62 protein-coding genes and 5 tRNA genes (1 of these 67 cut by a window edge) are annotated in these 54,229 nt (G+C 53.3%); 44 read left to right on the top strand and 23 right to left on the bottom strand.

The window, feature by feature from the left end; all coding sequences use genetic code 11:
• Positions 1–881 carry the 3' portion of a L,D-transpeptidase gene (gene ldtA / locus AS136_RS06240; protein WP_023322915.1) on the top strand. It extends 61 nt beyond the left edge of the window, so only the last 881 of its 942 coding nucleotides appear in the window; the start codon falls outside the window, past its left edge; it ends in the stop codon at positions 879–881.
• A gap of 277 nt (positions 882–1,158) precedes the next feature.
• On the opposite strand, the gene AS136_RS06235 is transcribed toward ldtA, so the two are convergent.
• Positions 1,159–1,716 (bottom strand): NAD(P)H-dependent oxidoreductase, encoded by a 558-nt coding sequence (locus AS136_RS06235; protein ID WP_023322914.1) that lies wholly within the window; start codon positions 1,714–1,716, stop codon positions 1,159–1,161.
• 114 nt (positions 1,717–1,830) lie between these two features.
• On the opposite strand from AS136_RS06235, the gene AS136_RS06230 reads away from it, so the two are divergent.
• Positions 1,831–2,175 (top strand): winged helix-turn-helix transcriptional regulator, encoded by a 345-nt coding sequence (locus AS136_RS06230; protein WP_023322913.1) that lies wholly within the window; start codon positions 1,831–1,833, stop codon positions 2,173–2,175.
• Between the two features lie 176 nt (positions 2,176–2,351).
• On the opposite strand, the gene AS136_RS06225 is transcribed toward AS136_RS06230, so the two are convergent.
• The gene (locus AS136_RS06225; RefSeq protein ID WP_023322911.1) at positions 2,352–3,272 is read right to left on the bottom strand and encodes a LysR family transcriptional regulator; all 921 of its coding nucleotides are present in this window, start codon (positions 3,270–3,272) and stop codon (positions 2,352–2,354) included.
• A 142-nt stretch (positions 3,273–3,414) separates the two neighbouring features.
• Here AS136_RS06225 and AS136_RS06220 point away from each other — a divergent pair, with 142 nt between their 5' ends.
• From AS136_RS06220 to AS136_RS06200, 5 genes are all read left to right on the top strand, one after another.
• The gene (locus AS136_RS06220) at positions 3,415–3,804 is read left to right on the top strand and encodes a RidA family protein (RefSeq protein WP_023322910.1); all 390 of its coding nucleotides are present in this window, start codon (positions 3,415–3,417) and stop codon (positions 3,802–3,804) included.
• A 126-nt stretch (positions 3,805–3,930) separates the two neighbouring features.
• Positions 3,931–4,890, top strand: a complete 960-nt coding sequence (locus tag AS136_RS06215; protein WP_023322909.1) for a quinone oxidoreductase family protein — start codon at positions 3,931–3,933, stop codon at positions 4,888–4,890.
• 398 nt (positions 4,891–5,288) lie between these two features.
• Complete coding sequence (locus tag AS136_RS06210; protein ID WP_008804189.1) at positions 5,289–6,185, top strand: ABC transporter substrate-binding protein; 897 nt, start codon at positions 5,289–5,291, stop codon at positions 6,183–6,185.
• Entirely contained in the window at positions 6,182–7,120 is a 939-nt protein-coding gene (locus AS136_RS06205) for an amino acid ABC transporter permease (RefSeq protein WP_008804190.1), read from the top strand. Before AS136_RS06210 ends, AS136_RS06205 begins: the two co-directional genes overlap by 4 nt.
• Positions 7,113–7,874: an amino acid ABC transporter ATP-binding protein gene (locus AS136_RS06200; protein ID WP_008804191.1), complete on the top strand. Its 762-nt coding sequence runs from the start codon at positions 7,113–7,115 to the stop codon at positions 7,872–7,874. Before AS136_RS06205 ends, AS136_RS06200 begins: the two co-directional genes overlap by 8 nt.
• Here AS136_RS06200 and AS136_RS06195 read toward each other — a convergent pair.
• The 4 genes from AS136_RS06195 to purB form a co-directional block, all read right to left on the bottom strand.
• Positions 7,869–9,212 (bottom strand): MmgE/PrpD family protein, encoded by a 1,344-nt coding sequence (locus tag AS136_RS06195; RefSeq protein WP_023322908.1) that lies wholly within the window; start codon positions 9,210–9,212, stop codon positions 7,869–7,871. The genes AS136_RS06200 and AS136_RS06195 overlap by 6 nt on opposite strands.
• Before the next feature lie 167 nt (positions 9,213–9,379).
• On the bottom strand, positions 9,380–10,564 hold the full coding sequence (locus AS136_RS06190; RefSeq protein WP_039104075.1) for an amidohydrolase: 1,185 nt from the start codon (positions 10,562–10,564) through the stop codon (positions 9,380–9,382).
• Positions 10,565–11,101 (bottom strand): GNAT family N-acetyltransferase, encoded by a 537-nt coding sequence (locus AS136_RS06185; protein ID WP_008804194.1) that lies wholly within the window; start codon positions 11,099–11,101, stop codon positions 10,565–10,567.
• The gene (gene purB, locus AS136_RS06180) at positions 11,098–12,480 is read right to left on the bottom strand and encodes an adenylosuccinate lyase (RefSeq protein ID WP_023322906.1); all 1,383 of its coding nucleotides are present in this window, start codon (positions 12,478–12,480) and stop codon (positions 11,098–11,100) included. Before purB ends, AS136_RS06185 begins: the two co-directional genes overlap by 4 nt.
• A gap of 365 nt (positions 12,481–12,845) precedes the next feature.
• Between purB and AS136_RS06175 the strand changes: the two genes are divergently transcribed.
• From AS136_RS06175 to AS136_RS06165, 3 genes are read left to right on the top strand one after another with little or no spacing between them, the layout of a single operon-like run.
• The gene (locus AS136_RS06175; protein ID WP_008804196.1) at positions 12,846–13,931 is read left to right on the top strand and encodes an iron-containing alcohol dehydrogenase family protein; all 1,086 of its coding nucleotides are present in this window, start codon (positions 12,846–12,848) and stop codon (positions 13,929–13,931) included.
• A gap of 4 nt (positions 13,932–13,935) precedes the next feature.
• Complete coding sequence (locus tag AS136_RS06170; RefSeq protein ID WP_008804197.1) at positions 13,936–15,267, top strand: LLM class flavin-dependent oxidoreductase; 1,332 nt, start codon at positions 13,936–13,938, stop codon at positions 15,265–15,267.
• 21 nt (positions 15,268–15,288) lie between these two features.
• Entirely contained in the window at positions 15,289–16,500 is a 1,212-nt protein-coding gene (locus AS136_RS06165; RefSeq protein ID WP_012541202.1) for an aminotransferase class I/II-fold pyridoxal phosphate-dependent enzyme, read from the top strand.
• A 237-nt stretch (positions 16,501–16,737) separates the two neighbouring features.
• On the opposite strand, the gene AS136_RS06160 is transcribed toward AS136_RS06165, so the two are convergent.
• Both AS136_RS06160 and mtfA read right to left on the bottom strand, forming a co-directional pair.
• Positions 16,738–16,813: transfer RNA gene (locus AS136_RS06160), tRNA-Asn, on the bottom strand.
• A gap of 100 nt (positions 16,814–16,913) precedes the next feature.
• The gene (gene mtfA / locus AS136_RS06155) at positions 16,914–17,714 is read right to left on the bottom strand and encodes a DgsA anti-repressor MtfA (RefSeq protein WP_162493238.1); all 801 of its coding nucleotides are present in this window, start codon (positions 17,712–17,714) and stop codon (positions 16,914–16,916) included.
• A gap of 90 nt (positions 17,715–17,804) precedes the next feature.
• Between mtfA and AS136_RS06150 the strand changes: the two genes are divergently transcribed.
• A tRNA-Ser gene (locus AS136_RS06150) sits at positions 17,805–17,894 on the top strand.
• 274 nt (positions 17,895–18,168) lie between these two features.
• Here AS136_RS06150 and ompC read toward each other — a convergent pair.
• A complete protein-coding gene (ompC, locus tag AS136_RS06145; protein ID WP_012967656.1) occupies positions 18,169–19,314 on the bottom strand; it encodes a porin OmpC in 1,146 nt (381 codons plus the stop codon).
• A 527-nt stretch (positions 19,315–19,841) separates the two neighbouring features.
• Here ompC and drpB point away from each other — a divergent pair.
• From drpB to AS136_RS06125, 4 genes are all read left to right on the top strand, one after another.
• Positions 19,842–20,123 carry a cell division protein DrpB gene (gene drpB / locus AS136_RS06140; RefSeq protein ID WP_063266710.1) on the top strand — a complete coding sequence of 94 codons (282 nt, stop codon included), beginning with the start codon at positions 19,842–19,844 and terminating at the stop codon, positions 20,121–20,123.
• A 42-nt stretch (positions 20,124–20,165) separates the two neighbouring features.
• On the top strand, positions 20,166–20,873 hold the full coding sequence (locus tag AS136_RS06135) for a phosphohydrolase (RefSeq protein WP_022065155.1): 708 nt from the start codon (positions 20,166–20,168) through the stop codon (positions 20,871–20,873).
• 76 nt (positions 20,874–20,949) lie between these two features.
• Complete coding sequence (locus AS136_RS06130; RefSeq protein WP_012967658.1) at positions 20,950–22,350, top strand: DNA cytosine methyltransferase; 1,401 nt, start codon at positions 20,950–20,952, stop codon at positions 22,348–22,350.
• On the top strand, positions 22,331–22,825 hold the full coding sequence (locus AS136_RS06125; RefSeq protein WP_008804204.1) for a very short patch repair endonuclease: 495 nt from the start codon (positions 22,331–22,333) through the stop codon (positions 22,823–22,825). Before AS136_RS06130 ends, AS136_RS06125 begins: the two co-directional genes overlap by 20 nt.
• On the opposite strand, the gene yedA is transcribed toward AS136_RS06125, so the two are convergent.
• Positions 22,800–23,711: a drug/metabolite exporter YedA gene (gene yedA / locus AS136_RS06120; RefSeq protein ID WP_008804205.1), complete on the bottom strand. Its 912-nt coding sequence runs from the start codon at positions 23,709–23,711 to the stop codon at positions 22,800–22,802. The genes AS136_RS06125 and yedA overlap by 26 nt on opposite strands.
• A gap of 182 nt (positions 23,712–23,893) precedes the next feature.
• Here yedA and AS136_RS06115 point away from each other — a divergent pair, with 182 nt between their 5' ends.
• Both AS136_RS06115 and dgcQ read left to right on the top strand, forming a co-directional pair.
• Positions 23,894–24,805, top strand: a complete 912-nt coding sequence (locus AS136_RS06115) for a DUF808 domain-containing protein (RefSeq protein WP_008804206.1) — start codon at positions 23,894–23,896, stop codon at positions 24,803–24,805.
• 115 nt (positions 24,806–24,920) lie between these two features.
• Entirely contained in the window at positions 24,921–26,600 is a 1,680-nt protein-coding gene (gene dgcQ / locus AS136_RS06110) for a cellulose biosynthesis regulator diguanylate cyclase DgcQ (RefSeq protein ID WP_063266742.1), read from the top strand.
• Positions 26,601–26,899: 299 nt separating this feature from the next.
• On the opposite strand, the gene AS136_RS06105 is transcribed toward dgcQ, so the two are convergent.
• Positions 26,900–27,121, bottom strand: coding sequence for a YodD family protein (locus AS136_RS06105; protein WP_032691215.1), 222 nt, complete (start codon positions 27,119–27,121; stop codon positions 26,900–26,902).
• A 133-nt stretch (positions 27,122–27,254) separates the two neighbouring features.
• On the opposite strand from AS136_RS06105, the gene dsrB reads away from it, so the two are divergent.
• Complete coding sequence (gene dsrB, locus AS136_RS06100) at positions 27,255–27,446, top strand: protein DsrB (RefSeq protein WP_012541227.1); 192 nt, start codon at positions 27,255–27,257, stop codon at positions 27,444–27,446.
• Positions 27,447–27,478: 32 nt separating this feature from the next.
• Here the strand turns inward: dsrB and rcsA are convergent, their stop codons facing one another.
• Positions 27,479–28,102 (bottom strand): transcriptional regulator RcsA, encoded by a 624-nt coding sequence (gene rcsA / locus AS136_RS06095; RefSeq protein WP_008804210.1) that lies wholly within the window; start codon positions 28,100–28,102, stop codon positions 27,479–27,481.
• A gap of 371 nt (positions 28,103–28,473) precedes the next feature.
• Between rcsA and yedD the strand changes: the two genes are divergently transcribed.
• Positions 28,474–28,908 carry a lipoprotein YedD gene (gene yedD, locus AS136_RS06090; protein WP_162493239.1) on the top strand — a complete coding sequence of 145 codons (435 nt, stop codon included), beginning with the start codon at positions 28,474–28,476 and terminating at the stop codon, positions 28,906–28,908.
• 46 nt (positions 28,909–28,954) lie between these two features.
• Here yedD and amyA read toward each other — a convergent pair whose 3' ends face one another.
• Positions 28,955–30,442: an alpha-amylase gene (gene amyA, locus AS136_RS06085; RefSeq protein ID WP_008804212.1), complete on the bottom strand. Its 1,488-nt coding sequence runs from the start codon at positions 30,440–30,442 to the stop codon at positions 28,955–28,957.
• A gap of 200 nt (positions 30,443–30,642) precedes the next feature.
• On the opposite strand from amyA, the gene tcyJ reads away from it, so the two are divergent.
• The 5 genes from tcyJ to sdiA all read left to right on the top strand — a co-directional run bounded on the left by tcyJ (position 30,643) and on the right by sdiA (position 34,999).
• On the top strand, positions 30,643–31,443 hold the full coding sequence (tcyJ, locus tag AS136_RS06080) for a cystine ABC transporter substrate-binding protein (protein WP_032738872.1): 801 nt from the start codon (positions 30,643–30,645) through the stop codon (positions 31,441–31,443).
• 95 nt (positions 31,444–31,538) lie between these two features.
• Positions 31,539–32,525: a D-cysteine desulfhydrase gene (gene dcyD / locus AS136_RS06075; RefSeq protein WP_012541230.1), complete on the top strand. Its 987-nt coding sequence runs from the start codon at positions 31,539–31,541 to the stop codon at positions 32,523–32,525.
• 15 nt (positions 32,526–32,540) lie between these two features.
• The gene (tcyL, locus tag AS136_RS06070) at positions 32,541–33,209 is read left to right on the top strand and encodes a cystine ABC transporter permease (RefSeq protein ID WP_063266709.1); all 669 of its coding nucleotides are present in this window, start codon (positions 32,541–32,543) and stop codon (positions 33,207–33,209) included.
• Positions 33,206–33,958, top strand: coding sequence for an L-cystine ABC transporter ATP-binding protein TcyN (gene tcyN, locus AS136_RS06065; protein WP_008804216.1), 753 nt, complete (start codon positions 33,206–33,208; stop codon positions 33,956–33,958). Before tcyL ends, tcyN begins: the two co-directional genes overlap by 4 nt.
• A gap of 318 nt (positions 33,959–34,276) precedes the next feature.
• Positions 34,277–34,999: a transcriptional regulator SdiA gene (gene sdiA, locus AS136_RS06060; RefSeq protein ID WP_008804217.1), complete on the top strand. Its 723-nt coding sequence runs from the start codon at positions 34,277–34,279 to the stop codon at positions 34,997–34,999.
• 67 nt (positions 35,000–35,066) lie between these two features.
• On the opposite strand, the gene AS136_RS06055 is transcribed toward sdiA, so the two are convergent.
• Positions 35,067–35,291: a DUF2594 family protein gene (locus AS136_RS06055; RefSeq protein WP_004122104.1), complete on the bottom strand. Its 225-nt coding sequence runs from the start codon at positions 35,289–35,291 to the stop codon at positions 35,067–35,069.
• A gap of 461 nt (positions 35,292–35,752) precedes the next feature.
• Between AS136_RS06055 and uvrY the strand changes: the two genes are divergently transcribed.
• The 6 genes from uvrY to AS136_RS06025 all read left to right on the top strand — a co-directional run bounded on the left by uvrY (position 35,753) and on the right by AS136_RS06025 (position 39,284).
• Positions 35,753–36,409 (top strand): UvrY/SirA/GacA family response regulator transcription factor, encoded by a 657-nt coding sequence (uvrY, locus tag AS136_RS06050; protein WP_002911539.1) that lies wholly within the window; start codon positions 35,753–35,755, stop codon positions 36,407–36,409.
• On the top strand, positions 36,406–38,238 hold the full coding sequence (gene uvrC / locus AS136_RS06045) for an excinuclease ABC subunit UvrC (RefSeq protein ID WP_008804218.1): 1,833 nt from the start codon (positions 36,406–36,408) through the stop codon (positions 38,236–38,238). Before uvrY ends, uvrC begins: the two co-directional genes overlap by 4 nt.
• A 57-nt stretch (positions 38,239–38,295) precedes the next feature.
• The gene (pgsA, locus tag AS136_RS06040) at positions 38,296–38,844 is read left to right on the top strand and encodes a CDP-diacylglycerol--glycerol-3-phosphate 3-phosphatidyltransferase (protein WP_008804219.1); all 549 of its coding nucleotides are present in this window, start codon (positions 38,296–38,298) and stop codon (positions 38,842–38,844) included.
• A gap of 150 nt (positions 38,845–38,994) precedes the next feature.
• Positions 38,995–39,070, top strand: a tRNA-Gly gene (locus tag AS136_RS06035).
• Positions 39,071–39,110: 40 nt separating this feature from the next.
• Positions 39,111–39,184, top strand: a tRNA-Cys gene (locus AS136_RS06030).
• A gap of 13 nt (positions 39,185–39,197) precedes the next feature.
• Positions 39,198–39,284, top strand: a tRNA-Leu gene (locus AS136_RS06025).
• A gap of 93 nt (positions 39,285–39,377) precedes the next feature.
• On the opposite strand, the gene AS136_RS06020 is transcribed toward AS136_RS06025, so the two are convergent.
• From AS136_RS06020 to AS136_RS06000, 6 genes are all read right to left on the bottom strand, one after another.
• On the bottom strand, positions 39,378–40,412 hold the full coding sequence (locus AS136_RS06020; RefSeq protein WP_022064905.1) for a tyrosine-type recombinase/integrase: 1,035 nt from the start codon (positions 40,410–40,412) through the stop codon (positions 39,378–39,380).
• On the bottom strand, positions 40,412–40,642 hold the full coding sequence (locus AS136_RS26405; RefSeq protein ID WP_071925326.1) for a DUF4224 domain-containing protein: 231 nt from the start codon (positions 40,640–40,642) through the stop codon (positions 40,412–40,414). Before AS136_RS26405 ends, AS136_RS06020 begins: the two co-directional genes overlap by 1 nt.
• A gap of 66 nt (positions 40,643–40,708) precedes the next feature.
• Positions 40,709–40,900 (bottom strand): hypothetical protein, encoded by a 192-nt coding sequence (locus tag AS136_RS06015; RefSeq protein WP_063266708.1) that lies wholly within the window; start codon positions 40,898–40,900, stop codon positions 40,709–40,711.
• Complete coding sequence (locus AS136_RS06010) at positions 40,897–41,682, bottom strand: ParB/RepB/Spo0J family partition protein (RefSeq protein WP_022064666.1); 786 nt, start codon at positions 41,680–41,682, stop codon at positions 40,897–40,899. The genes AS136_RS06015 and AS136_RS06010 overlap by 4 nt, the downstream gene beginning before the upstream one ends.
• Positions 41,682–41,981, bottom strand: a complete 300-nt coding sequence (locus AS136_RS06005) for a hypothetical protein (protein ID WP_032741705.1) — start codon at positions 41,979–41,981, stop codon at positions 41,682–41,684. The genes AS136_RS06010 and AS136_RS06005 overlap by 1 nt, the downstream gene beginning before the upstream one ends.
• A 547-nt stretch (positions 41,982–42,528) precedes the next feature.
• A complete protein-coding gene (locus tag AS136_RS06000) occupies positions 42,529–43,188 on the bottom strand; it encodes a LexA family protein (protein ID WP_022065288.1) in 660 nt (219 codons plus the stop codon).
• A 92-nt stretch (positions 43,189–43,280) separates the two neighbouring features.
• Here AS136_RS06000 and AS136_RS05995 point away from each other — a divergent pair, with 92 nt between their 5' ends.
• The 7 genes from AS136_RS05995 to AS136_RS05965 all read left to right on the top strand — a co-directional run bounded on the left by AS136_RS05995 (position 43,281) and on the right by AS136_RS05965 (position 47,493).
• The gene (locus AS136_RS05995; RefSeq protein WP_032741703.1) at positions 43,281–43,478 is read left to right on the top strand and encodes a Cro/CI family transcriptional regulator; all 198 of its coding nucleotides are present in this window, start codon (positions 43,281–43,283) and stop codon (positions 43,476–43,478) included.
• Between the two features lie 25 nt (positions 43,479–43,503).
• Positions 43,504–43,965 carry a YmfL family putative regulatory protein gene (locus tag AS136_RS05990; RefSeq protein WP_022065287.1) on the top strand — a complete coding sequence of 154 codons (462 nt, stop codon included), beginning with the start codon at positions 43,504–43,506 and terminating at the stop codon, positions 43,963–43,965.
• Between the two features lie 237 nt (positions 43,966–44,202).
• Positions 44,203–44,415, top strand: a complete 213-nt coding sequence (locus AS136_RS26400) for a DUF4222 domain-containing protein (RefSeq protein ID WP_071557781.1) — start codon at positions 44,203–44,205, stop codon at positions 44,413–44,415.
• Positions 44,372–45,298 carry a conserved phage C-terminal domain-containing protein gene (locus tag AS136_RS05980; protein WP_063266707.1) on the top strand — a complete coding sequence of 309 codons (927 nt, stop codon included), beginning with the start codon at positions 44,372–44,374 and terminating at the stop codon, positions 45,296–45,298. Before AS136_RS26400 ends, AS136_RS05980 begins: the two co-directional genes overlap by 44 nt.
• Positions 45,295–46,104: a DNA adenine methylase gene (locus tag AS136_RS05975; RefSeq protein ID WP_022065285.1), complete on the top strand. Its 810-nt coding sequence runs from the start codon at positions 45,295–45,297 to the stop codon at positions 46,102–46,104. Before AS136_RS05980 ends, AS136_RS05975 begins: the two co-directional genes overlap by 4 nt.
• Positions 46,105–46,128: 24 nt before the next feature.
• Positions 46,129–47,109, top strand: coding sequence for a DUF968 domain-containing protein (locus tag AS136_RS05970; protein WP_063266706.1), 981 nt, complete (start codon positions 46,129–46,131; stop codon positions 47,107–47,109).
• Between the two features lie 18 nt (positions 47,110–47,127).
• The gene (locus tag AS136_RS05965) at positions 47,128–47,493 is read left to right on the top strand and encodes an antiterminator Q family protein (protein ID WP_017880273.1); all 366 of its coding nucleotides are present in this window, start codon (positions 47,128–47,130) and stop codon (positions 47,491–47,493) included.
• On the opposite strand, the gene AS136_RS05960 is transcribed toward AS136_RS05965, so the two are convergent.
• Genes AS136_RS05960 through AS136_RS05950 form a run of 3 tightly spaced genes read right to left on the bottom strand, consistent with a single transcriptional unit; the run spans position 47,490 to position 49,648 of the window.
• Positions 47,490–48,125, bottom strand: a complete 636-nt coding sequence (locus AS136_RS05960; protein ID WP_063266705.1) for a hypothetical protein — start codon at positions 48,123–48,125, stop codon at positions 47,490–47,492. The genes AS136_RS05965 and AS136_RS05960 overlap by 4 nt on opposite strands.
• Positions 48,118–48,543 (bottom strand): hypothetical protein, encoded by a 426-nt coding sequence (locus tag AS136_RS05955; RefSeq protein ID WP_228140418.1) that lies wholly within the window; start codon positions 48,541–48,543, stop codon positions 48,118–48,120. Before AS136_RS05955 ends, AS136_RS05960 begins: the two co-directional genes overlap by 8 nt.
• Before the next feature lie 7 nt (positions 48,544–48,550).
• On the bottom strand, positions 48,551–49,648 hold the full coding sequence (locus AS136_RS05950) for a hypothetical protein (protein ID WP_017880270.1): 1,098 nt from the start codon (positions 49,646–49,648) through the stop codon (positions 48,551–48,553).
• 892 nt (positions 49,649–50,540) lie between these two features.
• Between AS136_RS05950 and AS136_RS05945 the strand changes: the two genes are divergently transcribed.
• The 7 genes from AS136_RS05945 (at position 50,541) to AS136_RS05925 (ending at position 54,015) form a co-directional block, all read left to right on the top strand.
• Complete coding sequence (locus AS136_RS05945; RefSeq protein WP_063266703.1) at positions 50,541–50,810, top strand: phage holin; 270 nt, start codon at positions 50,541–50,543, stop codon at positions 50,808–50,810.
• A complete protein-coding gene (locus tag AS136_RS05940) occupies positions 50,788–51,324 on the top strand; it encodes a lysozyme (RefSeq protein ID WP_063266702.1) in 537 nt (178 codons plus the stop codon). Before AS136_RS05945 ends, AS136_RS05940 begins: the two co-directional genes overlap by 23 nt.
• A gap of 32 nt (positions 51,325–51,356) precedes the next feature.
• Entirely contained in the window at positions 51,357–51,833 is a 477-nt protein-coding gene (locus AS136_RS05935) for a DUF2514 domain-containing protein (protein ID WP_063266741.1), read from the top strand.
• An 80-nt stretch (positions 51,834–51,913) separates the two neighbouring features.
• Positions 51,914–52,972 (top strand): hypothetical protein, encoded by a 1,059-nt coding sequence (locus AS136_RS05930; protein WP_148718826.1) that lies wholly within the window; start codon positions 51,914–51,916, stop codon positions 52,970–52,972.
• On the top strand, positions 52,956–53,318 hold the full coding sequence (locus AS136_RS26395; RefSeq protein ID WP_074158335.1) for an HNH endonuclease: 363 nt from the start codon (positions 52,956–52,958) through the stop codon (positions 53,316–53,318). The genes AS136_RS05930 and AS136_RS26395 overlap by 17 nt, the downstream gene beginning before the upstream one ends.
• Complete coding sequence (locus AS136_RS26390; RefSeq protein ID WP_074158334.1) at positions 53,270–53,587, top strand: hypothetical protein; 318 nt, start codon at positions 53,270–53,272, stop codon at positions 53,585–53,587. Before AS136_RS26395 ends, AS136_RS26390 begins: the two co-directional genes overlap by 49 nt.
• A complete protein-coding gene (locus AS136_RS05925) occupies positions 53,584–54,015 on the top strand; it encodes a hypothetical protein (protein WP_077265724.1) in 432 nt (143 codons plus the stop codon). The genes AS136_RS26390 and AS136_RS05925 overlap by 4 nt, the downstream gene beginning before the upstream one ends.
• Positions 54,016–54,229 lie beyond the last annotated feature (214 nt).

Here is a 54,229-nt window from a genome sequence, read left to right as displayed (position 1 = left end):
CGCTGGCCGTCAGTTATCCGCTGCCGCCGGAGGGAAGTCGTCTGGTGGGCAGCGCATTTACCATCGCCGTGCCGGAGAACAACACCCAACCGCTGGAAAGTTTTGCTGCCCAGTACGGCCAGGGGTTGAGCAATATGCTGGAGGCCAACCCCGGCGTCGATGTCTATTTGCCGCACTCCGGTTCGACGCTGATTATTCCGCAACAGTTGATCCTGCCTGACACCGTGCGCGAAGGGATCGTCATCAACGTCGCCGAAATGCGTCTCTATTATTACCCGCCGCTGGGCAATAGTGTGGAAGTGCTGCCAATCGGCATTGGCCAGGCCGGACGCGAAACCCCGCGTAACTGGGTGACGGCGGTAGAGCGCAAGCAGGAGGGACCGACCTGGGTTCCGACCGCCAATACCCGGCGCGAGTATGCGAAAGAGGGCAAAACCCTGCCGGCGCTGGTGCCGCCCGGGCCTGATAATCCGATGGGGCTGTATGCGATCTACATCGGCAGGCTGTACGCCATCCACGGCACCAACGCTAACTTTGGCATTGGGCTGCGCGTCAGCCAGGGATGCATTCGCCTGCGCAATGATGATATTAAATTCCTGTTTGATAACGTACCGGTGGGGACGCGCGTCCAGCTAATCGATCAGCCGGTGAAGTACACCGTGGAGCCGGACGGCAGCCATTGGCTGGAGGTGCACGAGCCGCTGTCGCGCAACCGGGCGGAATTTGAATCCGACCGAAAGGTCCCGCTACCGATGACCTCGGCGCTGCGCGAGTTTACTCAGGGGCCGGGAGTGAGTCCTTCGCAGGCCGAGCAAACCCTGCAGCGCCGCTCCGGCATGCCGGTGAATATCAGCGCTGCAGCGGTGCAGGGGAATTTGTAAGTGTCGTTTAGCCGGACTCAGCGCTACGGGTTGAGCCATTTTAGTGGCGCAAATTAAGGGGCGGTAATCGCTCTTAACTTGCGCCACTCGCTGTCAGGCTGTATTTAACGGCAATACCGATTGAGTGTTCAACTGGAAATGATAAAACCCTGGCTTCTCCGTTCAGTCGCCAGGGCAAAGGTTTCTCCTGCCAGGCCATAACGGGCAAGCAATGCCGCATTTGTTTATCGGACCCGCCATAAGCGAAAGTATATGAGAACAGTCTATTACATTACTATTAATTAATTATTGCTAACTCGCTATAATTTAATTTAGCTAAGTACTTAATGTAGTCTACTGCGCTTTCATTAATCACTTCGCTGGTGGGATTATGTTCGGCACCATAAAAGGCAAAGTGCGAAACATATTCAGCACCTACATATTTAATCGTTATCTCAAATGGGCGAAGTACTTCTTCCATAGTAAATTTATAACGACCATTGGCCGTATAGTCTGCAAGATCAATCCCGGCAGTAACTGCCAACGCTATTTTTTTATTCTTCAGCTTATCGCCTGAAGAACCGTATGCCCATCCATAAAGAAACACTTCATCCAGCCATTGTTTTAACAGGGGAGGGCAGTTGAACCAGTAAACCGGAAATTGCAAAACCAGCGACTCATGATGCTCAACGAGCCTTTGCTCAGCCTCGATATTGATCCTACCGTCTGGGTATGCTTTATAAAGCTCATGAACAGTAAACTGCTCAGGGTGTTTTTTTAACTCATTTATCCAACATTGGTTAACCACTGACTTTTCAATATTTGGATGAGCGACAACGATAAGTGTTTTTTTCATCACTTCCTCATTCAGAGTTGACTTGCGATTGGGTTACTCAGGAGTATATGATTGGCTCTGTCGTTTGTGAAGTACGCAAATTTAGGTTATATACTTACCAAAAGGAGAGTGTAAATGATGACTGAGACCTGTTCGCAGACGGGTATTAACCTTGAGGAAACCGATTTTGGCTATACGCTTTCCTTAATTAGCGGGAAATATAAAATGATAGTTATGTACTGGTTAAATGAAAATAAACCCGTAATGCGCTACAACGAGCTTAAACGTCGTATCGGTACGATTTCTTTCAAAACGCTTAGTAATACTCTGAAAGAACTCGAACAAGATGGAATAATCAACAGAGTGGAGTACCCGCAAATCCCCCCAAAAGTTGAATACAGCCTTTCAAAACGAGGGGAGTCATTAATGCCAATTCTGGATTTAATGTGTGATTGGGGTGGGAAAAATCGTAACAAATAATCCCGTGGTATGGATATCGATGATAAATAACTCGGCGTAATTCTCAATTGTACATTGAACATTGTACATAGCAGACCTGGTGAATTAACACGCTAGATCTGAGTTCCCTTTTTTTCAATACCACCAGAATGATCATCCATCGTCGTTGATAAGCGAATCAGGGAGCTGGGATGTCGTTACTTATTGTTGGTAATGGGGACATGCTGTTGCATCAATTCAACGATCCAGTCAATAAAAACGCGCAGTTTGCCGTTGACATGGCGGTTCGGCAGAAACGCCAGGTGCAGGGGCATTGGGCTGATACGCCATTGTGTAAATAACGGAATCAAAGCGCCAACAGCCTGATGTGCTGCCGCCATATAGATTGGCAGCGCAATCACGCCTAACCCGGCTAATCCAGCTTCGAGGTAAGCATTGCCGTCATCTACGGCAAGCACATAATTGCCCGTAATTTCAATCTGTTCACTCTCACTGCGCAGAACCAGAGGATCAATCTTACGGCTGCGTGAGGACACGAATCCTACTATGCGATGGTCGGTGTTTTGCAGTTCTCGCGGGTGCGCAGGGGCGCCAAGGCGTTCCACATAACGGGGGGCGACGTAGACGCCGATTTGCAAATCGCCGACATGGCGTGCGATTAGGGACTGGTCGGTGATTTCACCACCGCGCAGAACGCAATCCACGTTGTCGCCGATCAGATCCACCACCCGGTCGCTCACACCCATGTCGAACTGGATATCAGGGTAGCGGGCGTGGAAAGCCGGTAGCGCCGGCACCAGAATAAGGCGGGCCAGCGGACTGGGTACATCCACCCGTAGCCGTCCCCTGGGCGTCATCGCCGCACTGGGCAGGCTGTTTTCAGCATCCTCCATGTCCGCCAGCAGACGGATGACGCGTTCGTAGTAGACCGCGCCATCAGGAGTCACACCGAGTTTGCGGGTAGTGCGATGGAGCAATTTGACGCGCAGGCGCGCTTCCAGCTGCTGAATGAGTTGCGTCACCGTGGTTTTGCTCATATGAAGCGTTTGGGCAGCCTTCGTGAAGCTACCTGCCTCTACCACGCGAGCAAAGGCGCGCATCGCATCGAAACGATCCATTCCTTATCCTCTCTTTTCACCGATTGTTTGGATATTACAAACAATGAGGGACAAAGTCGCTTGTTTATCCGCCCGATCTCGCCGCTGTAAAGTGTCTTTATATTCACCGGGCTTATTTCGCCCCACGATAAAGGTACAAAACATGACAGCACGCGAAGCCGTTTTTCCCTTCGGTCGGCAGACGCTCTATGAGCGCAATCGCTATTCACCGGCCATCAAATCCAATGGTTTTTTGTTCGTTTCGGGGCAGGTTGGTAGCCGCGAGGACGGCTCGCCTGAGCACGATCTGCGAGCTCAGGTCAGGCTGGCGTTCAATAATCTTAATGCTGTGCTCGCGGCGGCGGGCTGCACGTTTGGTGACGTGGTAGACGTTACCCTCTTTGTCGTCGATCCCGAGTCAAATCTCGACGCTATCTGGAGTATTCTGCCAGAATATTGGGGGGAGGCGCCTTACCCTACGTTGACCGGGATCGGCGTGACCTGGCTTTACGGATTCACGTTTGAGATAAAGGTCATTGCCAAGCTGCCCTAAGCGTTATGAGTCTTTCCGCCAGTCAAAAATTCAATAGGGCAGCCTGCGCTGCCTGTGGAGGTCTATGCTGGATCGGGAGAGTTAGACAGACGGGTGCGGATTAACGGAGGGGACAGAGGACAATTTATGAAAGCTGCGGTTTATGACGTGGCAGGCGCTCCCGGCGTCCTGAAATATGTCGATATCCCCGATCCGGTCACCGGGCCTGACGATATCCTGATTGCTGTCGAGGCAATCTCCATTGAAGGAGGCGATCTGATCAACCGCCGTTCAACTCCGCCGCCGCTTCCTTCATGGGTCGTGGGCTACGCGGCCGCGGGCACAGTGGTTGCCGTCGGATCGAATGTCCGTAGCCGTAAGGTTGGGGACAGAGTCGCTGCTTTTCACCAGCAGGGATCACATGCGGAACGTTGGGCGGTACCTGTGGAACATACCTGGCTTATCCCCGATGGCGTGGAGATGCCTGAAGCGGCGGTGGTACCGATTTCTTTTGCAACCGCGCATCATTGTCTTTTCACCCGAGGCATGCTCCGACACGGAGAAACCGTCCTTATTCAGGCCGCGGCGGGTGGCGTGGGGCTCGCGGCCGTTCAGCTTGCCTCACAAGCAGGCGCAACGGTCATCGCCGTGGTAAGCGGAACGCAGCGCAGGTGTCGGTTGCTTGAACTGGGTGCCGATCATGTCGTGGATCGTGCCGAGCACAACATCGTTGACCGTGTCCGACAGTTCACCCAGGGTACCGGTGTGGACCTCGTCATCGATCCGGTGGGGACCACGTTGTCTGCTTCACTTTCTGCACTCGCTCCGGAAGGACGTCTCGTCTTCGTCGGTAATGCGGGCGGGGGGAATCTGACTGTCGACTTGTGGTCGCCAATGCAGTCTAACCAGACACTCATGGGAGTCTTCATGGGCCCCCTTTTGGCAAGGCCTGGAGTGCGGGCCAGTGTGGACGACCTGTTGCAGGCTGTAGCAGCAGGGCGTATCAAGGTGGTCATTGACCGTATCTTCCCCCTGGCTAACGCTGCTGCGGCCCACGAATTCGCTGAGACAGCGAAACCGCTTGGCCGCGTCGTGATGAAGCCATGAGGCGCGTTTGACCAGGACCCGTGCGCCAGACTAATGACTTGCATCTGGTATCAAGGCGATTTACCTGACGCATAGCAGGCGTGAGCGCACGGTTAAAACCGCAGAATTTCAAAGTGAGTGGTTTAACATTCTTTTGAGCCAGCGAGTGCTGCGAGCCCACGGTGCTGACCTTGCGTTTGAATGAAAAGCGTTCTTCAGCCCGCCCCTGACTTTCCCATTTTTTCGAAATCTTTATCTCTTTTTCTCATTTGTCAGTAAAAGGCATATGCCCGCAGAATCATGTCTAAGGCAGGGCGGGTGTTGCACTATCAATGATAAAACCCCTCTGATGGCCTTGCCTCTTTTACCACACCTCTTTTGTGGTTTTTACAGGTTTTTAACCAGGAAAAGGCTTCTTTATGACGTTATCTAAATTACTGCTTCCTTTGCTGATTGCCGGGAATCTCTCTTCTGCGTGGGCTGCCGGGCAGGTTGTTCCGTCCTCTACCACCTTTCATGTCACCGCTGATGAGGCGCTGAAAAGTAAGCTTCCGCCGGATATCGCCAAACGCGGATATATCGTTGCAGGCACCAATCCGAATACGCCCCCAACCACTTTTTTCCAGGAAGACAATAAAACGCTCGCCGGGCGTGAGATTGATGTGATGAATGCCGTGGCGGCAAGGCTCGGTGTGGAAGTGCGCTGGCAGGATACCGGCGGTTTCGACAATATTATTCCGGGGTTGAAATCGGGTCGCTATGACGTCGCACTATCCAATATCAACGCCACCAAAAAACGTCTCGAGCAGGTCGATTTCGTCAGTTACTACGATGCGTCGCGCCTGGGGGTCATCTCGCGTAAAGACGCCAATATTGCGCCATTTACCTCTTTTGAGGCTGTGTGCGGGCAGGAAGTGGGCGCCGGCGCGGGCACTACGCAGATTGGGCGTCTTGAAGCTGCAAGCAAAATTTGTACTGATGCGGGTAAGCCGCCGATCAAGATTGCCGTATTCCCGGATCGCCCTTCAGGCGTACAGGCCGTGGTCAGCGGTCGCGTACCGATGTTCTTCGGCCCGTATGAAGGTCTGACCTATCAGGTTAGCCAGGTCAAACCGCTGACGCTGACCGGCACTATTCATGTTGATGATGCGCCTGTCTCCGTGGCGTTCCCTAAACAGTCGGGGCTGGAAGAGGCGGTGCAGGCATCCCTGAACTCGCTGATCAAGGACGGGACTTACCAGAAAATCCTCGATAAATGGTCCATCGGTTTTGGCGCAGTCAAAGAGTCAAAACGTAATGAAGAGATTTTCGGATGAGCAGTGAAACACACGATCAGCAGCCGGAAGAACTGCGGATCATCGGTAAAAAATATATCGGGCGCTGGATAAGCGCCCTGATCGTATTGCTGATATTGCTGGCTATGGGGAACTCCATGCTCAGCAATCCGCGTTTTGAATGGTCGGTGATTGCCGAAAACTTTACCGGTCCGTCGATCATTCAGGGCGTACTGATGACATTGCAACTGACCGCAATTTCCGTGATTTTTGGCTTTGCAGGCGGCACGATCCTGGCGCTGATGCGCCTGTCATCCAATCCGGTGCTGGTCGCTGTCAGCTGGGGGTATACCTGGTTTTTCCGCGGGGTGCCGATGCTGGTTCAGTTATTTCTCTGGTACAACATTGCCGCGCTTTACCCGACTATTTCGATTTCGCTGCCGTGGGTTGGTGAAATCTGGAGCGCTTCTGCGAACTCACTGATTAGCCCGTTCAGTGCTGCCGTGATTGCATTAGTCATGCATCAGTCTGCCTATGCCGCAGAGATTATCCGCGCCGGGATCCAGAGCGTCGGCACCGGGCAAGTCGAGGCTGCACGTGCTCTGGGTTATCGCCCGGCACAAATATTCCTCCACACCATTTTGCCACAGGCGATGCGCGCCATTCTGCCTCCGGCAGGGAATGAAGTGATCGGTCAGTTGAAAACCACAGCGGTTGTCTCGGTGATTTCACTACAGGATGTGCTGTTCTCCGCGCAGATTATTTATCAGCGCACCTATGAAGTGATCCCGCTGCTGCTGGTCGCCACGTTGTGGTACCTGCTGCTGACATCATTGCTTTCAGTGATTCAGTATTACGTTGAACGACATTTCAGCCGCAGTAGTCACCGCAAGGTAAAACGCAAAGCCGGGAAAGCGTCGGCATCCGGCGCGGTCAGTACCCCCAGTATCAGCGCAGGAGAAACCAGCCATGGGTGAAGCCATTGAATTTCGCAAAGTCACTAAGCGTTTCTCCGGTAATACCATTCTGGATGAAATCAGCCTCGATATTCCGGCCGGTTCGGTCACGGTGATCCTCGGCCCTTCCGGTTCAGGGAAATCCACCTTGCTGCGTTGTATTAATCATCTTGAAAAACTGGATGGCGGCACGATCCGTATCGGTGGCGAACTGGTGGGTTATCAGCAGAAAGGGCAGGCATTGTATGAACTGAGCAGCCGCAGAATCGCCGCGCAGCGCAGCCGTACCGGCATGGTATTTCAGCAATTTAACCTGTTTCCGCACCGCACCGTTTTGCAAAATATTACCGATGCGCCTTTGCGGGTGAAGAAGCAAAACCGTGAGCAGGTACTTAGTAAAGCCCGCGCGTTGCTCCGGCAGGTTGGGTTAGCCAGTCGTGAAGATGACTGGCCGCAGCAGCTTTCCGGCGGGCAGCAGCAGCGTGTAGCCATTGCCCGTGCGCTGGCGATGGATCCTGAAGTGATGTTGTTCGATGAACCCACTTCCGCGCTGGATCCTGAACTGGTGGGCGAAGTGTTGCAGGTGATCAAAAAGCTGGCGCACTCCGGGATAACGATGGTGATTGTCACCCACGAAATCGGCTTTGCACGAGAAGTGGCAGATAACGTCATCTTTATGGAGGGTGGCAAGATTGTGGCGTCGGGGCCAACGAAAAGTGTACTCGATGAAACGGAGAACGTCCGTGTCCGTAATTTCCTGTCGACGGTTTTATAATGACGCTGCGTTAATTTGTTTCGCAAATAACATATCAACCAGCCGCGGCAGACTGTCGCGGTTTTCCAGCCTGCTCAGTGCCACCAGCTCCATCCGCTTTGCGTCTGTGAAGTCGGGCAAACAGGCACGTAGTTTTGCCGGTAAATCAAACGGGAGCGCCAGGCTTTGCTGCCGCGTGAAGCGCTGTTGCAGCACGCAGCCGTCACGCAAAAACACCGTCACCTGATGAAAACGCGCGGCCGGGTTCAGCTCGTCCGGCGGTGCGGAGAAATCCGGGCAACGCGCCACACTTTCTGCCAGCGCGGCAATATCTGTCGCCACCGGCGCCGATGAGAAATCCTCTAAGCGTAGTTCTCCGCGCAGCAAACATGCCGCAATCACGTATTCCAGACTGAACCTGGCTTCAACGCCGGTGTTGGGTTTTCGCACCGACGCCGCAATATCACCGCCCGGCGGAAAAGACACTTCAATGCGTTCGATGGCTGCGATCAGTACATCCGTGCTATTGCCCGTTTGCAGCCACTCCTGGCGGAGAGCTCGTGCGGCATCGGCAGCGCTATGCGTGCCTCCGCAGGTCGGATAGGGTTTGAATTCCAGACCGGGCGAGATAATCCGCCACGGCGCGCCCCAGCCTGAGATAAGTTTTTCCGGCTGCTGCTGACCGGCGCAATAAGTCGATAAAAAGCTGTCCAGCACGTTGTCCGGCTGGCCGTGAAAGCCTGCCAGCGTGAGCTGTGTGGCAATGACGGCGGTCTGCGCCGCCAGGCCCGCGTGCAACGGTTTGACATCACTGCCGAACTGCGCACGTAAACCCGCAGACTGCGTCGCCGCGATACCCAGAATCACTGCCGTTTGCCGTTCCGTGGCATGCACCAGCCGCGCGCAGGCAGCGGCGGCGGCAATCGTGCCGAGCGTAGCGGTATTGTGAAAACCGAGGGTGTAATGCTGAGAACCGACGGCCAGCCCGAGGCGTCCGGACATTTCCACTCCGGTCACGTACGCATCGAGAAAATGTGCGCCATTGAAATCGGGTCTTTGTGAGACCAGCGCCAGAAGCGCGGGCAAAATCACCACGCTGGGGTGACCGCGAAAATCGGGATGGAAATCGTCAAAATCCAGCGCGTGCCCGACATACCCGAGCAGCAACGCGCGGGTCGGCGGATCGTCAGCGCGGTAAACCTGATGCAAACTGTTCAGTCCTGCATCGGGGAAGTCACCGCGTAAAACCGGCAGGGTAACCGCCAAAAAATCCAGTAACCCTTCCCGTGCTGCTTCATGAGCCGCGGGGGAAGGGGACGAGCTGACGATAAGTTTCGCCAGCGATGGCGTTAATGTCATCGGTGTATTCCCCGTTTCAGGCCTGAGCGACCGAAGATAATAAATTAACGAAAGGTTCACGCTCGCAGAGCGCATGCAGTTGCACCAGCAGGGCGTCTGAAATCGAGTGCTCGTCAAGGGTCAACGATGAGAATCAATGCCTGGCAAGTCGGTGCCTGCTTGTCGATTCATGCGCTTTTATCCTTGCTGTTTATTTCCGCACTGAGAGTGCGCAGCGCTTGTACCGCCAGTTGCGACAGGTAATGTGCAGTCGGAAACAGGGCGCGATCGTCAACGCGAAATTGTGGATGGTGCAGCGCGTAAGGGCCTCCGGAGCCGATCATGATGAATGCGCCGGGCAATTTTTGCTGATAGAACGCGAAGTCCTCCCCTATCGGGCTGGCTTCAACGCGACGGGCTTCAAAGCCGGAGCCTTCACCGTGCGCCAGCGCGAAATCCACCCATTTAGCCGTATTGACCACTGACGGCGGGCCTGGCTGCCAGTCGAGGCTGATGTCGGTATCAAATGCCGCAGCGATACCCGTAAGAACCTGCCGCAAACGGCGTTCGATCAGTTCCCGTGTGTCCTGATTAAAGGTGCGGACGGTGCCTTCCAGCCAGGCGGAATCCGGGATCACGTTCCACGTACTCCCGCTGTGAACCTGTGTGATAGAAACCACTGCGTTGTGTGCGGACGGCACGTTGCGGGCGATCAGGGTTTGCAGCGCGGAAATCACCTGTCCGGCGATAATAATCGGGTCGTTGCCTTCGTGTGGACGCGCCGCGTGGCTGCCGGTACCGGAGATAGCGATCGCAAAGCGATCCACGCCGGCGGTTAATGCGCCGTCTTTGCTGCCGATAACGCCAACCGGCAAAGAGGGATCGTTATGAATGCCGAAAATGACGGCAGCGTTATCGAGCGCGCCGGTGCTAATCAGCGCCGGCGCACCGTGACCGGTTTCTTCCGCCGCCTGAAACAGAATGCGCACCGTGCCGGAAAGCGAATCTTCCTGCGCTTTCAGCAAAATCGCCGCGCCAAGCGCCGCCGAGGTGTGGAAATCGTGGCCGCAGGCGTGCATCACTCCGGGATTTTGCGAGGTGTAATCCACAGCGGATTTTTCTTCAATCGGCAGGGCATCGATATCAGAACGTAGCACCACCAGTTCGCCGGGATTGATGCCGCCAATTTCTGCCACCAGACCAGTTTTGAGCGACAAATCTATCACGCGGATTTGATACTTCTCCAGTACCGCCCGGATACTGGCGGTGGTGTTAAATTCGTCGTTGGACAGCTCCGGATGGCGGTGCAGGTGGTGGCGAAAATCCTGAATAAACGCCGCCAGTGGCTGATGTTCCTGCGTGATATCTAACATTTAAACTCCTGTAGGTGGCTGACGTTCCAGCCAGCGGGCGTGGCTTTTTTCATCGAGAATTTTTTTCAGGTACAGCGTGATATGTCCTTTGCCGAGGTCTCTTTCAAAGACCGGCTGAAAACCCAGTTTTAGGTACATATCGCGCAGCCACGGATGGCTGGTGGCGGTACCGAGTGAGTAAGCCGGGGCTTTCAGTTCGCGGATCAGAATGTTGTCTTCCAGCCAGCCCAACAGTTTTTTGCCGAGGCTCTGACCGGCGTAATCTGGATGCGTGCCAAACCAGCCAATATGCGGCAGGCCCAAAGGGCCCGGCATTGCGCCCCACGGGAAGCGCAGGGTAACCGAAGCCGCCATCCGCTGGTCATCAAAGAGCGCAAACACCGCATGATCGTCGAGGTGTTGTGTCACGCGTACCAGATCGGCGGTGGCAGCATCAAACTGAATCCCGAGCGCTTTGATTGGCGCGTAGGCGGCCAGCATCAGTGTCAGATAATCGTGTTTATCATCCAGCGTCAGCCGCCTGAAATGTTGTGTCATAACCCAGATCCCTCAGGAGAAGTCAGATGACCGGACTGCTCGGCAAAGCGGATGACGTCATCGACTTTTTGCGCGGCGCAGCCGGTGTAATGAGCCGGATCTAACCAGTGGTCAAGATCCCGTTCAGTAATACAGGCCGCCAACACCGGATGCGCAAGCAGAACGGTTTTAAAAGCGTGTCGTTTTTCAAACGCCTGCATGGCGCATTCATAAATCAGATGATGCGCGGTTTGTTTACCGAGTTTTTTACCGACCTCAAACATCACTTTTTCGGACAGCAGCAGGCCGTCCTGCATTTGCAAATTCGCAAGCATGCGTGCTTTATTGACCGTCAGGCCGGAGAGAATCGACTGAGCATTTTGCAGCTGTGCAGAGAGATAAATCGAGATTTCCGGCAGGGCGATCCACTCGGCGCGCCAGCTCATCGCATCACGTTCATGCTCTACGTGCATCGACTGATAAATCAGTGATGCGCTGTGCAACAGCGGCTGTGTCAGGCTGGCAAGACCTTCGAGGGCTGCGGGATTGCGTTTGTGCGGCATGGTAGTGGAGCCGATTTTCCCGCTGCTGAACGGTTCCTCGACTTCATTAATTTCGGTGCGCATCAGGTTGTAAAGTTCGTTGCCTATTTTGCCCAGAGTGCCGCTGATCAGCACCGCCACCGAGGCGTATTCTGAAAAGCGGTCACGCGCAGCCTGCCAGCCGATATTCGGCGTACTGAGGTTCAGGCGCGCCAGTGTGCGGCGTTCTACCTCCGGACCCACTTCGCCAAGCGCAGCGTAGGTACTGATCGCGCCGCTGATATTACCGGTCAGCAGACGCGGCGTGATGGCGGCAAGACGGTCGAGATGACGGATAAACTCATCCAGCCAGACGGCGACTTTAAAGCCAAACGTGGTGGGCAACGCCTGCATACCGTGGGTGCGGCCTGTCATCAGCGTGTACTGATGCTCACGCGCCAGCGCTTTCAGCTCATTCGCCACGGCGGTGCTGTCACGGACGATCACTTTCAGAGTTTGTGCCAGCTGTAAAACGGTGGCGGTATCGATGATATCCTGCGTGGTTGCGCCGTAATGAATGTATTCCCCTGCGTCACCGCATTGCTGTTGCAATGCGGTGAGCACCGGCATCAGAGAATGTTTCATCTGCGCGCCGGAGGCGGCGATGTCCTTAATATTCAGCTGGCTGGCATTGGCCAGCTCCGCAATGCTCAGCGCAGCCTGTTGCGGAATCACACCCAGCTCACCTTCGGCCAATGCCAGCGCAACTTCGACATTGATTTGCTGTGTCAGACGATTTTGCTCTGACCAGATTTCCCGCATTTCGGGTGTGCCAAAATTGTTGCCAAGTAAAAGAAAATCTATCGGATGTGAGGACATAATACTCTCGTCTTATATAAGGGATAATTAACGTTGTTTTAAGATCGTCATTAAAAACACGATATCGAAATGGCGTATCAGGTATGGGGTGATGCCAGATGCGTCTGTTTTCATTGCGTTAAATTAGCCCTGTCTGACACTATCATTTCTTTGATCCAGCACAGCATGCAAGGGGTTTATAGGCTATAGCAAAAATCAATCTATGCTATTGAGAATAAGTTAATAAGGATCCCCACTTAGCACTTTGTTAATTTTTTCAATTCTCGTAGGATGCTTTTAATAACACTTGAATATATCCCATATCAAATTCCTGTTTAATTACGGGGAGTTTCTCTTTAACCAGACGACAAATACAGGGCATCGATGTGTTCGCCATAAAATCACCGCAGACCTATCACCATCAGCCCGGCCTGCTTTCACGCACCGGTGAGCTACTTGCCGTTCATTCCTCCGATGTCGCGATCATCACCAGCCCGAAAGCGTGGCGGGCGGTGAATCCGCAACTGGAAACCAGCCTGGAGGCAGCCGGTATTCGCTGGCAGGTCAATTTTCTCACCACGGAATGTACCGATGCGGCTATCGAAACCCATCTGAACAGCGTGCGGGAACAAAACGCCACGCTGGTACTGGGCATTGGCGGTGGGCGGGTGCTTGATTGTGCCAAAGCGGTGGCGAATCTGCTGTCCCACGTCGGGCTGGTGACCATACCGACCGTTGCCGCGACCTGTGCCGCCTGGTCGCCGGTCAGCATTATTTATAATGAGCTCGGCGGGCATGTGCGCAGCCAGCCGTTGTCGCGTATGCCGCTGATGCTGCTGGTCGACACGAATGTGATTGCGCAAAACGATGTGCGTTATCTCAAAGCGGGCATCGTGGATGCGCTGGCGAAATGGTACGAATTCCGCCCGTATAAACAGAAAAGCGACGACAGTCTGGCGCTGAACCTGAAAGTTCAGGCGGCAAAACTGGCGGTGGACGTCTTTGAACAATACGGCGCTCAGGCGGTGCAGGACAACGCCCGCCATGAAGTCACACCGGCGCTGATGAAAGTTATCGACGCCAATATCGCGGTGGCAGGTATGGCTAACAGCATGCGCGATGAAACCCCTGCGCCGGGCGTGGCGCACGCGATCCATAACCGTTTCACCCATCAGCCGGAATTGCATGACTGGCTGCACGGCGAGAAAGTGGGTTTCGGGTTGCTGGTGCAGTCCCTGTTGGAAAGCGATGACGGCCAGCCCGAGGTGCAGTTGCTGTCGTTGTTACGTGAATATGACGCGCCACTGTCATTGCCGCCACTGAATGGTGACCGGGAGGCGATCATCGCGGCCATTGCCCGCGAAGTAAAATTCTCCGCCGAAAATGCCGCCCGTTTACCGTTTTCAATAGCAGCGGAAAATATCGAAAAAGCCCTGCGGAAAACCGAAACTCACTATTATTCACAGGGATAACGCCATGACCTCTGATTCATCTTCTGCAAAAAACACACGTCAATTGCGTCTTGGCCTGTTTGTACAGCCGCTCGGGCATCACGTCAGTGGCTGGCGCTTAACTGAAAACCTTGGTTCGCCGACCGACATCGACTGGCTGACGGGGATCGCCAAAAAAGCCGAAGAGGGCAAGTTCGATATGTTCTTCGTCGGCGATGCTCTGGCGACCAGCGTCTACCGGTTGCCGTCCACCATGGCGCGGCTTGAGCCGCTGACCTTGCTGTCGGCGCTGGCAGTGCAAACACGCCATATCGGGCTGGCCGCCACGGCTTCAACGACATTCAGCGATCCGTTTAATCTGGCACGCAGCTTTTCTTCTCTTGATCACATCAGCCACGGCCGCGCGGCGTGGAACGTGGTAACGTCGTTTTCCACTGACGTGGCGCGCAATTTCAGCCGCGACGATATGCCCACGCATGCCGAACGTTATGCCGTGGCGCATGAGTTTCTCGAGGCGACATTCAAACTGTGGGAAGGCTGGCAGGAGGGGGCGGTGCAGCCGGACAAGGCCAGCGGCCAGTATTTCGTGAACGAGAAAATCCAGCCGGTGAATCATCAGGGCAAGTATTTTCAGGTACAGGGTCCGCTGAATATCACTCGTTCGCCGCAGGGGCGTCCGGTCATTATTGAAGCCGGTTCTTCTGCTGACGGCCAGAAACTGGCGGCGGCCACGGCTGAAGTCGTGTTTACTGCGGCCGCCACGCTGGAAGAAGCGCAAACGTTTTACCGTGCGCAGAAACAGCAGGTGATTGAGGCTGGACGTAATCCAGATCATGTGCTGATTTTGCCAGGCGTAATGCCCATCGTGGGCCGCACGCTGGAAGAAGCCCATGAAACCTGGCGTGAACTGAATTCGCTGGTGGATATTGATAACGGCATCCGCCAGCTTTCCACCCGTTTTAATATGGATCTGAGTGCGTTTCCGCTCGATGGACCGGTGCCGGATGTGCCTGCTGGTGAAGGTAATCAGAGCCGAGTGAAACTGCTGACCGATCTGGCGTATCGCGAAAATCTGACCCTGCGTGAACTGGCCGCGATTGCTGCCGGTTCGCGTGGGCACCGCGTACTGGTCGGTACGGCGGACGTTATCGCCGATGATTTCCAGCACTGGCTTGAAGAAGGCGGGGCAGACGGTTTCAACATCATGCCTGCGGTGATGCCGGAACAGCTTTCGCTGTTTGTTGAGCTGGTGATCCCCGAATTGCGCCGTCGCGGGTTATTCCGTGAAGAATATGAATTCAGCACGCTGCGTGAAAACCTTGGTCTGCCTGAGCCTGACTTTAACCGCCAGTCTTAACTTTAGCGTTGGAACATTACGATGACGATTTCTTTGTCAGACCGCGTTCAGCGCGTGTCACTTTCCGCCAATGCAGCGGCGAAACAGCGCACCAATGACCTGAAAAAAGCTGGGGTGGATATTTTGGATCTCACCACCGGTGAGCCGGATTTTGATACGCCCGCTCACATTAAACAGGCGGCATACGAGGCGATTGCGGGTGGTGAAACCAAATACACGCCGACGCCGGGCATTCCAGCGCTGCGTGAGGCGGTGCGACAGAAATTGCAGCGGGAAAACCGGCTGCCATTCGCTGTTGCCGACATTATGATTGCCAACGGTGCCAAGCAGGTCATTTTCAATGCCTTTGCCGCTACGCTCAATGATGGCGACGAAGTGATTGTGCCGGTTCCGTACTGGCCGACATTTCCGGACAGCGTGCGTTTTAACGGTGGCACACCGGTTTTGGTTGAATGTCATCTGGAGCAGGGCTACAAACTGACGCCGGAACAGCTGGCCGCCAGTATTACGCCGCGCACCCGCTGGCTGGTGCTCAATCATCCAGGTAATCCGAGTGGCGCGGTATATTCCGCCGCGGAATTGCAGGCGCTGGCCGCCGTCCTGCGCGGACATCCGCAGGTGCTGGTCATGCTTGATGACTTATATGAGCACATTCTGTTTGATGGCTGTGAACACCAGAATCTGCTCAACGTGGCCGCTGATTTACAGGGGCGCAGTCTGCTGGTGGGCGGCGTATCCAAAACTTATGCGATGACCGGCTGGCGGATTGGTTTCGGTGCCGGGCCACAAGCGCTTATTGCCGCCATGACCGTGGTGCAGTCGCAAATCAGTTCCGGTGCCAGTTCGGTGAGTCAGGCGGCTGCGCTGGCAGCCTTTAACGGCGGGCTGGATTTTATTGCGCCACAGGTGGCGGCTTATCAGCAACGGCGCGATGTGATAACCGACATTCTGGCGAATATTGACGGGCTGGAGTTGCGGGTGCCGCAGGGCGGTTTCTTTGTCTTTTGCCGCTGCGCCGGATTAATCGGACGTTACCGGCCAGACGGGGCGAAAATCGAAAACGAAGCTGACGTGCTGGATTATCTGCTGGAAAGCGGTGTGTCCGGCGTTGGCGGCAGCGCATACGGCTTGTCGCCCTATTTTCGATTATCGATTGCCACAGACAGTGCCACGGTAGCTGAAGCCGGGCGGCGCATTGCATCGGCCTGCGCGAAACTCAGTCCCGCTGAGTAAACTTAAAAGGTTTTTCGGTAGGCTTGAAACTGCGGAGTTTGGTGTCGCAAAAGACATAGATCACCGTAAAATCGAACTGAAATGACCCAGAATATTGCCTGATGCGGAGGAAGGAATGAAAATGCATCAGGAAAATTTTTCACGCTAACTTGTTGAATCTACATCGTATAAAGATTCGTGAAGAGGCATGGAAATTGAAAAGCAAAAAGCCTGCTCGAAAGCAGGCTTTTTTAAATTTGGCTCCTCTGACTGGACTCGAACCAGTGACATACGGATTAACAGTCCGCCGTTCTACCGACTGAACTACAGAGGAATCGTGTGAACGAGGCGCATACTACTGGCCCCGCATTTTTGTGTCAACACTAAAATTAACCTGCTGATTCAACTGGCTAAATTTAGCTCAAGGCGTTGTTTTAGTGAACAATGCGCCGATTGTCTTCATCCTGCAGGCCATTCTCACGTATCCGCTGCAGCGGATCCTGCTGGTAGAAGTGGCAAAAACGCTGCCACAGGGCGGGGAAGCGGGGCGCGAACAACTCGGGCGCGCTGAAAAAATATTCCGAGAGGACGGCAAAGCACTCCGCGGGGTCGCTGGCGGCATAGGCGTCAATGCTGGCGGCGCTTTCCCCCACCAGGTCTATCTCATCCTGAATATTGTTCATTGCCGCGTGGAGATCGTGCTCCCAGCCGGCAACCTCGCGTAATGGGATAAGCGGCACGCCGCTGGCCCGATCGCCATTCCTCGCATCCAGCTTATGCGCCACCTCGTGCACCACGAGGTTAAAGCCTGACGCATCAAAGGAGTCCTGAATATCCAGCCAGTTCAGCACTACAGGCCCCTGCTGCCAGCTTTGTCCCGATTGCACCACCCGCTGGTTATGGACCAGACCAATATCATCTTCCCATTCATCATCCACGACGAACGGGGCTGGGTAGATCAGCACTTCATGGAAACCGTCCAGCCACTCTATTCCCAGCTCAAGCACTGGCAGACAAAAGAGCAGGGCAATGCGTGCCTGATGCAGCGGGGTGAGCTCCAGCCCCTGCAGCGCCACCAGACGTTTTTGCTGTAAGAAACGGGCAGCCAACTGAGTAAGCTTGCGCTGCTCAGTGGGAGAAAGATGGGCTAAAACCGGAATGGCAAGCGCTTGCTCCCAGGGCATCTCTGCGTTGCCGGACTCATCATCTGCTTTCCAGGGCCATTTAAACATCATATTGCTCGCAAAGTCGTCACTTGAACACGATTACCGAAACGGGAGCTATTAAAATGCCAAAGATCCTGGCATTATAGCAACCACAACAGCGGAGAGATGCCGGAGCGGCTGAACGGACCGGTCTCGAAAACCGGAGTAGGGGCAACTCTACCGGGGGTTCAAATCCCCCTCTCTCCGCCACTTTTCTCTTAATGACCATTCCCCTTCAATCATACCGTTAGCTTCAGGTATAACGCCTGCGCTGGGGTATCGCCATCATCATCGTCCTGGTTTCAGCGTAGAGACGCGGTAGCGCGCTTTATCCTTTTAGGACCTTATCGCCGCTTTTTGCCCGAACGAGCTTAAACGCATCATAAAGAGGGAAGGTACGCCTGGAAAGCGGCAATGTCGAAAAGAGTGATCTCAACGGAGCGGGAACATAAAAAAGCCCGCTGAACGCGGGCTTTGACGGGGATCAGAACTGATAGACCAGGCCGAGGGCGACGATGTCATCGGTCGCGATACCGCTGTTTTTGTAGAAGCGGTCATCTTCATCCAGCAGGTTGATTTTGTAATCCACATAGGTGGACATATTTTTGTTGAAGTAGTAGGTCATGCCCACGTCGACATACTTGACCAGATCCTTGTCGCCGTAGCGAGAATAGGTGTAGAGATCTTTACCCTTCGACTGCAGATAGGCGACAGACGGACGCAGCGGTAAATTAAAGTCGTCAAACTGATACTGCGCGACCACTTCGAAGTTCTGCGTTTTGTTGGCAATCCCACCAAAACTATCGTTGCCGTAGAAGGTCATGTTGCGGGTTTCAGCATACATGGCGGCCAGATAGATGTTGTTGGCGTCATATTTCGCGCCGACGGTCCAGGCGTCGGCTTTATCGCCATTGGCGTAGCGCTGGCTGCTACGAGCCTCTGCCAGCTGGTTATGGGTACGGTCAGAAGACGAATAGGCCGCACCGAAGCTGATGCCCATATCGAGATCGTAGTAGCTGGAGATACCGAAACCGTCGCCATTTTCCCGCGCCAGTTTACGTTTGCCGCCGTTATTAGTGCCTTCGCCAGAACCGGCGTTTTCATTATTACCCTGATACTGCAGGGCGAAATGCAGACCATCGACGAGGCCGAAGAAGTCGCTGTTACGGTAGGTTGCCACGCCGTTGGTACGGCCGGTCATGTAGACGTCGGTCTGGGTGTAGGTATCGCCGCCGAATTCCGGCAGCATATCGGTCCAGGATTCAATGTCGTACACCACGCCGTAGTTACGACCGTAATCCAGTGAGCCGTAGTCGGCAAACTTCAGACCAGCGAAGGCCAGACGGGTCCAGGAGTTTGCGCCTTCTTTTTCAGTGGTATTTGCCTGAATGTTGTATTCCCACTGACCGTAGCCGGTTAACTCGGAAGCGATCTGCGTTTCGCCTTTTATACCAAAGCGAGCATAGGTCTGATCGCCATCCTCTGAAGTGTCGTCAGAGAAGTAGTGCAGGCCGTCGACTTTTCCGTAAAGGTCCAGTTTGTTGCCGTTGTTGTTATAGATTTCCGCGGCATTAACGGCATTGGCCATTAATAATGCCGGTACCATGAGTGCCAGTACTTTTCTTTTCATTATATATTCCCTTTTAATAATAATTTCTATGAATTATGACAATCCCTCCGGAATGACTATCAGATACTAACGACTAAGTTCATTTTTATTTAAAATAAAATATGTAAATAAATAATGTAAAATATTTCAATTTATTTCCATTTGGTTCTTTATATTTTTTATGGATGATTTTGAGTGAGGTATTATTTTGTTATATAGCAATAGGATATGGTGTCATTTGATAGATTTTGTTAACTCAATGAAATGGGTTGTATGAATTAACATCAAGGCATCATTCATCACGAAAATTGCTTTTAGGCTGGGAAAAATAATCAATACATTAAGCGACCTCCCGCGCCGGAATAAACTTTTCGCATGGGGAGAAGAATAAATAAAACACTCCAGCGCCCGCTCACCGGCAGCATAAGTCGCAGGTTGACGCAGAAGATGGGGATGAAACTGCTGCCTGCTGCGCAGGTTGGCGGTATAATGTGATGCTTGTCACGTTTTGAGTGGCGGTAGTGTGTTGTGTCACGGAGAGGAATGAGATGGAAGAGCAGGCAAAACGTAGCCCCGGAGGGAAGCTCGCGTTATGGGCGTTGTATGCTTTTTGCGGATATTGTGTCTGGGTCATCGTGCGTTACTGGTGGGTGGTCGGAAAAATTCACAGCGTTCCCGGCACCAGCGTGGAGGGCGATTTGGGAACCACGGCGGGAAAATGGCCTGGCGCGCTGTTGGGGATGTTAGTCCTTGCGGGCATTGGCGCGATCCTCGGGGCGGTTGTCTGGTATACCCGGCCGTCTCGCGGCGAGCGGGATCATCAGCGGTAAAGTTGCTATGCTCGAGGCTGACCTTCACATAAAGGAAAGCCTATGAACCTGGTTGACTGGCAGCAACGATATGAGCACTGGATACTGACGCACCACGCGCAGGATGATGCCGCACACGATCTGTCCCATTTTCGTCGCGTCTGGGCCACGGCTACCCAGCTGGCCGCCGGGGAGGAGGTCGACCGACTGGTACTCCTCACGGCCTGCTATTTTCATGACATCGTCAGCTTGCCGAAGAATCATCCGGAGCGAAGCCGTTCCTCGATGATGGCCGCTGAGAAAACCCTCGCTATTCTACAGTCGTCATTTGCCGATTTTCCCGCGGAGCGTTACGCGGCGGTCAGCCATGCCATTGAGGCGCACAGCTTCAGCGCGGCGATCCCGCCGCGCACGCTGGAGGCGAAAATCGTCCAGGATGCCGACCGTCTTGAGTCGCTGGGGGCGATTGGTCTGGCGCGCGTCTTCGCCGTCGCCGGCGCCCTGAATACCATCTTGTTTGATGCTGAAGATCCATTTGCTGACCGGCGGGCGCTGGATGACCGCCAATATGCCCTCGATCATTTCCAGTGCAAACTCCTGCGCCTGCCGGAGACCATGCAGACGGCCAGAGGAAAAGAGATGGCGCAGCACAATGCCCGCTTCCTCGTCGAATTTATGGCCAAGCTTAGCGCGGAGCTGCAGGGGGAGCCGCTGGCGCTGGATGAAGCGGTTTTACGCCGCTTTGCACCGCAGGCGTCAACCGACCGGTGATTTATGGTACTCTCTGCAAAAATCGTCCGCGCTGGTTGAGGATATGCCGCAAAAGTTAATTAAGGAAAACAGGTCGTTGCCGCTGGCTGAGCAGGCCGGGGAAGAGGCTCAGGCGCTGCTGCGTCAGCTGATGACGATCTATGATGTGAAAACGCTGGTCGCCGAACTGGTAAGCGTCGGCGAACAGCACTGGAGCGCGGCGATCCTCAAGCGCGTGGCGGCGCTCTCCCGCGCGGCGGGGCGTTTGCGTCCGCAGGAGATCGCCCATCTGGCGACGCTGCTGCCGGCGCCGCCAGCTCATCACCCGCATTATGCGTTCCGCTTTGTCGATTTGTTTGCCGGTATCGGCGGGATCCGCAACGGTTTTGAAGCCATCGGCGGGCAGTGCGTCTTTACCAGCGAGTGGAACAAGCACGCGGTGCGTACCTACAAGGCCAACTGGTACTGTGATCCGCAACAGCATCGTTTTAATGAAGATATCCGCGATGTCACGCTCAGCCACCGCCCCGATGTCAGCGATGAAGAAGCGGCGCAGCATATCCGCGAGACGATTCCTCAGCATGATGTCTTACTGGCCGGCTTTCCCTGCCAGCCTTTCTCACTCGCCGGCGTCTCCAAAAAAAATGCCATGGGGCGCGCGCACGGCTTTGCCTGCGAAACCCAGGGGACGCTATTTTTTGATGTCGTGAGAATTATCGCCGCGCGTCAGCCGGCGATTTTTGTGCTGGAGAATGTCAAAAACCTCAAAAGCCACGATCAGGGGCGCACCTTCCGCATCATCATGCAGACGCTGGATGAGCTGGGGTATGAGGTGGCCGATGCCGGGCATACCGGGCCGGATGACCCTAAGGTCATCGACGGGCGCCATTTCTTACCACAGCACCGGGAGCGCATCGTGCTGGTGGGTTTCCGCCGCGACCTGCAGCTGCATGAAGGATTTACGCTGCGCGATATCGCTGCGCTCTATCCGGCGGTGCGGCCGACGTTTGGCGAGCTGCTGGAGCCGACGGTGGATGCCAAATTTATCCTTACGCCGGTGTTGTGGAAATATCTCTATCGTTATGCCCGCAAGCATCAGGCGCGGGGTAATGGCTTTGGTTATGGCCTGGTAGACCCCGGTAATCCCCACAGCGTGGCTCGAACACTCTCTGCCCGCTACTATAAAGACGGTGCCGAAATTCTCGTCGACCGCGGCTGGGACCGGCCGTTGGGCGAGCAGCATTTTGACGATCCACAGAACCAACAGCGGCGGCCTCGCCGGTTGACGCCGCGCGAATGCGCCCGGCTGATGGGCTTTGAATCGCCCCAGGGTTCACGGTTCCGCATTCCAGTGTCGGATACCCAGGCCTATCGTCAGTTCGGCAACTCGGTGGTGGTTCCGGTCTTCGCCGCGGTGGCGAAGCTCCTGGCGCCACGTATCGCCCAGGCGGTGGCGCGTCGCGAAGCGGATGATAACGATGGCGGATGTTCACGATAAAGCCACGCGCAGTAAAAATATGCGGGCTATCGCCACGCGCGATACGGCGATTGAAAAGCGGATAGCGGCGCTGCTGACCGGGGCGGGATTCACCTTTGTCGCCCAGGATCGCGCGCTGCCAGGACGCCCCGATTTCGCCTTACCCGACTACCGCTGCGTTATCTTTACTCACGGCTGTTTCTGGCATCACCATGACTGTTATCTGTTTAAGGTGCCGGCCACCCGGACGGCTTTCTGGCTGGATAAAATCGCTGGCAACGTGGCGCGTGACGCCCGCGACCGGCAACAGCTGGCTGAGCAGGGCTGGCGGGTGCTTATCATCTGGGAATGCGCCCTGCGCGGCCGGTTGAAACTAAATGATGAGGCGCTCACCGAGCGTCTGGAAGAGTGGATCTGCGGCGCCGGGCACGACGCGCAGATCGATACGCAGGGGATCCGCGAGCTGGCGTTTACTTCGCCGCCTTGCAAGGAGTAGCTTCGCTGCGGGCGGGGAAGAGATATTTTCCCAGCGTCACCAGCACTACGGCGAAAATAATCACTGCCAGCGCCAGCCATTCAATGAGCGACAGGCTTTCACCGCCAAACCCGGTGCCGAGCAAGACGGCCACCACCGGGTTAACATAGGCATAGCTGGTGGCTACCGCCGGGGTGACGTTGCGGATCAAAAACATGTAGGCGTTGATGGCGATTAGCGAGCCAAAGATAGCCAGGTAGGCCAGGGCGGCGATCCCGGACCACGAGGGGACATGGGTTAACGTCTCACCGGTCAGCCATGACGAGACCAGCAGGACGATCCCGGCGGCGAGCATCTCGATAGCTCCCGCCATCATGCCGGTCGGCAGCTCAATCCGCGACCCGTAAACCGAGCCGAACGCCCAGCTTAGCGAACCAATCAGGATCAGCAGCGCGCCCCAGGGGTTGCCGTTCAGGTTGCCACCGCTGTTGAGCATGACGATACCTGCCAGGCCAATGGCAATGCCCAGCCACTCCAGTTTACGGGTGGCGATGCCGAAAAAGCGGCTGAAACATAGCGTGAACAGCGGCACGGTGGCGACCATCACCGCCGCGATCCCTGACGGAACGTGCTGATGTTCGGCGAGAGTGACGAAGCCGTTGCCGACGGCAAGCAGCAAGACCCCGATCAGCGCAGCGTTAAGCAGCGGCCGGCGGGCTGGCAGCTTATGGCCGGTGGCCAGCAGCCAGCCCAGCAGTAGCACGCCGGCAGAGAGAAAGCGAATACCGGCCATCATCAGCGGCGGCCAGCTGGCGACGCCGACGGCGATGGCAAAATAGGTAGAGCCCCAAATGATATACAGCGCAAACAGCGCCCCGATAAGCGGTAACAGCTGACGGGTAGACATACTTCCTCACGACGGTGCAGAGATAGAAAGGGGACATATAGTAAACGTGAAAACTATCGCGCTGGCGAGCGCTTAATTTGCGCGAGTTTGTTAAATTTATATTGACTAATTGTACCTTGGGCACCGGCCGTTTTTTAACGCATACTCGAGGGAGACATTGATGAAAAGAGAAGGAAATTATTTTGGCAGGAAGTAGTCTTTTAACATTACTCGATGATATCGCCACGCTGCTGGACGATATTTCCGTGATGGGCAAGCTGGCGGCGAAAAAAACAGCCGGGGTATTGGGCGACGATCTGTCGCTCAATGCTCAGCAGGTGACCGGCGTGCGAGCGAATCGTGAACTGCCGGTCGTCTGGGGCGTGGCGAAAGGTTCGTTCATTAATAAAGTGATCCTCGTGCCGCTGGCGCTATTGATCAGTGCTTTTATCCCCTGGGCGATTACGCCGTTGCTGATGCTGGGAGGCGCATTCCTCTGTTTTGAAGGGGTGGAGAAGGTCCTTCACAGCCTGGAGGCGCGTAAGCACAAGGAAGACCCTGCGCAACGGCAGCAGCGTCTTCAGGCGCTGGCGGAACGTGACCCGCTGGCCTTTGAGCGTGACAAAGTGAAAGGGGCGATTCGCACCGATTTTATTTTGTCCGCGGAAATTGTCGCCATCACCCTCGGCATTGTGGCGGAAGCGCCGCTGCTCAATCAGATCCTGATCCTCTCGGGGATCGCGATTCTGGTCACCATCGGGGTCTATGGCCTGGTGGGGGTGATCGTTAAGCTGGACGACATGGGCTACTGGCTGGCAGAGAAACGCGCTGCGCTGGCGCAATGGCTGGGCAAAGGATTGTTAGTGGTAGCCCCCTGGCTGATGAAAGTGCTCTCCATCGTTGGGACGCTGGCGATGTTCCTTGTCGGCGGCGGAATTGTGGTTCACGGCATTGCGCCACTGCATCATGCCATTGAGCACTGGAGCGCGGGGCTGGGCGGGATATTGGCTTCCCTGCTGCCGGTCATTGCCAACCTGGTGCTGGGTTTTATCATTGGCGCAGTGGTGCTGGCGGGCGTGAAAGTGGTGAGCAGTCTGCGCCGGTCAGTGAAGTAGAGTGGCTGCACGCAGTGTGACGGCGCTGCGTCGTCTACGCTAAAAGCGCGCCCGGCGTCGACACCAGCCGGGGCGCTGATGTCGTCAGGTTTGCGCAACGTACTGCGAGATAATGATGGATAAGCCACTTCGGTTGAAGATAAACAAGCTCCGCCACCTGACTCGCCCGGCGCATGTGGTTAACGTTTGTTTTATTGTGGTGCTTTTTTTCTCCACGTTACTGATCTGGCGTGAAATCAACGTTCTGGAAGAGGCCTATGTGGCCAACCAGCGCAATAATCTGGCTAATGTCGCCCATGAAATGGATGGGTTGCTGCAGTTCAATATTGACCGGATGATGTTTTTTCGCCACGGCATGCAGTCTGCCCTTGAGCAGCCGCTCGATATCGACGTATTGCGTAGCGCCAGTCAGCGCTATCTGAGCCAGCGTCACCAGGAGGCCTGGCGAGTAGCGCTGCCGAATCGTCGTACGCTGCCGGTGTTTGGCGTCTCGGGGAGCGTCGTCGGTAACAACCCTATACTGCTGAAGGACGATCCGCTCGCGGCTGATGAGTTGATGGCGACGCTGGAGCTGGGGTATCTGTTGAATCTGACGCAACATGACCGCGATTTCGCCGAGCGGATGCAGTATATCTCTCGCAGCGGCTTTTTCACCTCGACCCTGCCGCTGCGGGACGAGTCGCAGGTGATGACCCACTATTCGCAAGCCATCAGCACCCTCTGGTTTACCCGACAGAGCCAGCGGAATAATCCGGGGCGGGGCGTTATCTGGCAAACCTTTCCTGACGATGACCCGCAGCTGGAAGAGCAGGTGGTCACCGCTTCGATACCGCTGGATTTCGCCGGTTACTGGCGCGGGGTGCTGGCGATGGATTTCTCGGTCAGTGAAATAAAAGCGTTTTTGGTCAGCGCCATGCAGGGCGGGCAGGAGGGGGAGTACCAGCTTTATGATAGCCATTTGAACCTGCTGGCCTCTTCCGCGCCGGGGAATGTCCTGACGCTATTGTCCCCCAGGGAACAGGAACTGCTCAGCCGCGCGTTTGTCCATGATAACCAGGGGGGGCTGCGCTTGCTGACGCGCTATATCAGCTGGGCCAAACTGCGCAATTTTGACGGCGTGTTGCTGCGGATCCACACCCTGCGGGAAGGCGTGCGGGGCAATTTTGGCACCATCACCATCGCCCTGACCCTGATGTGGGTCCTCTTCACCTTGATGCTGTTGCTCTCCTGGCTGGTGATCCGCCGCATGGTCCGCAATATGAGCGTCCTGCAAACCTCCCTTGAATGGCAGGCATGGCATGATGCCTTAACCCGTCTGCTCAATCGCGGGGCGCTGTTTGAACAGGCGATGGCGGTAGCCAGCGCCTGCCAGCGCAGTGGACGGCCGCTGTCGGTGATCCAGCTCGATCTGGATCACTTCAAGCGCATCAACGATCGCTATGGCCATCAGGCGGGTGACAGAGTGCTGTCGACGGTGGCCAGTACCCTTGCCAGCACCGTTCGTGAGGGTGACTTGCTGGGCCGCGTGGGCGGGGAGGAGTTTTGTGTCGTGCTGCCGAATACCACACTACAGGACGCGGTGGCGGTGGCAGAGCGGCTACGCCAGCGAATTCAGGGCCGGGAGGCCTTTTTACATAACAATGTGACGCTGCGGGTCAGTGCCTCACTGGGGGTCAGTACCAGCGAAGAGCAGGGGGAGTATCAGTTTGAAGCCTTACAGTCGGTGGCCGATCGTCGTCTCTATCTGGCAAAGCAGAACGGCCGCAATCAGGTCTGTTTTCGCAGCGAAGCGTGAGCAAAACGTTTCGCCCGAATCAGGCAAAATGAGATTTTTCTTAAAGTGTTCGACGGGGATCGCGCTATCGAATGAAACCGGTTTGCGGCGAAGCCTTCTCGCATCAGCCCTGCAGCCCTGCTCAAAGCAAAGCGCTAACATTCTCAATAATTTGCGTCATGAATATCGCTTGTCATGCAAAATAATTGAGGATAATGTTTTAACGCATCGGATTTCCCGGTGTAACGAATTTTCAAGTGCTTCTTGCATTAGCAAGTTTGATCCCGACTCCTGCGAGTCGGGATTTTTTTCGCCTGCCGTTAGCGGTTAACTTCACTGGCGCTGAAATCGTGAATGTCGAGCTCAAATGCCTCCGCCAGTTCGCGCCAGGTATGTGACCCGCGGCCATCAATGCTGGCGCGCTGTGGGTCGTCCAGAGTGCGATGGATTTCACTTTCGCTAATCTCATTAATCGCTGCCAGTAGCGCATCCACGTTGACATCAACGTCATTTCCGGCCTGGCCAGTCAATCGATTCTTCATCATTACCCCCTCGCTGAGCGTCGCTCAAGCCTCTTTAAGTATAGTCGGTCTAAAAAAACACCAGTCATGGGCCGCGACGCTGCGAGTTGCGTGGTTTTGTTCTACACTGGCTGAAAAATAGAGGAGAGTGAATATGCAGGTGAACGATCGTGTCACGGTGAAGACCGACGGTGGCCCACGTCGATCGGGGGTAGTGCTGGCAATTGAGTCGTTTAGTGAAGGGACGATGTATCTGGTTTCGCTGGAAGACTATCCTTTAGGGATCTGGTTTTTCAACGAAATAGGGCATCCGGATGGGATCTTCGTCGAAAAAGAAGCCTCATAAAACGGGACTGGCGGTACCACCGCCAGTCTGTTTCAACGCAGATTCACCTGAATACCTGAAGTTACGTTTTCGGTCAGCCGAACGATATGGTAAATCACCTGCTTATTGTGCGTTTGTATTTTCTTTTTAATATTGCCTTTATGCGATGATACCGTCTTCGCTTTGATGTTCATTTGCGTTGAAATTTGTGACGTGCCGTGCCCGGCCATCCACATTTGCAGCATATTTGATTCTGTTTTACTCAGCGACAACGTCGGTAAATTTAATTGCCCCAGGCTACTGTTTTTGTATTTTAGATAATTAACCAGAATAACATCAAGGTCTTTTGGCGTTATCGATTTCGAACTGATCAGCAGGTTTTTCCGTACCCGCAAATAGCGGTCAAAATGAATGTTTGCCAGCGACATAAAGATAACAAACAGCGTCGCCGGGTTTTGCGTAATGATCTGGCGAATAATGCCATTACTTTCATCATCATGCACGAAGCAGTCTTCATTAAGAAACACCACTGCCGGACAACACGACGCGCAATGTTTTTGCAAATCTGTCGCGCAATGGACCTCAACGATTTCCTGTTTTTTTATTCCCCGACTGGTCAGATAACCCGTTAAGCCTAACCGGGTATAACTGCACAAATCCATAATCATCGTTGACATGACCCATCCTCAATCAACACGTAACGATATTCTCTTCACACGCATTGTGCGAAGCAGTCCTTGCGAGCAGTAATAGTAGGTTTACGAAAGAACCTATTAGTTCCGTTAAACTATTCCGCATCTATGCATATAATTTGCCAGGAAAACTCTTAAAGTAAAGTCGAGAACCGGTAGTGTGAGCGGATTAAAAACAAAAAGTGCCCATAGATGCTATGGTTACGCCCCAAACATTATTTTATTTTCGGAATTTCCTTATTTCAAATGAAGGCGGTGCTGCCCGTTCCTGTTTTGCCCGGTTTTTCCGCCGGGAGCGGGGGTGGAAGGCTTAACGCTTTAATGCCACAATACTTTTTTATCGGCTTGTGGGATGAATGATGAAACAGTTAGTTTTTGCGGGCATGGTGGTGGCGCTGGCCGGATGTGTGCAGGTTGATCATTACGATGACGTCGTTAAAGCACCGGCGCCGGCTGGCCTTGAGGGCTACTGGCAATCGAAAGGGCCGCAGAGTGAAATGATGAGCCCTGACGCGATCGCCAGCCTGATCGTCACTAAAGAAGGGGATACCTTCGACTGCCGCCAGTGGCAGCGCGTGATCGCGCAGCCGGGTAAACTGATGAACCGCGATAACCAGATCTACAACGTTACCGCTTCCCTGGATATCTATCCAATCGAGCGTGAGGGCAATACCCTCTCCTACGATCGTATGACGTTGACTCGCGTTGAACGCCTCACCCCTGAGTGCGAAAAGGCGTGGGCCAAAGCGCGTACGACAGGGGCCGTCAGCGCGCGGGCTTCCGTGCGCTGAGGTTCCGGCGGGCCCGTTCCGGCCCGCCAGGTACATCGCCAGCTGACTACAGCACGGCTTCCATCACCCACACGCTCACGCTACCCCCGTTGCAGGTAAAGATCGCGCTACCCTCAGCGTCGGTTTCGACAATCTCTTCCCGGTTGCCGAGAAAATCCCGCCAGCGTTTATTGCCATAGTTCTCGCCCAGCGTCAGGGTTTTTTCTCCCTCATCGCCATTGGACATCACCACCACGCAGCCGGGATCCTCGTCGGTGCCGCTACGGCTGAAGGCAATACAGTTGGGGTGATCGAACCACAGCGTTTGCACGCCATGGGCAAAGCGCTGACGGGCGTCGATCAGTTCATGCAGTTGTTCGATAACGGGCATCTCAATGGCGTAGGTTTGTCCATCGCCGCCGGTATCTTCATAGGATGCGCCGAAAAGATCGGCATAAAAGACCGACGGCACACCATTTTCACGCAGCAGGATCAGCGCATAGGCCAGCGGCTTGAACCAGGGTTCAACCGGCGCCTCGAGGGCCTGCAGCGGCTGCGTATCGTGGTTTGTCACCAGCGTCACGGCGTGAAAAGGGTCTGCTTCCACCAGCGTGCCGCTGAATATCTGGCTCATGTCATAATCGCGCCCCTGGCGTGAGGCTTCATGAAATTTCATCTGCAGCGGGGCATCGAACAGCATCGTCTTGCCCTCGACCAGGTCGATATACTGCTGGAGCTTTTCCACCTCATGGGACCAATACTCCGCGACAATAAACAGCGGCTGCGGTGCCACCTCCTGGACGTGCTCGATCCACGCTTTGTAAAACCAGGCGGGGATATGCTTCACGGCGTCAAGACGAAAACCATCGCAGCCGGTCTGCTCCATGACCCAGCGCGCCCAGTATTTGATCTCCTCGGTAACGGCGTGATTACGAAAATCAATGTTGGCGCCCATCAGGTAGTCGAAGTTACCAAGCTCATCGTCGACCTGCTCGTTCCAGCCTTCACCGGTGTAATCGTTGACGATTTTAAACACACCGTCTTCCGTCGGATTCTCAATGTGGTCGATACCGCTAAAGCATTTGTAGTCCCAGACAAATTGCGAATACTGCCCGGCCCGCACCGGAAAGGTATAGCGAGTCCATGCCTCACACTCAATGATCTCCTCGGCAATCTGGGTGCGATCGTGCTCATCGACGCGCTGCACCTGCAGAGTTTCTTTTTCATCGGCGCCCATTTTGTGGTTCACCACCACATCCAGCAGCACGGCGATATCATGCTCTTTCAGAGCCTTCATCGCCGCCAGCAGCTGCGCTTTATCGCCATATTTGGTGGCGACTGAACCCTTTTGATCAAACTCACCAAGGTCGAAGAGATCATAGGTGTCATAGCCGACGGAATAACCGCCCGAGGCGCCTTTATAGGCGGGCGGCAACCAGACCATATTGATGCCGATTTCATTCAGGCTGGGGGCCAGCGCTTCGACTTCACGCCATAGCTCGCCGCCAGCGGGGTAGTACCAGTGAAAACATTGCAACAAAGTGGGGTTTTTCATCTTCCATGCTCCAGACGTCAACAGGCTGACCTTTGCAGTATGGGAGATATCCCGCAAAACGGGAGAGGAAAGCCCTGATTTTCGCTATACCCTAATCGGGATCATATATAATAAATTGGCATAAGATGTAGCGTAACGATGTTGGTGCCGGGCCGTTAAGCGCCTTACACTACAGGAAAATCCTAACCTTCGGGGTATCTATGAAATTAGCACTTCTGGGTCGTCAGGCGCTGATGGGCGCGATGGCCGTTGTTTTGATGGCTGGCGTTAGCGTGAAAACTTTTGCAGCGGAAAACCTGCTCAATCAGGTTAAAGAGCGCGGTACCCTGCGCGTGGGCCTCGAAGGCACCTATCCTCCTTTCAGCTTCCAGGGCGATGACGGCAAGCTGACCGGATTTGAAGTGGAGTTTGCCAACGAGCTGGCGAAACATCTTGGCGTGAAAGCCGATCTCAAACCGACCAAATGGGACGGTATGCTGGCCTCGCTGGACTCCAAACGCATTGACGTGGTGATTAACCAGGTCACTATCTCCGATGAGCGTAAGAAGAAATACGATTTCTCAACCCCGTACACTATCTCCGGTGTGCAGGCGCTGGTGAAGAAAGGTAACGAAGGCGCGATTAAAACCGCAGCGGATCTGAAAGGCAAGAAAGTCGGCGTCGGGCTGGGCACTAACTATGAAGAGTGGCTGCGTCAGAACGTCCAGGGCGTTGATGTCCGCACCTATGATGATGATCCGACTAAATACCAGGATCTGCGTGTAGGCCGTATTGACGCCATTCTGGTTGACCGTCTGGCCGCGCTGGATCTGGTGAAGAAAACTAACAATACGCTGGCGGTAACCGGTGAAGCATTCTCCCGTCAGGAGTCCGGCGTGGCGCTGCGCAAAGGCAACGACGATCTGCTGAAAGCGATTGACGCCGCGATCGCGGATATGCAGAAAGATGGCACCCTGAAGGCGCTGTCAGAGAAATGGTTTGGCGCTGACGTGACGAAATAACGGTCAGTGGTGAAAAAAGGCGCTCCTGGAAGCGCCTTTTTTTATTTAGCGCGTAACTGTGTGCATAATGAAGCATAACTGAGTCAGGAGGGGCCATGTCACTGCAAAATTTAACCCGCTTTCCGCGTCTGGAATTGATTGGCGCGCCGACGCCGCTGGAGTATCTGCCGCGTTTGTCCGATCACCTTGGGCGCGAGATTTTTATCAAACGCGATGATACAACGCCGCTGGCGATGGGAGGCAATAAACTGCGCAAGCTGGAGTTTCTCGCCGCCGATGCGCTGCGGGAAGGGGCAGATACCTTAATCACCGCCGGCGCGATCCAATCCAACCATGTGCGTCAGACGGCGGCGGTCGCCGCGAAGCTGGGGCTGCACTGCGTGGCGCTACTGGAAAACCCCATTGGCACCGGGGCGGAGAACTATCTGAGCAATGGCAACCGCCTGCTGCTGGATCTGTTTAATACCCAGGTTGAGATGTGCGATGCCCTGACCAATCCTGCCGAACAGCTCGACGAGCTGGCGACCCGCATCGAGGCGCAGGGCTATCGCCCCTACGTCATCCCGGTCGGCGGATCCAATGCGCTCGGGGCGTTAGGCTATGTGGAAAGCGCGCTGGAAATCGCCCAGCAGTGTGAAGGCGCGGTGGAGATCTCATCGGTGGTGGTGGCTTCCGGTAGTGCCGGTACGCATGCCGGGCTGGCAGTGGGACTCGAACAGCTGATGCCGCAGGCGGAACTGATTGGCGTGACGGTATCGCGCTCCGTCGCTGACCAGCTGCCAAAAGTGGTGGCGCTGCAGCAGGCCGTGGCCAACAGCCTCGAGCTGCAGGCGAAAGCCGACATCACCCTCTGGGATGATTACTTTGCCCCGGGCTACGGTACGCCGAACGAGGAAGGCATGGCCGCCGTGAAGCTACTGGCGCAACTGGAAGGTATTTTGCTCGATCCGGTCTATACCGGCAAAGCGATGGCCGGGCTTATCGACGGCATTACGCAGAAGCGTTTTAAGGATGAAGGACCGATTTTGTTCGTCCATACCGGCGGGGCGCCGGCGCTGTTTGCCTATCATCCTCACCTTTAATACAGAAACGACAGCATGCAAGAAAGTATCCAACTGGTCATCGATTCCGCTCCTTTTCTGCTCAAAGGGGCCGTCTTTACGCTGCAGCTGAGCATTGGCGGGATGTTTTTCGGCCTGGTGCTGGGCTTTATCCTGGCGCTGATGCGCATGTCGCCCCTCTGGCCGGTAAAATGGCTGGCGCGCATGTATATTTCCATTTTTCGCGGCACGCCGCTTATCGCCCAGCTGTTTATGATCTACTACGGCTTGCCGCAGTTTGGCATCGAGCTTGACCCGATTCCGGCGGCGATGATCGGCCTGTCGCTCAATACGGCGGCCTACGCGGCGGAAACCCTGCGCGCGGCCATCGCCTCGATCGACAAAGGGCAATGGGAAGCGGCGGCCAGTATCGGCATGGCGCCGTGGCAGACGATGCGCCGGGCCATCTTACCCCAGGCGGCACGGGTCGCTTTGCCGCCGCTGTCCAACAGTTTTATCAGCCTGGTTAAAGATACCTCGCTGGCGGCGACGATCCAAGTGCCAGAGCTGTTCCGTCAGGCGCAGCTTATCACCTCGCGAACCCTTGAGGTCTTCACCATGTATCTCGCGGCCTCGTTGATCTACTGGGTGATGGCGACCGTCCTCTCCTCGCTGCAGAACTATTTTGAAAACCAGCTGAACCGCCAGGAGCGTGATCCGAAATGAGTGCGATAGAAGTGAAAAGCCTGGTGAAGAAATTCCATGGCCAGACGGTGCTCCACGGTATCGACCTGGAGGTACAGAAAGGGGAAGTCGTGGCGATCATCGGCCCCAGCGGCTCGGGTAAAACCACTCTGCTGCGCAGCATCAACTTGCTGGAGCAACCGGAGAGCGGCACCATCCGCGTTGGCGATGTGACCATCGACGCCGGTCGCAGCCTGGGGCCGCAGAAAGGACTCATTCGCCAGTTGCGCCAGCATGTCGGCTTTGTCTTCCAGAACTTTAATCTGTTTCCCCACCGTACGGTGCTGGAGAACATTATTGAGGGGCCGGTCATCGTAAAAGGTGAAGATAAGCAGGAGTCGATTGTGCGGGCGCGCGATCTGCTGGCGAAAGTGGGTCTCAGCGGTAAAGAGAATAGCTATCCTCGTCGCCTCTCCGGCGGTCAGCAGCAGCGGGTGGCTATTGCTCGCGCGCTGGCCATGCGTCCGGACGTGATCCTGTTTGATGAGCCAACCTCGGCCCTCGATCCTGAGCTGGTGGGGGAGGTGCTCAACACCATCCGCCAGCTGGCGCAGGAGAAACGCACGATGGTTATCGTGACCCATGAAATGAGTTTCGCCCGCGACGTTGCCGATCGGGCCATCTTTATGGATCAAGGACGCATTGTCGAGCAGGGAGAAGCGAAAGCATTGTTCGCCTCCCCGCAGCAGCCGCGTACTCGCCAGTTCCTCGAAAAATTTCTGATGCAGTAAACCATGCGCTGACGTGGCGGCTTTCCCGGGGGAGGGCCGCCGCGTACAGCCTGTCTTCCCTGCGGCGCGCCACGCTCCTCGTCACCTCTTTGTGCTATTTCTCCCTGTGGCCGTATACACCGCTTCCCATCCCCCCTTGTAGGGTGTAGAAAATGACGGGAAAGTGAGCACGAGGTTCTGCGCTGAGAACGGGAAAAAGGCAAGCCTTCAGACTAATAAATGCGACACCGACAATATTTTATACATATAAATAAGATTTATGTGTTAGTTTTCTGTATTTATAATAATGATTATCAATCAGGAGTTATTTGCACAGCTATGAGGGACAATGATTTTTTCAGCTGGCGGCGGGATATGCTGCATCAATTTCAGTCCGTGGCCGCTGGTGAGGAGGTTTATAATCTCCTGCAACGAGAAACCGAAGCGCTGGAATATGATTACTACACGCTTTGTGTACGCCACCCGGTGCCTTTCACTCGCCCCCGCGTCACCTTCCAGTCGACCTATCCGCGCGCATGGATGTCGCACTACCAGGCCGAGAATTATTTCGCGATAGATCCGGTATTACGCCCGGAGAATTTTATGCGTGGTCATCTGCCATGGGAGGATGGGCTGTTTCGCGATGCGGCGGCATTATGGGACGGCGCCCGCGATCATGGTCTGAAAAAAGGGGTGACCCAGTGCCTGACGTTGCCCAACCATGCGCAGGGTTTTCTCTCCGTCTCCGCGAATAACCGTTTACCGGGCTCTTATCCTGATGATGAACTGGAGATGCGCCTGCGCATGCTGACGGAGCTAAGCTTGTTGGCGCTCCTGCGTCTGGAAGATGAGATGGTCATGCCGCCGGAGATGAAGTTCAGCCGCCGTGAACTGGAAATTCTGAAATGGACCGCGGAAGGGAAGACCTCGGCGGAGGTGGCGATGATTCTTTCTATTTCGGAAAATACGGTGAATTTCCACCAGAAGAATATGCAACGGAAATTCAATGCGCCGAACAAAACGCAGATAGCCTGTTACGCGGTGGCGACAGGGTTAATCTGAGAGCGCCTGTCGTTCTGCGTGCCAGACGTGACACCGGCTGTCAGGGATACTTTCAGCCGGTACAGGATTACTGACGGTAAGCTTGTTTAATTTGCTTAACGGTGCTGGAGAATACGGCAGCCTGAGCCTCATCTTCCATCTGCGCGATCTGCTTTTCCATTTTAATAATCACGCGACCCGCATCCGCCTGGCCCATCGCCTGCAGCATCAGCGTTATCATCGCTTTCAGGCAGGAGACTTCCTGCGCCAGTTCTTGATTATTTTCTGCAGTGGAAAAATCTGGTGTGCTCATCGATATCCTCGTTTACTCGCTGCGCTAATGCGCCTTACCCAATGTGAAGGCCGCGCAGTATACCACAAGCGACGGGAAAAAAAGGAGTGCTTAATTTCTGTTCTCTCATCTGAGCTGTGAATGATTCAGTGCTTCGGATAATACGTAATAGCCGCCAGGCCGCCATTAATTTATTCCATCTATTTAGCACGTTAATATTTGTTACATATTTTGCTGCGTATTTATGCGCTACGTAATCTGTTGTGTTTTTTGTGCTTTCTGTATGAGGATTGTTAAAAAATAAGACGACGGCAACTGACTGTTCTCAATGACTTTCCACTATGTGTGCACAGACATTGCCATAAATGAGCGGCAAATCGAGGTGAGGGCATTTTTTTGCCTTTTAAATTAGCAATAAAACCCGGTAATATGTGGGAGATAAAGTATCAGTAGCGTTATCCCTCATTCTGGAGATTATTCCTTTGATCAACGTTCTTCTTGTTGATGACCACGAACTGGTGCGCGCAGGGATACGACGCATTCTGGAAGATATAAAAGGGATTAAAGTCGCTGGCGAAGCCTGTTGCGGCGAGGACGCCGTGAAGTGGTGCCGGGCTAATTCCGCAGATGTCGTCCTGATGGACATGAACATGCCCGGGATCGGTGGTCTTGAAGCCACGCGCAAAATCGCGCGCTCCGTGGCGGGCACGAAAGTGATCATGCTCACCGTGCATACCGAGAATCCTCTACCTGCCAAGGTCATGCAGGCGGGGGCGGCGGGCTATCTTAGCAAGGGTGCTGCACCGCAGGAAGTGGTGAATGCGATCCGCTGCGTGGCGTCCGGACAACGTTACATTGCTTCCGATATTGCTCAGCAAATGGCGCTAAGTCAGATTGAACCGGAAAAAACGGAATCGCCGTTTGCCAGTTTGTCTGAACGCGAATTGCAGATTATGCTGATGATCACCAAAGGTCAGAAGGTGAATGAGATCTCAGAGCAGCTCAATCTGAGTCCCAAAACGGTTAACAGCTATCGCTACCGAATGTTCAGCAAATTAAACATTCATGGCGATGTGGAGCTGACCCACCTGGCAATTCGCCATGGCCTGTGTAATGCGGAGTCGTTAGCAAGCCAGTGAGTGATGTTTTTGACGCAAAAGCTTTCCTGAAAACGGTGACCAGCCAGCCCGGTGTGTATCGGATGTATGATGCTGGCGGGACCGTCATCTATGTTGGCAAAGCCAAAGATCTGAAAAAGCGGCTCAGCAGCTATTTCCGCAGCAATCTCGCGTCGCGTAAAACCGAAGCGCTGGTGGCGCTGATTGCGCAGATTGACGTGACCGTCACTCACACCGAGACGGAAGCGCTGCTGCTGGAGCACAACTATATCAAGCTGTACCAGCCGCGTTACAACGTGCTGTTGCGCGATGATAAGTCTTATCCTTTTATTTTCCTCAGCGGTGATACTCATCCACGTCTGGCGATGCATCGCGGCGCCAAACATGCGAAAGGCGAGTACTTTGGTCCTTTCCCCAACGGCTATGCCGTGCGGGAGACCCTGGCGCTGCTGCAGAAAATTTTTCCTGTTCGCCAGTGCGAAAATAGCGTCTATCGCAACCGCTCGCGTCCCTGCCTGCAGTATCAGATTGGCCGCTGTCTGGGGCCGTGCGTGGCGGGGCTGGTCAGCGAAGAAGAGTATGCTCAGCAGGTTGAGTATGTACGGCTGTTCCTTGCCGGCAAGGACGATCAGGTCCTGACCCAGCTCATCGCCAGAATGGAGAAAGCGAGCCAAAGTCTGGAGTTTGAAGAGGCCGCGCGCATTCGCGACCAGATTCAGGCGGTCCGCCGGGTGACGGAGAAACAGTTTGTTTCTAATACCGGCGACGATCTTGACGTTATCGGCGTCGCCTTTGAGGCCGGAATGGCCTGCGTCCATGTGCTGTTTATCCGCCAGGGCAAAGTGCTGGGCAGCCGGAGCTACTTCCCGAAAGTGCCGGGCGGCACTGAGCTGGGAGAGGTCGTAGAGACCTTTGTCGGTCAGTTCTACCTGCAGGGTAGCCAGATGCGTACCCTGCCGGGGGAGATTTTGCTCGACTTCAGCCTTGGTGATAAGACGCTGCTGGCCGAGTCGCTGTCGGAGCTGGCGGGACGCCGAATCAATGTGCAGACTAAACCGCGCGGCGACAGAGCGCGTTACCTTAAGCTGGCGCGCACCAACGCCGCGACGGCGTTAACCACGAAATTGGCTCAGCAGTCGACCATTCATCAGCGCCTGCAGGCGCTGGCCACCGTGCTGGAACTGCCGGCCGTGAAGCGAATGGAGTGCTTTGACATCAGCCACACCATGGGCGAGCAGACCGTGGCGTCCTGCGTGGTGTTTGACAGCAATGGTCCGCTGCGTGCGGAGTACCGGCGCTATAATATCACCGGCATCACCCCTGGCGATGACTACGCGGCGATGAATCAGGTCCTGCGCCGTCGCTATGGTAAAGCGATTGATGAAAATAAAATTCCGGATGTGATCCTGATAGATGGCGGAAAGGGGCAGCTGGCGCAGGCGAAAGCGGTGTTTGCCGAACTGGATGTTCCCTGGGATAAACATCATCCGCTGCTGCTGGGCGTGGCGAAAGGCAGCGATCGTAAAGCCGGCCTGGAAACGTTATTCTTTGAACCGGAAGGCGAGGGGTTTAGCCTGCCGCCGGATTCGCCCGCTCTGCACGTAATCCAGCACATCCGCGATGAATCGCACGATCATGCGATTTCCGGACATCGTAAAAAACGGGCGAAAGTGAAGAGCACCAGCTCGCTTGAGACTATCGAGGGAGTAGGGCCGAAGCGTCGCCAGATGCTGCTGAAGTATATGGGTGGGCTGCAGGGGCTGCAGCAGGCCAGCGTCGAGGAAATTGCTAAAGTACCGGGCATCTCTCACGGTCTGGCAGAAAAGATCTTCTACTCGTTGAAACATTAGGGGCTCTGTAGCAACATAGGGCTAATTTTTACTTACAACAGATAGTTACCCGTCACTATGCAATTTAATATCCCTACGTTGCTTACTCTGTTTCGCGTCATCCTCATCCCGTTCTTTGTGCTGGCGTTTTATCTCCCCTTTAGCTGGGCGCCGTTTGCCTGCGCGTTAATTTTCTTTGTCGCCGCCGTGACCGACTGGTTTGATGGTTTTCTGGCTCGTCGCTGGAATCAGAGCACCCGGTTTGGCGCCTTCCTGGACCCGGTGGCGGATAAAGTCATGGTGGCTATCGCCATGGTGCTGGTTGCCGAGCACTATCACACCTGGTGGGTCACGCTGCCGGCGGCGACCATGATCGCGCGTGAAATTATTATTTCGGCACTGCGCGAATGGATGGCTGAGCTCGGGAAACGCAGCAGCGTAGCGGTCTCGTGGATTGGCAAAGTTAAAACGACCGCACAGATGGCCGCCCTGGTATGGATGCTGTGGCGTCCTTATCCATGGGTAGAGTGGGCCGGGATCGCGCTTTTCCTCGTGGCGGCGGTGCTGACGCTGTGGTCGATGCTGCAGTATCTGAACGCGGCGCGCGGCGATTTGCTTGATCAGTGATCGTTTCGCCGTTATTTTCAGCAAACGATGCAAAGTTGCGAAAAATACCGTTGACTCACCGCGAGAGATAAGTAGAATGCAACGCATCGAACGGCGGCACAGTCTTCCAGACGATAACAAAATCAAGTGATTAGCAAATAACTTGATAATGCGGGAATAGCTCAGTTGGTAGAGCACGACCTTGCCAAGGTCGGGGTCGCGAGTTCGAGTCTCGTTTCCCGCTCCAGATTAACAGCATCGGCAGTAGCGGGTGCTTCAGTATTAAAGGCGCGTTAGCAAAGCGGTTATGTAGCGGATTGCAAATCCGTCTAGTCCGGTTCGACTCCGGAACGCGCCTCCACTTTCTATCCCGAGCCCGGATGGTGGAATCGGTAGACACAAGGGATTTAAAATCCCTCGGCGTTCGCGCTGTGTGGGTTCAAGTCCCACTCCGGGTACCATTGGGATAAAAGCAGAATAATCAAAGCAATAAGCAGTGTCGTGAAACCACCTACGGGTGGTTTTTTTGTTTCAAAACCACCCATTTCATAATATCACTTCATAATATTTTTCCTTTCCACCTGTCCATCTACAACCGGAACTACCGCGATCTTTCTGTCATACCGGGCAGTTTGCTCAACGTTCTTGTGCCCTGATATTGCCTGTTTCTCGTACAGATTGCCCTTGAGATCAGATATCCCTTTTGCTTTTAAATCGTGGAACGTGAAGTCAAAAGAAAGGTGAGGGTACAGCTCCTGCGCCTCAATTTTTGCCTTTCTCCAGCGACTGTTAAAGCCGTCCCGTGTGTATTTTCCACCTGCTGGTTGATGGATGACATACAGACTGCTCATGCCAGAGTTAAGAGGCAATTTTTTTGCCAACTCAAGTGCAGCGTTCAAGCGAGGGCTCCATGCTTTTATCTGAGCAACAGACGTTTTACTTTGCTTTATCAGGATACCTTCTTCCATAAATTGGCTTTTTTTCATCTCCAGTACATCGTTCTGTCTGGCACAGCAGAGGTAAGCGAGTTCCATGGCGATTTTCACAATGTCTGGAGCTACAGAGTACAGCGCTTGGTATTCCTCATTTGTAATATAGCGATCCCGGCTAACCTCTTTATATTGGCGAACACCCTTTGTTGGGTTCCCTTTAACGAATCCGCGTTCATAAGCCCAGCGATACACGCGTGACATAAAAGCTTTTTCTCTATTAGCTTGTGTCCTGCTTTTTATTCCCCGCTTGTCCATATAACGCCGAATATGTTCAGGTTTGATAGCGTCCGGCGGCATTTTCCCAAATACATCAATAATTTTTTTTGAATACTTTCTATAGTCTTTCTGGGTTTCCAGAGCCAGTTCGAAAAATTCACCAGATTTAAAGAAGCGTTCAATAAGCCCTTCCAGCATGGAGTAGTCCGGGCGATCGTTCATTAGCGCTTCCCATGCACTCCATACCTGAGCCTGTGTACTGGTTTTGTCACAGAGGCGGATATTGCCGCCTCCTTTGGGATGATATTCATATGCTGACCTCCCGAGGTAAACCCTCGGTGGCATCCAAGCATCGTCTTTATTTTTTCTCGGACGTGGCATTAATCAAGCGCTCCAAAATTGGGCTGCAGCAAATTATCGACGTTATTCTGTCGTAATCTCTGAGCTAAAGGATTATTGAAATGCGCCCAGGTTGTGCGTGGTCTTCCGTCTCGTCCTTCAACAAAGAAAATCCCGGCATCACGTAAACACTGTGATTGCTTTGAGGGGATCTTGTATCCAGTAATTCGTTCGAGGTCTGCGTTTGAAATGATCTCGTTATCAAGATTCATAGTGTATCTCCACAAGTCCGGCTGCAACCGGCTTAACTTCTACAATTCTTTTCTCCGGGCCAGTCGTCACTCGATAGGCTTGATGGTGTCGAGCAGCAGCCGGCGGCGCGTATTTTCTGCAAAATGACGGCATCCGGTCGCTTTGTGGTAAAACTCGTTTTTGCCAACGACCCACATCCGCTCTGTCTGATGCAGTTTTTTAACCTTCGGACCGTTTTTGGTGATCACGGTACCGGTATGGGTTTTTATGATTGTCATACGGACTCCCCAAGCACCCAACGGAGTGCGCTTGCATACTCACCCTCGGCAGATTCCAGGACTTTAGTAATTTCTTTGCGGGTTTTCAGACGCGGCTTTTCCTCACCGAGAATCTTACGCTGACGCCGGGCTTTTTCATGGCCGGTTGTACCAGCTGTCGCCAGCTCGATTGCTGACACTTTTGCACGCTGCTCTTCAGGTGGGAGCGCACCAAGCTGACGCGCCTGGGTAACGGTGACAGTTCCAGACTCCACTGCATCGCGGACAGCCTGGGTGGCATCCAGCAGCGACAGTGTTGCACGTACTGTCTGAACACTCACGCCAAACATCAGCGATAAATCGTCCTCGTCGTGCCCGCGGTCCAGCGCATCAGCCATTTTCTTTGCTCGGCCCAGCGGCGTATCAGCCTGGCGGATTTCGTTAGCACTTACCATCGCCTGCGCCATGCGAACGGCAGAGCCACGTTTAGCGACTGCCGGAACCAGTAACGGTTCTTTGCCCTCTTTCGACAGACGCTTGTTGGCTTCCAGTGTATGTCGTACACGCTGGCGACCATCAACCACACAAGACAGCCCTGTCTCCGGGTCTTTCCAGACGATAATCGGCTCAAGAACGCCCTGGTCCATGATGTTCAGCACCATTGCCTCGCTGATAGGCAGGTGGATACGCTCATCGTAAAGCGGGTGCGTTTTGTCGGTAACCAGGTGCAGGTTTTCAGGTTCGAACGTCAAAACGTTCGTTTTGCCACTGGCGCCGTATACAAGCTTTGAGTCTTTAGCCATCAGAGTGCCTCCACGTTACGAAAGCTGGTGGGGCAAATTGCTTTCAAATCGCGCATTGCTTCGAGAACATGCAGATTTGTGCGCTTCTTGGTATGTCGCTCAGTAATACGATCACACTCCTTCGCCCATGATTTGACTTCGATGAGAAGAGCGTCTCGTTCGATACGAGCCTGACGAAGAGCTACGTTCGAAACATCGAGGATAGCCGCCAGCTCTTTGACGATTGTTCCCTGAGCTGGTGGCATATCTCTGGCAATTTCGTATGCCTCTGTAATTAGTTGATTTGCTGTCTTAGCCATCTCTTGTTCTCCATCTGACGCGCTGCAACGCGTGAATTTAGGATGCAGCAACCCAACCCATGAAAGTGGGTGAATAGCTTGTTAAAATTTCTTGATGATGGGTTAGCCGCCACTGCAATGGCGGCACGTTAGTTCTCCACACAACAAAAAGAGCACTACCGCGTTCTGCCGTTCCATCCTGGCTTTTGGTACCGCAACGGCTGCGAGAAGTTTTTTGCATGCCAGCGCTCTTTTGGTTGTGCCCTCGTCTCTTCCGAGGTGTCACACCTTTTCGCCGCGCTGGTGGGGCGCACGTCGTGCCTGAAACACTTAGCTTGCACATTCCGGTTGTTCTGAGAGGCATGGATAAAGGGACTCTCAGGCCGCTGCGGCACATGTGCCATATGCCGTAATGCTCACTGCCACACCATGGCACGTAACTGTAGGTACACGTGGCGCGACTTAAATGTACCTTTAGTTACCAATGTGGTCAAGTGAGCTAAGTACTTTTTGTTACCTATGGATTCAAAAAAAGCCAGAAGGAGATCTGGCTTTAGAAATGGGTAAGTTAAATGTTTTGGGTAATCTGAACCACTCTCCCAACAATCCGGCAATTACCGTCTATCGGGATGGGTTTAAAGGCAGGGTTAAGTGGCATCAAGTATGCGAAAGGGCTATCCCATACCAGCTTTTTAACGGTAGCTTCAGCAGAACCGTCAAGTATTGCCACTACAATTTTTCCGTAAAGGTCATCCAGTTGGCCATAGTGCGGTTCAACAATAACGATAGATCCTTCGGGGATGGATGGCAGACCATGAGGGTTAGTCATAGACTCCCCACGAACTACCAGGCCGAATGCTTCATTAGAAACGTTTGCAGTGGTTTGCGTCCATGAAATCACATCAGAAAGCCTTGAGCATGCATAAGTATCAGTCCACATCCCAGCTTGAACAGCGGAGATAATAGGAACTGCCGTTGGTGGCTTAAGGAACGGAATAACTTTTGTATCATCCGGCGTTTCCTCACCTCGACCGTAAAGAATCCATTCTGGAGTAGTCTGCAGCGCCACCGCCAGCTGATGGAGATTCTCACCATCAGGTTTAGTAGTACCGCTCTCCCATTTTGTTACGGAAACACGGCTTACCCCTAAGCGTTTAGCCAGGGTTTGCTGTGTTATGTCGAGCTGGACTCGACGGGATCTTATCCGGTCTTTCATCTCTGTTTTCATGTAACCAATGTTACATTGATTCCTTGTAACTGTTGTTTGCTATTTAATGTACCTTTTGTTACCTTTGGGGCGTAAGTTAACCAGGAGGAACCATGCGTAAATCAGAAGTCATTGAACACTTCGGAGGAGTATCAAAAACCGCAAGTGTTCTTGGGATTTCCCACCCGGCAGTTTGCCGATGGGGTGAAGTCATCCCTCAAAAACAAGCATTCGTCATAGAGCGAATTACGAAAGGCAAGCTTAAGTACGATGCCAGCCTTTACCAAAAGGCTACAGATTCAACTGCTTGAAAGTAACTACAAAAGGAAAATTAATATGGTAGAGCCAAACCTCAAAGAAGTCGTGAAAGGTATGTGCAAAGCATATCCGGGCGGCCGCGAAGCAATGGCTGGCGCCTTGGGTATGACCGTGACGCAGTTCAACAACAACCTCTACGAGAAAAACGGCTGTCGATTTTTTGAAGTATCGGAGCTGGAAGCGATGGAAGACATTTCCAACACGTCGCTACTGGCAGACTACTTCGCCCGCCGTCGTGGTGCTCTGCTGGTGGATGTGCCGCACCTGGAAGAACTCGATCGCGTGGACCTGTTTAGTCGTGCAATGCGTACCTCGGCAGCCAGAGGTCAGGTTGACCAGATTATCGAACAGGCACTTGAAGATGGGGTAATCGAAAGGCATGAGGCAGAAGAAATCATGGTGCATCACCGCCGCCATCTGGCAGCTCGCGAAGAAGAGATTGCCGCAATTATCACGTTATTTTCACGCAAAAAGAAGTGACGCCAGCGAGTTGCAGCTCCTGGCGTCGTGGCGTGTCGTTATCAGTGGAGATTACTAACGCATGAACAGTCTACCAACACAGTACCGCAGGTCGCAACTTGTGGCGCGGCCGGTTCCTGGTGGAGCAGGGCCGGTGCAGTTCGTGTACGGGGTAAGAGTACCCGGTGGGATAGAACCTGTCTGCTACCAGTTTGCTCAATGGGCGGTAGATGACTTTAGAAGTCAGGCGGAAAGCGTATGCGAGAACTTAACCGATGGTTCAGAGATCACTACGGCGTCCCGGTCAGGGTCATACGCTGGGAGCCCCAAACACAGCGCGTTATATACCTGCGCGAAGGGTATCAGCACGAGTGTTTCAGCCCACTTGAACAGTTCAAACGAAAATTCAGGGAAATAGAGGGGTCTTATGAGCCTGTTAATGCCATCAAGGCCGATAGTCATCAATCCTGACCTTGCGTACAGCATTGGCCTGAATGAAGCCATTGCGCTGCAGCAGGTTAATTACTGGCTGCAGGAAACTAACTCAGGGCTGGAGCGTGACGGCGTACGCTGGATCTACAACACAACAGAGCAATGGCTGGAACAATTCCCGTTCTGGTCTGAATCCACTCTGAAGCGCACCTTCACCCGGCTGAAGAGCCTGGGCGTGCTTAAAGTTGAGCAGTTGAACAAGTCCCAGCGCGACATGACGAACTACTACACGATCAACTACGACAGCTCGCTTTTAGATGAGGTCAAAGTGACCAAATCGAAGAAGTCAAAATGCGCCGTTCCATCAGGTCAAAATGACACGATGGAAGAGGTCAATGTGAAACGCTCCACCGGGTCAAAACGAACCGCTGTCATCAGGTCAAATTGGCACGATGATCTTACAGAGAATACAACAGAGAATACAACAGAGAGTACTACAGAGATTACAGGTAAAGACTCTTGTCCGGTTGCGCTGCAACCAGACCAGACCGATCCGGCTGCACTCGTTCTGGATCATTTTAATCGAGTAACTAATTCGACCTATGGCAAGGGGGGACGAACCAAAACGACGCTGGGTTATATCCGGGGACGGCTGGCCGAAGATTACAGCCCTGAAGACCTGATGCTGGTGGTTGACTACCTGAACGAGAAATGGGCTCAGGATCCGAAGATGAGCGACTACCTGCGGCCCAAAACGCTGTTTGCTCCCGAGAACTGCGTCGAGTATTTCGACAAGGCCAAAAAATGGGAAGCAGCCGGGCGCCCAGCCTGGACTGGCGGAAAGTGGGTTAAACAAGACACGGCGTTCAAGTCCAGTTATTCCGACGTGGATTATTCAGTGCCAGCGGGGTTCCGTTCATGAGCAAGCCATTTCTGAAATGGGCTGGTGGAAAGTATACCCAGCTGGCTGACCTGTTCGTGCATATCCCGGCAGGGAAACGCCTGATAGAGCCATTCGTTGGTGGTGGGGCGGTATTCCTGAACAGCGATAAGCACGCAGATTACCTGCTGGCGGACATTAACCCGGACCTGATTAATCTGTATCAGATGTTAGCGGTGGTGCCGGATGAAGTGGAATTAAAGGCCCGCTGGATGTTTGAGCACATGCGGTCACCAGATGGCTATGAGCTGATCCGTTCCGAGTTCAACGCTCAGACGCTGGATGCTACAGAACGCGCAGCTGCATTCCTGTATCTCAACCGGCATTGTTTCAATGGCCTGATGCGCTACAACCAGGCGAACAAGTTCAATGTGGGCTGGGGAGGCTACAAGGCCCCGTATTACCCGATGGATGAGATGAAAGCCTTCGCGGCTATGGCGCATAACTGCGTCTTCATGACTGCTGACTATCGCCGAACTATCAGCCTGGCCGGGAAAGGGGATGTGGTTTACTGCGATCCGCCTTACGAACCGATGCCGGGAACAACCGGATTCACCGCCTACGCCGCTGGTGGTTTTAGCTGGGAGAACCAGGTAGACCTGGCGAAGCAATGCGTATCAGCCTTTCACCGTGGGGCTCGGGTAGTGATTTCTAACTCATCTGCACCGAAGGTTCTCGACCTGTACCGTGAGCATGGTTTTAACCTGCAATTCATCAAAGCGCGCCGTTCGATTTCCTGCAAAAGCAGTACGCGGGAAGTCGCAAAAGATGTCGTGGCTATCCTGTGAGTTACCTGCCGTGGAGAAAATGACATGAGAGCATTACTGACTCCTGAAATTGCCCCACGCATGGGCATTGTTCTGCTTCGCCCTGGCGCCGATCTGATGCCGCTGTTCAGGAGGGGGCGGGTTCTGATTGAGCCGGCACCGGAAAAATACAGTGACTATGCAACCGGCGCTATCCCTCCGGCCAAGCAGCCACTGGCAGAAGACCCGGTTTTGAAACCAGTCTTCGAAAACAAAGACGTCATTCTGCGCGCGGGCGGTATCAGCGCACTGGAGGCCGAGCTGGAGCGGCGGTTTGAATGTCAGTACCCGCACGGTTCGTGGCACAGCGAGAATTTTACGTTGTTCCGTCATGAGCCCGGCAGCCTCCGGCTTTGCTGGGCCTGCGATAACCTGGTACGTGATCAGTACACAGAGACGCTTGCAGGCATTGCGCGTAAGAACCTGGTATCCTGGCTGATAACGGTAATTCGCTCACAGCTGGGGTTCAACGAAGACCATCAACTGACGATCCCCGAGTTGTGCTGGTGGCTGGTTATAAACAATCTGGCGCACGTCATCCCTGAATCGCTGGCCCGTAAAGCCCTGCGATTGCCGGAAATAAAGCATCAACCGGTGATGAAGGAGAGCGATATTGTGCCGGAGCCAGCGGCGAGCGAAGTGGTGCAGAAAAAGATTCTCGGTCTTCGCGTAGATCCTGAAACGCCGGAATCTTTCATGCTGCGACCAAAGCGCCGCCGCTGGGTAAACGAGAGCTGGACTCGCTGGGTTAAGTCCCAGCCGTGTGTCTGCTGTAACAAACCAGCAGATGATCCCCATCACCTGATAGGCCACGGACAAGGTGGGATGGGAACGAAAGCGCACGACCTGTTTGTGTTGCCGCTTTGCAGAGCGCATCACGACGAGTTGCACGCTGACACCGTGGCATTTGAGGAGAAGCACGGCTCACAGCTGGAGCTGCTTTTTCGATTTCTGGATCGTTCGCTGGCAATTGGCGTGCTGGCTTAATTCAGTGGAGATGAATTAATGCGTGATATTTCTTTGGTACTGGAACGATGGGGTGCTTGGGCTGCAATGGATAGTAGTGGTGTTGATTATTCGCATATTGCTGCAGGGTTCAAAGGACTACTCCCTCAAACTGGCAAAACACGACTATGTTGTACCGACGATGATGCACTTATCATCGAAGGCTGTATGGCACGGCTCCGCGGTAAGAAGCCCTACGAGCACAGTTTGCTTGTTGCCCATTATTTATTCGGTATATCGAAGCGTAAGTTAGCTAAGGCTCTAAAAAAAGACGAAAAAGTGATCCGCATTGAGATACAGATGGGGGAAGGGTTTATTGATGGTTGCTTATCTATGCTCGAAGTAAAGCTGGATATGGAACGCTAATCGGAATCCCCTGTTGCATGAAACAAAGATACAGCCATATGCCTAACAAAATATGGCTGACTTGTCGCTGGATGCACTGTTTCACTAGAAAAACGGAGTGAATTCGTATCATCAGGGATTATAGTTGCTCCTGCTACATTTTCACTTAAATGCTTACGCCAAGAAGAAAATTTATCACCTGAATGTCTTTGTTTTACATATATGATGATACCACCGTGATTGTCTCTAAACGTTCCTGTTCCATATCGCTCATTAAGTTGATTCCATCCTCCAAAGATGTAAGCTGGGCCATTCCATAACTTAGCTTCTCCGATCCATGCAAACCGCCCAAGTTGGTGTTTCACCAAAATGTCGATGTGTCCGCCGTGCTGCGTATCATGTTCTGCGTCATAATTGCGGCCTTTTAGGAAAGCTATTATCACAGAGGTTAGTTCATCTTCACCCCACTTGGTTTCTTGGTACATATGCTTTTGAGTTTCAAGCACATACATTGCTTCATCCAAATCAATATAAAGCTGCTTGACGAAATCAACATTAGTAGCCGCAAACTTTCGCTTGAGAAACCCATTAACTTCAGGATCAAATTGACTGAGTACCTCTAAAGAGGCTAAAGAGAAATTAGATTCACTCATGCAGTTGCTCCAAAGCATCCGTAGGAGTGAAATAGGGGAATAAATGATGATTATAATTGTCTACCAATTTTCCGCTATTTGGGTGATAAAATTGACCAGTTTTTAACGCATGAGAAAGGTCATCATCATCCACTGGGATAGGGTCGCTATCATCTGTCTCAATGAATTGAAAATGCATATCAAGAAGATGCAATCTATTACTGGACAGGTAGTCAGTCACTTTTATCAATAGCACCTTTGCATCGTTAGACTCAACATTAAGCTTTGTACCATGTACGAGGCTCATGTAAGTGATATGTTTTAGCGGCTTAGCTTCAGGGCTGGTTAAAAATTCAACAACATCACGACATAACTCACCGACAGGCCCACTTAGGTCGTCTCTGATTTTAGAGTATATGTCGTGTTTGTTTAGCATCATCAAACCTTTATGCAGCTTCAGCTGCGCCCCGTTTTCTTTGTATGCTCGCTAATGAATCCAGCATCTTATTGATAATAAAAACAATGTGTTCAACCGATGAACACCTATCGATGATAGCGTCATAAAGATGCGAATTTGGCTTATCAATCATAGCCCGTTTACCAGGTAAAACTAATTCTACAGTGAAACTCCGTGAAGATGAATCGGCCAGATCCCAAATTTTACCCAGCTTATATTTTGTTAAGATAGGACTGGCTTCTTCTCCACCATGATGATAACTGTCTGTACGTAAACAACTTTCACCAGGACGCAACTTCAAAGAGCTTGTGTTACCATCGGAGGTAAGAAACGCCATTTGAGAGATTCTTCCATCTGCCTGTTCGTACATTTCTTGCACTAAACCAAAGAGATCTAAAGGCGATGGGAATGTGATACCAGAAGCATTTCTCACGAATTGATCAAGTAAAAATTGCTGCCGTTCCGATTCTGAACGAGGCATGACTGACAAATCGATTGTAAGCGCAACTAATTGTAATTCAGGCAGTATCATCACTGTATTGAAACATTGCGTTACTTCTCTAGTCTTACACTTGATCTCTCCGCCGTTAGAACGAAGCACTAAGCCAGAGTCACTTAGGTGCGACGCATCCAACTCGATCGTTTCAGTATAATAAGCTTTAGAGGTAAGTATGGTTGTCTCTATAGAGACCTGATTTAAGCTTAATGAGGTAGTTTCAAGAAAGTGCAGATCTGTATCCGCTGTAAGCAGTTGTTCTCTAGACAGAGGATAGGGGTAGTTCTGACTAAATAAGGAATCATCTCTCTCGATAGATGCAATAGCAGTACGAAGGGTTTGAATCTCATCTGGTTGTAATTTGTACAGCTTGACCAAGCGTGTGCCACTTAGTAGCAAGTTATGCCAAACGCTGTCAATATGCTCAGCAACTCTTACTTGTTGGGCTTCTTCAGTACCCTGTAACCTTTCAATAAACAGATCAAGTCCTACTGATGTCACTCCCAAAGGTTCTCCTACAATCTTTTTAGTTTGCTTCCAGCCCAAACGCTCTGTTATGTCCTTCAATAAATTGATTGTTTGCTCATTCATAGGAAATCCTTTCGTATTCTTTGTTTTTTTCGAATGCAATACAGATGGTTCCTAAAATACTAAACTATTCCAAAAATTTCATTAGTGCGGTCCGCAAAAAGTATCGTAATCTGTTAAGAGTGGTCACTTCGACACACAGCTTAATCATCGGAACATCGCCAGATAGCGGGTTTTGCATCTCTGGCCCAAGTCACAAACTTCAAAGCTCACTTTTTCTGCTGAGGATGATGACTGTCCCTATATCTCTCCAAACCTCTATTAACCCATAGCTGGAGTTAACGAAAGATCTCAGCAACCTCAATAGCTGGCTTGAGCTATTGGAGTTGCAGCGCAAGCAGTTTGGCTATACTCCGCAGGGGAATAATGCTGCTTTCTGTGGTTAATGTTGGGAGGTTTATTTAGCACCGGAAGCGATGTGGTGAATCCCCTGTGCGGAGGGGGCGACTAGTTAGTTAAAGAAAGTTGTAAATGCAGCGCGGGCCATGCCGACTGGGGCATGCTCACCGGGAGGCACCTGGCACCACACTGCCACTAAGCATATTTAAGATTTATGGCAGGTTTACTTTTGCGGTTGCCCTCCTATGTTTATAGAACGTAACGGCAAAAGTGAATGCTTCCTGGTAAATCGGTAGCTCGGACTATTAGGAGTGCTTTCGTTTCGTTACTATCTAGAATGCCTACTTTCTGCCCGCCTTCAGGCGGGCTTTTTTACGCCATCAATAGGGCGCTTCAGAAAGAAAAGGTAAACATCATTTGAAGGCTGCGCTTTGCGTGGCCTTTCTTATTTCAGGCTCACGGGAATCATCATCGATACGGCTCGTTGTTAAATCAGCCCGATGAGCCTGACCCCTTCACGCACAAAGCACCATCCGTAATCAACGGAGGTGAGGCTATGACCAGAATGAGCAACATATATAGCAGGCTTTCATACGGCACCGGGACCGCACTGACGGGCTGCGGTGTTTCTACTAAGGCATATGCCGGGGCAGTCAAAACAGAGGTATGGATTTTGGCCGACAAAATAGCGGGGCTGACCCTGAGTGACTGGGCGATCATTGTCGGTATTGCATGCACTGTCATTACCTGCGGGGTCAACTGGTATTACCGACGAAAGGAAAGGGAGGACAGATTGAATGGCTATGGCGTCAAAGTTGAGGAATAAGCTCAGCGTCACCATGCTGGCCCTCATTGCTGTTGGTGCGTCGGCTCCAACATTGATGGATCAGTTCCTTGATGAGAAAGAAGGAAACAGCCTTATAGCGTATCGCGATGGCAGTCAGGGGATCTGGACAATTTGCCGCGGGGCTACGCGTATAGATGGTAAACCCGTCACGCAGGGCATGAAACTGAGCCAGGCCAAATGCGATCAGGTTAACGCAATAGAGCGCGATAAAGCGCTGGCATGGGTGGATCTGAATATCCATGTCCCTTTGACCCCACCACAAAAAGTAGGCATTGCCTCGTTCTGTCCATACAACATCGGGCCCGGTAAATGCTTCCCGTCTACGTTCTATCAGCGGATTAACGCCGGTGATCGTAAAGGCGCATGTGAAGCGATTCGCTGGTGGATAAAAGACGGAGGGAAAGATTGCCGGGTGCGCTCCAATAACTGCTATGGGCAGGTAACACGACGTGATCAGGAAAGCGCGCTGACTTGCTGGGGGATTGACCAGTGAGTGCAGCCTACTTAAAGCCAGCTATCACCGTAATGGTTATTGCTGGTGCCTTTGTTGCTGGTTTAGCCTGGAGCGATCGGGCATGGGAAAAGCGGTGGGCGGAACGTGATAGCGCCGAATCGTCCCAGGAAGTTAACGCGCAAACCGCCGCCCGGATGATTGAACAGGGGCGTTTAATCGCCCGCGATGAGGCCGTAAAAAATGCTCAAGCGCAAACCGCTGCAGCGCGCACTGCTGCCGCTAATCTCTCTGATACTGTTAGCCAGCTGCGTCAGCAGGCAAAAAAACTTGCCACCCGCCTGGACGCCGCAAGCCACACCGCAAGTCTTGCCGCTACCGTCAGAAGCAAAACAACCGGCGCCACCGCCGGAGTGCTCGCCGACATGCTTGGAAACCTTGCAGAAGAAGCTCGACGGTATGCTGCAATCGCTGACGAACGCTACATAGCAGGAATGACATGTGAGCGGATTTACGTATCAGTAAGAACGTCTATCCCCAGCAAGGGATAAGATGGTGTTTATCCCTTTGTGGGGATGTCAATTCTATAGCCTCGCATTTGCGGGGCTTTTTTATTTGTAAAAGGTAAACAATGAACAGCTTAAAATCTCCTCAAATCAGTAACTGTGGCATGTCAATTACCAAACTGGCTTCGGATTTGCCGGAAGCCAATAACGATATGACGAATCGGAGCTTTTCCAGCGTTGGTACCCTGACCTCAGGACCCGTATTAGAGCTATCTGATAGCGCTCAGGATGTGCTGTATGCTCTTTTTTTCCGAGGTGCACTCGTATCTGGTGATATTCCTTCAAAAGCCGGCGCCTCCGCACTGCGTTCTCTGGGATTTGCCGAGACCGGCCATACAGCTACGCCATACAAAGGGGAAGACTATTTCACCTGGCTGACTCCTGCGGGGTATGCGTTCGCTATTGGGTATCTGGTTAAAACTCGCTTCGGCAAACAGCCTGCAAATGCAAAATCTTCCGGGCAGCCCTCGGTTCATCCGGAAGGATTAAGCATTAACAAAGCCATGATTAAAGGGACGATCAGTAGCGCAGCCTATGTTTGCGGCAATACCATCGAGCAGGAAACGCTGTCGAAGGTTCTGGCCAATTCACTGCATAACGTTTCCCCTGAGAAAGCTGGCGATGTTGCTGAACAACTGGCCAGTGCCGTTAAGTCTGCGTTTAGTGTGCTGGGACATGCATCCAGTGAACAGGACAAGGAACGGCCTAAAGAATCGGACTTATCCGTCGGTACTTTCAAAGTTTATAGCGAGGGAGAGGTGAAGGTGGCTTCAGGCTCTCCCTTAGCTGCTGAAATAGAAGCCGGGCGTGAAGATCGCAAAACAGCAGGGACCATTAATTTAAAACTGGAGCTGGATACCTCTGATGCCATCGAAAGCATTAATGGGCTGAGCAAAGAAATTTCAGATCTTGTTGATACTGCAATTGCCAACTCGCTCAAGCCGGGTGGACGTCTGTACAACGTCGTGCGGGAATCTTCGTTTAACAGCTCGAATACTACCGCCCTTAACTCCCGTGTGACTGATCTTGAATCTTGTCTCAACAGCGCATGTGTTTTGATTAGTGATTTGTCTTGCCGTATTTCAGAACGTATCACTGGTGACGTACATGCCAGCCCGGTCTAAACGTCCATGCCGGCACCGAGGGTGTGCGGCGATAACCAACGACGCCAGCGGTTATTGCGATGCTCACCGGCAGCAACATGCTGGCGACGGCTGGCGCAACTACCAGCCCGGAAAAACTCGGCAGGAACGTGGTTATGGTCGACCGTGGGAAATTAAACGGGCCCGTATCATGAAGAGGGATAAATACCTTTGTCAGAACTGCAGGCGAGACGGTATTGCCACGAAAGCCTCAAGTGTCGACCACATTATTCCTAAAGCTCATGGCGGTACGGACGATGACTTTAATCTCGAGTCATTGTGCTGGAGCTGCCACAGCAAGAAAACAGCAACAGAGAGAACCCGATGAATAATTTTAAAATTGAATACGTTGATGGCGTTTTGACAGTTCTGGAGACGGATGGTCAGTCAAGAATGAATGAAGCCGTGCATGGCATCCATTTTGAGCATGTCCAGGGTGGCCGCCCACTGCTGAAACTGACGATTGCGCATGATATTGCACCGGCACCGGCTGCTGAGTCGGCTCAGCAACCTTTAGTGGGTGAGCTGGTACAGGAGCAACAATCTCCGCCTCCCGGCGGTCGTCGTTCCCGCCGTCGTCGTGGAGGTAAGCAATGATGTATCAACGCTCGGATCTGACGCTCTCCATGTTCTATGCATCCAGCGCTGATGCAGAGGGAAACAAAGTGGCTACATTGACGATGCAGGTCATCGCTGCAGAGGCTGGCGCCGTCCAGACCAGCCAGTTGCTCTGCATTACCGATAGCGCGAAGAAAAAAACGTATACCGTAGGCGAGCAGTCTATCAGTAATGGTTCCGATCCGTTGCTCGTCGCGATTGAGAATTACTGGCGTCAGAGTACGGATGTCGTCGTTAAAGGATTGATCGCCGAGGTGACCGACTTCATCGCAGGGAACATCAACTCAGTCAGCACCTGGATCGGTCAGTTTGGGATGAAGGTGTTCGAGAACCAGCCATTAGGTGAACGGCTACCAGAAAGCGTACTGCAGGCCGATGGAGGCTCCGCTACCGCGACAGGATCCTGAACGCCGGTATAACAGCTGGTGTTCTTTGAACGTCTGAGATATGCCGGCCCACGCAATGCGAACCATATTCGCCGCCGGCGCAGCCGGAATGACGACCTCCACCTCGACTGAGGCAGCCGCCGCCAGGGGTAGGGGGGAGCAAATCCCTGACCCCTTTCGCGCTTTGGGACTGCCCGTTGAAGTCTATTTTTACACGCCAGAAATAAGAAACTTT

The sequence above is a fragment of the Klebsiella sp. D5A genome (genome assembly GCF_001620885.1).
Classification (GTDB): domain Bacteria; phylum Pseudomonadota; class Gammaproteobacteria; order Enterobacterales; family Enterobacteriaceae; genus Klebsiella; species Klebsiella variicola.
The sequence above is the reverse complement of the archived record's forward strand: the minus strand, read 5'-3'. Positions and strand labels throughout refer to the sequence as shown.

What these genes read in the sequence shown, in the direction of transcription:
- AS136_RS06235 (WP_023322914.1), bottom strand. Translation starts at nt 1,716, where the DNA reads ATGAAAAAAACACTTATCGTTGTCGCTCATCCAAATATTGAAAAGTCA.
- AS136_RS06230 (WP_023322913.1), top strand. Translation starts at nt 1,831, where the DNA reads ATGATGACTGAGACCTGTTCGCAGACGGGTATTAACCTTGAGGAAACC.
- AS136_RS06225 (WP_023322911.1), bottom strand. Translation starts at nt 3,272, where the DNA reads ATGGATCGTTTCGATGCGATGCGCGCCTTTGCTCGCGTGGTAGAGGCA.
- AS136_RS06220 (WP_023322910.1), top strand. Translation starts at nt 3,415, where the DNA reads ATGACAGCACGCGAAGCCGTTTTTCCCTTCGGTCGGCAGACGCTCTAT.
- AS136_RS06215 (WP_023322909.1), top strand. Translation starts at nt 3,931, where the DNA reads ATGAAAGCTGCGGTTTATGACGTGGCAGGCGCTCCCGGCGTCCTGAAA.
- AS136_RS06210 (WP_008804189.1), top strand. Translation starts at nt 5,289, where the DNA reads ATGACGTTATCTAAATTACTGCTTCCTTTGCTGATTGCCGGGAATCTC.
- AS136_RS06205 (WP_008804190.1), top strand. Translation starts at nt 6,182, where the DNA reads ATGAGCAGTGAAACACACGATCAGCAGCCGGAAGAACTGCGGATCATC.
- AS136_RS06200 (WP_008804191.1), top strand. Translation starts at nt 7,113, where the DNA reads ATGGGTGAAGCCATTGAATTTCGCAAAGTCACTAAGCGTTTCTCCGGT.
- AS136_RS06195 (WP_023322908.1), bottom strand. Translation starts at nt 9,212, where the DNA reads ATGACATTAACGCCATCGCTGGCGAAACTTATCGTCAGCTCGTCCCCT.
- AS136_RS06190 (WP_039104075.1), bottom strand. Translation starts at nt 10,564, where the DNA reads ATGTTAGATATCACGCAGGAACATCAGCCACTGGCGGCGTTTATTCAG.
- AS136_RS06185 (WP_008804194.1), bottom strand. Translation starts at nt 11,101, where the DNA reads ATGACACAACATTTCAGGCGGCTGACGCTGGATGATAAACACGATTAT.
- purB (WP_023322906.1), bottom strand. Translation starts at nt 12,480, where the DNA reads ATGTCCTCACATCCGATAGATTTTCTTTTACTTGGCAACAATTTTGGC.
- AS136_RS06170 (WP_008804197.1), top strand. Translation starts at nt 13,936, where the DNA reads ATGACCTCTGATTCATCTTCTGCAAAAAACACACGTCAATTGCGTCTT.
- AS136_RS06165 (WP_012541202.1), top strand. Translation starts at nt 15,289, where the DNA reads ATGACGATTTCTTTGTCAGACCGCGTTCAGCGCGTGTCACTTTCCGCC.
- mtfA (WP_162493238.1), bottom strand. Translation starts at nt 17,714, where the DNA reads ATGATGTTTAAATGGCCCTGGAAAGCAGATGATGAGTCCGGCAACGCA.
- ompC (WP_012967656.1), bottom strand. Translation starts at nt 19,314, where the DNA reads ATGAAAAGAAAAGTACTGGCACTCATGGTACCGGCATTATTAATGGCC.
- drpB (WP_063266710.1), top strand. Translation starts at nt 19,842, where the DNA reads ATGGAAGAGCAGGCAAAACGTAGCCCCGGAGGGAAGCTCGCGTTATGG.
- AS136_RS06135 (WP_022065155.1), top strand. Translation starts at nt 20,166, where the DNA reads ATGAACCTGGTTGACTGGCAGCAACGATATGAGCACTGGATACTGACG.
- AS136_RS06125 (WP_008804204.1), top strand. Translation starts at nt 22,331, where the DNA reads ATGGCGGATGTTCACGATAAAGCCACGCGCAGTAAAAATATGCGGGCT.
- yedA (WP_008804205.1), bottom strand. Translation starts at nt 23,711, where the DNA reads ATGTCTACCCGTCAGCTGTTACCGCTTATCGGGGCGCTGTTTGCGCTG.
- dgcQ (WP_063266742.1), top strand. Translation starts at nt 24,921, where the DNA reads ATGGATAAGCCACTTCGGTTGAAGATAAACAAGCTCCGCCACCTGACT.
- AS136_RS06105 (WP_032691215.1), bottom strand. Translation starts at nt 27,121, where the DNA reads ATGAAGAATCGATTGACTGGCCAGGCCGGAAATGACGTTGATGTCAAC.
- dsrB (WP_012541227.1), top strand. Translation starts at nt 27,255, where the DNA reads ATGCAGGTGAACGATCGTGTCACGGTGAAGACCGACGGTGGCCCACGT.
- rcsA (WP_008804210.1), bottom strand. Translation starts at nt 28,102, where the DNA reads ATGTCAACGATGATTATGGATTTGTGCAGTTATACCCGGTTAGGCTTA.
- yedD (WP_162493239.1), top strand. Translation starts at nt 28,474, where the DNA reads ATGATGAAACAGTTAGTTTTTGCGGGCATGGTGGTGGCGCTGGCCGGA.
- amyA (WP_008804212.1), bottom strand. Translation starts at nt 30,442, where the DNA reads ATGAAAAACCCCACTTTGTTGCAATGTTTTCACTGGTACTACCCCGCT.
- tcyJ (WP_032738872.1), top strand. Translation starts at nt 30,643, where the DNA reads ATGAAATTAGCACTTCTGGGTCGTCAGGCGCTGATGGGCGCGATGGCC.
- dcyD (WP_012541230.1), top strand. Translation starts at nt 31,539, where the DNA reads ATGTCACTGCAAAATTTAACCCGCTTTCCGCGTCTGGAATTGATTGGC.
- tcyL (WP_063266709.1), top strand. Translation starts at nt 32,541, where the DNA reads ATGCAAGAAAGTATCCAACTGGTCATCGATTCCGCTCCTTTTCTGCTC.
- tcyN (WP_008804216.1), top strand. Translation starts at nt 33,206, where the DNA reads ATGAGTGCGATAGAAGTGAAAAGCCTGGTGAAGAAATTCCATGGCCAG.
- sdiA (WP_008804217.1), top strand. Translation starts at nt 34,277, where the DNA reads ATGAGGGACAATGATTTTTTCAGCTGGCGGCGGGATATGCTGCATCAA.
- AS136_RS06055 (WP_004122104.1), bottom strand. Translation starts at nt 35,291, where the DNA reads ATGAGCACACCAGATTTTTCCACTGCAGAAAATAATCAAGAACTGGCG.
- pgsA (WP_008804219.1), top strand. Translation starts at nt 38,296, where the DNA reads ATGCAATTTAATATCCCTACGTTGCTTACTCTGTTTCGCGTCATCCTC.
- AS136_RS06020 (WP_022064905.1), bottom strand. Translation starts at nt 40,412, where the DNA reads ATGCCACGTCCGAGAAAAAATAAAGACGATGCTTGGATGCCACCGAGG.
- AS136_RS26405 (WP_071925326.1), bottom strand. Translation starts at nt 40,642, where the DNA reads ATGAATCTTGATAACGAGATCATTTCAAACGCAGACCTCGAACGAATT.
- AS136_RS06015 (WP_063266708.1), bottom strand. Translation starts at nt 40,900, where the DNA reads ATGACAATCATAAAAACCCATACCGGTACCGTGATCACCAAAAACGGT.
- AS136_RS06010 (WP_022064666.1), bottom strand. Translation starts at nt 41,682, where the DNA reads ATGGCTAAAGACTCAAAGCTTGTATACGGCGCCAGTGGCAAAACGAAC.
- AS136_RS06005 (WP_032741705.1), bottom strand. Translation starts at nt 41,981, where the DNA reads ATGGCTAAGACAGCAAATCAACTAATTACAGAGGCATACGAAATTGCC.
- AS136_RS06000 (WP_022065288.1), bottom strand. Translation starts at nt 43,188, where the DNA reads ATGAAAACAGAGATGAAAGACCGGATAAGATCCCGTCGAGTCCAGCTC.
- AS136_RS05995 (WP_032741703.1), top strand. Translation starts at nt 43,281, where the DNA reads ATGCGTAAATCAGAAGTCATTGAACACTTCGGAGGAGTATCAAAAACC.
- AS136_RS05990 (WP_022065287.1), top strand. Translation starts at nt 43,504, where the DNA reads ATGGTAGAGCCAAACCTCAAAGAAGTCGTGAAAGGTATGTGCAAAGCA.
- AS136_RS26400 (WP_071557781.1), top strand. Translation starts at nt 44,203, where the DNA reads ATGCGAGAACTTAACCGATGGTTCAGAGATCACTACGGCGTCCCGGTC.
- AS136_RS05980 (WP_063266707.1), top strand. Translation starts at nt 44,372, where the DNA reads ATGAGCCTGTTAATGCCATCAAGGCCGATAGTCATCAATCCTGACCTT.
- AS136_RS05975 (WP_022065285.1), top strand. Translation starts at nt 45,295, where the DNA reads ATGAGCAAGCCATTTCTGAAATGGGCTGGTGGAAAGTATACCCAGCTG.
- AS136_RS05970 (WP_063266706.1), top strand. Translation starts at nt 46,129, where the DNA reads ATGAGAGCATTACTGACTCCTGAAATTGCCCCACGCATGGGCATTGTT.
- AS136_RS05965 (WP_017880273.1), top strand. Translation starts at nt 47,128, where the DNA reads ATGCGTGATATTTCTTTGGTACTGGAACGATGGGGTGCTTGGGCTGCA.
- AS136_RS05960 (WP_063266705.1), bottom strand. Translation starts at nt 48,125, where the DNA reads ATGAGTGAATCTAATTTCTCTTTAGCCTCTTTAGAGGTACTCAGTCAA.
- AS136_RS05955 (WP_228140418.1), bottom strand. Translation starts at nt 48,543, where the DNA reads ATGATGCTAAACAAACACGACATATACTCTAAAATCAGAGACGACCTA.
- AS136_RS05950 (WP_017880270.1), bottom strand. Translation starts at nt 49,648, where the DNA reads ATGAATGAGCAAACAATCAATTTATTGAAGGACATAACAGAGCGTTTG.
- AS136_RS05945 (WP_063266703.1), top strand. Translation starts at nt 50,541, where the DNA reads ATGACCAGAATGAGCAACATATATAGCAGGCTTTCATACGGCACCGGG.
- AS136_RS05940 (WP_063266702.1), top strand. Translation starts at nt 50,788, where the DNA reads ATGGCGTCAAAGTTGAGGAATAAGCTCAGCGTCACCATGCTGGCCCTC.
- AS136_RS05935 (WP_063266741.1), top strand. Translation starts at nt 51,357, where the DNA reads ATGGTTATTGCTGGTGCCTTTGTTGCTGGTTTAGCCTGGAGCGATCGG.
- AS136_RS05930 (WP_148718826.1), top strand. Translation starts at nt 51,914, where the DNA reads ATGAACAGCTTAAAATCTCCTCAAATCAGTAACTGTGGCATGTCAATT.
- AS136_RS26395 (WP_074158335.1), top strand. Translation starts at nt 52,956, where the DNA reads ATGCCAGCCCGGTCTAAACGTCCATGCCGGCACCGAGGGTGTGCGGCG.
- AS136_RS05925 (WP_077265724.1), top strand. Translation starts at nt 53,584, where the DNA reads ATGATGTATCAACGCTCGGATCTGACGCTCTCCATGTTCTATGCATCC.